Raw genomic sequence first — 57,671 nt, forward strand, 5'->3', positions numbered from 1 at the left:
GAAAGATCTAAGGCACAATTCAGCGCGGTTTGTCCGCCCATTGTTGGCAAAATGGCATCAGGACGTTCTTTCTCAATGATTTTTTCCACCGTTTGCCAAGTAATTGGCTCGATGTAGGTAACGTCCGCCATATCGGGGTCGGTCATAATGGTGGCAGGGTTAGAGTTCACTAGCACCACCTTATAACCTTCTTCACGCAACGCTTTGCACGCCTGCGCGCCCGAATAATCAAATTCACACGCCTGCCCAATCACAATCGGGCCAGCACCGATAATTAATATTGTCTTTATGTCTGTACGTTTTGGCATTTTGATTTCTCTTATAATATTTTTAACGTTGTGTATGGATTGTTAATCCAGCTCTGTGGCTAATTATTGATTTTATTTTTGCTTAGTTTGTTCTAATGCAGTCACAAATTTATCAAATAAATACGCCACATCATTTGGACCAGGGCTGGCTTCAGGGTGGCCTTGGAAAGAGAATGCCACTTGATCGGTTAGCTCAATGCCTTGCACGGAATGATCAAATAAAGAGCGGTGGGTTATTTTCACGTTTTTTGGTAGGCTGTGTTCGTCCACTTCAAAACCGTGGTTTTGGCTGGTGATGAACACTTTTTGCGTATCCAAATCTTGCACGGGGTGGTTTGCACCGTGATGCCCGAATGGCATTTTTTTCGTTTTACCGCCTATAGCAAGCCCGAGTAATTGATGCCCTAAACAAATGCCGAAAATCGGTTTTTTCGTTTTGAGCAAGGTTTGAATATTACTGATGGCATAATCACAAGGCTCAGGATCGCCGGGGCCATTGGATAAGAAAATGCCGTCAGGTTGATAGGCTAGCACTTCTTCTGCTGAGGTTTTAGCTGGCACAACGGTGATTTTACAGCCTCTTTCGGCGAGCATTCGTAGAATATTGTGCTTCACGCCAAAATCATAGGCAACAATATGATATTTCTGTTCTGGCTCGGAATGATACCCTTTGCCTAATTGCCATTCTCCTTGCGACCATTCATAAGGCGCTTGGCAGGTAACTTGCTGGGCTAAATCTTTGCCTGCCATTGAGCCAAAACTTTGTGCCAGTGCAAGGGCTTTTTGCTCATCAACTTCGCCCGCCATAATGCAGCCTGCCATTGCGCCTTTATCACGCAATAAACGGGTTAAACGGCGCGTATCAATGTCTGCAATGGCTACCACGTTATTGGCTTTTAGGTAATCTGCTAGGCTTTGATTGGCACGGAAATTGCTGTGTAATAAAGGTAAATCGCGAATGATTAATCCGCTGGCATACACCGCATTGCTTTCTTGATCTTCATTATTGGTGCCAGTGTTGCCAATATGGGGATAGGTTAGGGTAACGATTTGTTGGAAATAGGAAGGATCGGTCAAGATTTCTTGATAACCGGTCATTGACGTGTTAAACACCACTTCGCCAATGGTTGTGCCACTTGCGCCAATAGAGGTGCCGTGGAAAACGCTGCCGTCAGCCAAGACTAAAATTGCTGGACTAGACATAAAAAACTCCTTAATTGTAGGTGAACACTTACGAATGCTCATTAACCGAAATTTAGCAAAAAAACACCGCACTTTTGTTTGGCGTTTAGGCTAAATTGCATTGGTGGTTAGCTCACAGGCTAAACGGGCTAATTCTAAAAGACAATAGCCCAATATTCAAGCAAATTCGTAAGGAATGAACAATATATTTATTCATTAATTTTGCATAAATAATCAATGTAATGCAAGCAATTTATTTTTCTCTGATTTATTTTGTAGATTTTCACCAAGTTGTTTACAATGTACCTTATTTTAAGTAACAAGGCTTATTTATGAAAAAATCTGTATTACTTGCCAGCGTGGTGCTGGGTTCTGCAATGCTTACAGGCTGTGCGACCATTGATCCGCAAACTGGTGAGCGCAAAGATCCCCTTGAAGGATTTAACCGTGCAATGTGGGATTTCAACTACAAAGTTGCCGATCCTTATATTCTTAAACCTGTTGCCAAAGGCTGGAAAGACTATGTGCCGCAGCCAGTTAAAACAGGGATCATCAATGTAGCCAATAACCTTGATGAACCAGCCAGTTTCGTTAATCGCCTATTGCAAGGTGAATTTAAAAAAGCAATGGTTCATTTTAATCGCTTCTGGATTAACAGTATTTTCGGCTTAGGTGGCTTGATTGACTGGGCGAGCGCCAGCCCACCGTTACGCGTGGAAGAAAAACGCCGCTTTGGTGATACCCTAGGCGCTTACGGCGTAGAAACGGGCACTTATGTGATGTTGCCAATGTATGGGCCTGCCACTCCGCGCCAAGATTTGGGTAACTTAGTGGACACTACTTATCCAATGCTTTCTTTATTAGGTCCTTGGGGTTTATTAAAATGGGGCGTACAAGGTATTGATGCACGTGCTAAAATGTTAGACAAAGAAGCATTGCTAGACCAAGCGCAAGATCCTTATGTCACTTTCCGCGAAGCCTATTTCCAAAATTTGGAATATCACGTAAAAGACGGCAATGTGGAAAGCAAAGGCGAAGCCCTTTCACAAGATGAACTAAAAGAAATTGATTAATTATAGGAAATCACACTATGGAAATGACCTCAACACAACGCTTAATTTTAGCCAATCAATACAAATTAATGGGCTTGTTAGATCCGAACAACGCGGCAAAATATACCCGTTTAGAAACCATTGTGAAAGGTGGTTTTGGCTTAGAATTAAAAGAGTTAGATAAAGAGTTTTCTAACCTTTCAGAGCAAGAATGCCAAACTGTGCGTGATACCCTTGAAATGTACCACGCCCTGCACGTTTCTTACAGCAATTTGGGCGACACCACCACGGTAACGCCACATCGCTTACAATTTGCAGGTTATTGTGCGGTGCGCGAGAAAAAATATCTCAATTATTTACGTTTCATCACCACCACAGAGGGCAAATATCCAGAATTTATGCAATGCGAACACGGCTGCGATTCACAAACCCCAATGTGGGATAAATACATCAAAATGCTCGAAGCGTGGCGCAGCTGCCCACACGAATATCATTTAAGTATGGCGGAAATTCAAAAAATCTTGAACGCTTAATGTGAAAACCACCGTATGGTAAGTGCGGTGGTTTTTTGTGGCGTTTTTTAAAAATTAAAAAGCCATCTATTGATGGCTTTTGGGATATTAATCATTGTGGCGAACGAGCAAGTTTTAACTTTTTAATAGCCGCTTTTGCTTTTTCTTCATCAATCTGTTCAAGGTTTGCCCCACCAACAAAAACGCCCATTTTTATATACTGCCGAATAAAATAGTTCTTTCCACCTTCTGTTGTAATATATAAATCGTTATTACCAAATTCTGAATCAGTAGAAACTTTATGTTTTCCAGCCGTAACTAACTTATAAAAATAAACTTTAGGAGCAGATTGCCCGATAAATTTATCGTCAATATAAAGATTTTTTCTTAATGCCGCCCCAAATGTGGAATCACGATAAATATACAACCCAGACATTGCTTTATTAGGGGTATCAAACCGCTTGGCTTGCACATCTTCTGCCTCTGAAGCCATAGGCACTTTCGCACAGCCCGTTAAAATCAACGTGCCAACTACCATTAAAACTGAAAGAATTTTTTTCATTTTATGCACCATTTAACCTTAATTAAAATAAATAGCTAAAGTTTACACCGATGGTATTGCTCTTAAATTCAATACTATTTTTAGCTTTTAACGTTACTCTACTGTAATCAAGCCCTGCAACCAAATTATCTGTAATTTTTGTTTTTACGCCAAAACCGTAACTAAATCCAACCGCACCGTGATTTTCAAAGTAAACATTGCTATTCCTAAACTCTGGATTATCTTCATTCATCGTGAAACTGCCTGCTTCTACCCCAATTTTGACATAAGGCAAGAAACGATCAAGTTGATAGCCTTGCAAATAATGTACGCCTACGCGGAAATTCTCTTTGGCGATTTCATTGCCCAAATCATCTTCTGTTTTATTATTCGGAAAACTAATTTTCCCCTCAACAATACCAACAAAATTATTGCCATAATCAAACATATAGCCACCAACAACGCCCGCACCAACAGAGCGAGAACTAGAGCCCGTATAATTACCATCATAATAGTTATAATCAAGTTCTTCCCAAGGTATAGAAAAAGACTGTTTATTAAAATCGACTTCACCCCCCACATAGAAGCCAGAAAAACCTTCAGCTTGGGCAAATAATGCTGTACTAGAAAGTAATGTAGCCACCAAATATTTTTTCATAACATTTCCCCTATTCATATTTATAAATTAATTTTTTGAAGTTTATTACGTTGTTCTTCCGAGAGTGTACGAATATCAATCACTGTCAATGCTCTTCCTTTACCTTTATTTAAAGTCGCTACAACATTTTCAGGTAAACGATACATAGCCCCTGTTATCGGATCAATGACAAGTAATCCTAATGGTCCACCTATCGCAAAATTTCCCCAATACCAACCATCTAACGTCGCTTGAATTTCGATTGTTTCTTTTGTAAAACCTTTTTTATCAAAAGTAATGAGGTATTTTTCAGGTTTAAAATAACCAGAGCCAGATTTCAATTTAACCACTTGTGGGGTAATACCTTGGCTGACGATTTTCCCTTCTCTATTTGTAATCGTAAAATTTGCGCCCTCAGGGACTGATTGGATAGAAACAGGATAAGTGCTTTTACTCACAATCGTAGCACACCCTGTCAAGCCTAATGTTGTGGCTAATAACGCCACTTTTAATAAATTTTTCATAGATAAACCTCATTAAAGATGTAAAATGTCTGTTTTTAGAACGATGAAATTCTACAAAACTCATATAGTAAAAAACCATATATCAAAAAGACTGTTTTCTACTCATTTTGAGCTAGAATTGAACAAATGGAGCAGACAATGGCGATACACGAGAAAATCAGATTAATACGAGAAATGAATCATTGGTCGCAAGAAGAAATGGCAGAAAAAATGAACTTATCACCAAGTGGTTATGCAAAAATTGAGCGTGGAGAAACGCAATTACATTACGAAAAATTAAAGAAAATTGCACAAATTTTTGATATGGATATTTCTGAATTGGTCAAAGATGATCGTAATATTTGCTTTTTAATTAGTGAGAATAGCCAACTTAGCTCAAATTATTATGGTACAAGCGAAGCGGTTACCATTGAAAATGAAAAACTCAAATTAGCGTTAAGTTATAAAGATCAACTATTAGAACAAAAAGACAAAGAAATTGAATCCTTAAAAGAAATTATTGTGTTATTGAAAGCACAACACCGTAAAGAAAAATAAGTGCGGTGGTTTTTTTACAACTTTTTCTTAAATTTATCCCAAACCTTGTCTTCTTGCCCACGCCATAGGCGTTGGATATTGTCGTGATGGCGGTAAACAAGCAGGCAGCAGACTAGCGCCACTGGGAAGGTGAATTCGGGTTTGTACCACCATACATAAAAAGGAATGGTGATCGCGGCAATAACTGCGCTTAAAGATGAATAGCCCGTGAGCAAAAATACCGCAAGCCAAGTGCCGAGCATCCACAGATCCACGCCCCAGCCGATAGGGGCGATTGCGCCAAATGCGGTGGCAACGCCTTTTCCGCCTTTAAATTTAAAGAAGATGGGGAAGATATGCCCTAAACAGGCGGCCAGTGCGACCATGCCTAACTGAAATTGGGTTAAGCCAAGATAATAGCCCGCCCATACAGGAAGCATTCCTTTTAGAATGTCAAAAATCAATACTGCTAAGGCAGCCCAGCGCCCGCCGATGCGTAGTACATTAGTTGCCCCAGGGTTGTGTGAGCCGGTGGTGCGCGGATCAGGTAGGCCTGCTAGGCGACAAAATAAAATGGCGCTCGAAATTGAACCGAGCAAATACGCACAAAACATATAAAAAAGGGCGAAAAGGCTCATTTTTACCTACCTGATTCGTCAAGTGAAAAATTTGTTCGTCTATTGTACATAAACTTGGTAGCATACGCCTAATAGTATTTCAGGATATTGAAGGATTTTATGATAGATCGCATTTTTATTGAAGAATTGGTCGTTTTCGCTCAAATTGGCGTGTATGACTGGGAACAACAAATCAAACAAAAGCTTATTTTTGATGTAGAAATGGCGTGGGATTGCCGTCAAGCCGCCCAAACCGATGATGTCGCCTACTGCCTCAATTATGCGGAAGTGAGCGAATTTATTATCCATTATGTGCAATCTAAACCCTTTTTCTTAATTGAGCGAGTGGCTTATGAAGTGGCAGCGCAGCTTGAACAAAAATATGGACTGAGCTGGTTAAAAATCAAATTAAGCAAGCCCAAAGCCGTAGCACAAGCGCGCAATGTAGGGATTATTGTAGAACGTGGCACAAGATGAACAAACAGCATTATGGCTATCTTTGCCTGATTTTAGCCACCTTATTTTGGGGCGGTAATTATATTTTCGGCAAAATGCTAAGCCGTGAAGTGGATCCCATTGTGCTAACTTATCTTCGTTGGTTTCCCGCTGCGGTGATTTTGTTATTGCTGTTTGCTAAACGTACCCTCGCTTTCTACCCCACTATTCAAAAAGCGTGGAAAATTTTAACCGCACTTTCTTTACTCGGCATCGTCATCTTTCCGCTGTTTCTTTATCAAGGCTTGCAAAGCACCACTGCCCTGAATGCGAGCATTTATCTTGCGGTTGTGCCGATTGCGGTATTATTGCTAAATCGTCTTGTTTTCGGGGATAAAATTCGCCCTTTAATGCTTGCAGGGGCAGTGGTGAGTTTCTTCGGGGTATTATGTTTATTAAGCCAAGGCGATCCACAAGCCTTACTGAACTTTAATGTGAATAAAGGGGATTTATGGGCGATTGGCTCGGCCTTGAGCTGGGCGCTGTACTGCTGCATTATCCGCCTACGTCCAACAGATTTACCCAACGCAGTGATGCTCACCTTGCTTGTTGCTATTGCGATGTTGTGCTTTAGCCCAGTTTTTCTCTGGAAAGCCTTAACTGCCAGCGAACCGATTATCAGCCAAATCTCTACGAGCCATTGGGCAATGATTGGTTATTTGGTTATCGGGCCATCTATTTTGTCTTACGCCTTTTGGAATTACGGCATAAGCCTTGTGGGCGGCGCGAAAGGTGCGGTGTTTACCAATGTAACGCCGTTATTCGCGGCGTTGCTTGGCATCAGTGTTTTGGGCGAAGCGCTCTATTGGTATCATTTTGCCAGTGGTGCATTGATTGTGCTTGGGTTGCTGATGTGTAATCGGAAAGGATAATACAATAAATAAACGTAAAGAAACAAAAAGTGCGGTATTTTTCACCGCACTTTTTTCTTATCGTCTAGAAAGATTAATCAATAGCTGGCACATAATTGCCGGCAACGATCGCATCTTTGATGTTATCAGCGGTTTCTAGCACTTGACCAAGCAAGGCTTGCACGTTTTCAAGGGTGGCGATTGGGCTAAGGGTGGTCATTTTTAAGGCTTGTACGCCATTGACTTTCGTTACCCCAATATTGGCTTCACCACGGGCGAAGAGTTCGTCTGCGATATTTTGGTTGAGATTATCAATAAATTCCGCAGGGTAATTCGCAGGATTAACACGGAATAACACCGAAGCAAATTGCAGTTCAACTAATAATTCAAGGCCTTCTGTGGCTTTGATGTAATCCGCCACTTCGCGAGTGAGTTTCACCCCGTGGTCGATCATTGAGCCATACAGTTCTTCACCGAGTGCTTCTACGGTGAACCATAATTTTAACGCGTCAAAACGGCGGGTGGTTTGTAGGGATTTTGCCACGAGGTTAGGTACGCCGTGTTCTTCATCATATTCTGAGTTGAGATAATCCGCTTTGTAGTCGATGAAGCGATAATTTTCTGGATCACGCAGTAAAAACGCACCGCAGGAAATGCTTTGGAAGAAATGCTTGTGGAAATCAAGGGTAACGGAATCCGCCAGTTCTAAGCCGTCTAACCAATGGCGATATTCATTGGAAAGCAGTAATGCCCCGCCCCACGCGGCATCAACGTGTAGCCACGCTTGATATTGGTCAGCCAGTTGGCGGATTTCTTTCAGTGGATCAATCGCACCCGCGTCCGTTGTACCTGCGGTTGCCACAATGCACGCCACTAATTTTCCTTCCGCTTTGAGATTTGCCAAAATTTCCGCCAAGGCATTGACGTCCATTTGTGCATTTTCATTACAAGGCACGCTCACCACAGATTGGAATCCCATTCCCATCATTGCCATATTTTTTTGCACGGAAAAGTGCGCATTTTCTGAACATAACACTTTTACACGTTGCAAGGCTTCTGCTGGCAAGCCATCTTGCTGTACAGACCATTCTTTGCCTTCCGCATTTTTCCAGTGTTTTGCCACGCAAGCATCACGCGCCAATAGCACGCCCATTAAGTTAGATTGCGTACCGCCAGAGGTAAACACGCCCGCATCACCTGCGGCATAGCCCACTTTTTCACGCAACCATTCGATCAGTTGCACTTCCATTAATGAGCCTGCGGGGCTTTGATCCCAAGAGTCCATTGATTGATTGGTGGCATTGATGAACACTTCTGCCACTTGGCTTGCCACCATGGTTGGGCAATGTAAGTGTGCTAAAGAATGAGGGTGATGCACTTTTAGGCTTTTATTTAAGAATAATTCCGTTAAGCGATCTAAGGATTTTTCTAAGCCAAAACCTTGCTCAGAGGGTTGAAAAGCAATTTCTTCGCGTAGCTGTTTGATGCTGCCGCCGGTGTACATTTTGTTATTTTTGAGCCAATTTCCTACCGCACTTATTGCTGTTGCCATATTTTTTTCATAATCAGCGATAGATTGTGGATCATTGCAAAGAAGGGATTGTTTGTGTTTTGCGAAATCGACCATTGAGAATTTCCTGAAAGATGGTTGAGGTAAAAATAGCTAAAAGGGGCGTTACACACCCCAGTTAGCTAAATGAACAATTAGCCACGCACGGCTTTTAATGCGTCTGCAACAGATTGAGCAAAGCGTTTGATTAATTCTTCGCTTTCTGCTTGGGTGATGATGAGTGGGCAAAGAATACGCACCACGTTACCGCCACGACCGCCACGTTCTAACAATAACTTATTGTTAAAGCAGGCTTTTTGGATTGCAGCGGCAAGTTCACCATCTGCTGGATAAGCGCCGATGCGATCTTGTGGTTTACGCTCATCAACAATCTCAATCCCGATCATTAAGCCACGTCCACGCACGTTACCGATACAAGGATACTGTTGGGCTAATTTCTTCAATTCAGTTTGTAAGAAATCACCGCGTTCTAAAGCATTTTGTGCCAAGTTTTGCTCACGCATTACTTTTAATGACGCATAACCTGTCGCCATTGCCATTTGGTTGCCGCGGAATGTGCCTGTGTGTCCTGCTGGCTGCCACGCATCAAATTCTTTGCGAATAGCTAGCACCGCTAATGGTAAACTTCCACCTACCGCTTTTGACATTACAACGATGTCTGGCTCGATGCCTGCATATTCAAAGGCAAACATTTTTCCTGAACGGCAGAAGCCTGCTTGTACTTCATCAAGGATTAACACAATGCCGTGTTTTTTGGTCACTTCACGGATTTTTTGTAACCATTTCACCGGCGCAGTAACCACACCGCCTTCCCCTTGAATGGCTTCAAGAATCACGGCTGCAGGTTTTACCACACCGCTTTCAACATCTTCAATAAAGTTTTCAAAATAATAGGTTAAAGCATCAACACCTGCTTCACCACCTAAGCCTAATGGGCAACGATATTCGTGCGGATAAGGCATAAATTGTACGCCTGCCATTAAGTTTTGTACTGCGTTTTTCGCGTTTAAGTTGCCTGTCATCGCCAATGAACCGTGGGTCATTCCGTGGTAACCACCAGAGAATGCGATAACATTACCACGCCCTGTGTAGGTTTTAGCAAGTTTTACCGCTGCTTCTGTGCCATCAGCACCAGAAGGGCCACAGAATTGCAAGCGATACTGATCTTTCGGGAAGAAAGAAAGCAGTTCTTCGGTAAATGCGTCTTTTAATGGCGTGGTTAAATCTAATGTATGAAGCGGTAAACCACTGCTTAATACGTCTTGAATAGCTTGGATCACCGCTGGGTGATTATGTCCAAGGGCTAATGTACCTGCACCAGCTAAGCAATCAAGATATTCATTACCTTCTACATCCGTTACCCAGCAGCCTTGTGCTTTTGCGATCGCCAATGGCAATTTGCGTGGATAACTACGCACATTGGATTCCATTTCATTTTGACGAGTAAGGTAATATTCGTTGGTTGCGTTGTTGATTGGATTTACAGGAGTGTTTGTCATTTTTAATCTATACCTTCGATAAGAGGTTAAAAAAATAAGTCGGGTGCCTTGCGGGATAATGCAATTCTTTTGTTCTCATTCTGCGTTATTTCGCCTTGCCTGAGAACAAAATAAATATGCATTATAAGCCTAAGCTTTCTTATTCTTAAAAATAAGATGCCATGGGGCATTTTGACTCGCTACTTATTAAAAAAAGCGTTTCAGCTTTTTTATTTTTTTCCGATTTGGAAAACAGAGGTTTCGTAAAGCCTAAGCCTTACAAAAGACGGGATATAGTACCCTTTTTTGCTAGAAAGAAAAGCGATTTTTACTTATTTAGGCAAAATTCTCAAAAATTACACCGCACTTGTTCTTTGCCAATAAGTTTTCTGGGCAAAAACGAATTTATTTGACGTGTGTTTGATTTCATCAAGCTCAATTTGCCATAAATCCGTGTTCATTAATCGTGCAAAGGGGTAACGGTCATAATAGCGTTTAAGGGCGGATTTAAAGGCTGATTGATGGGCATTTTCATCAAGCAAAACGGCACGCCCTTTAAATTGCACGCCTTCAATCTCGCTCACTTGATCTGTTTGGGTGGCGATCGTGCCAACCACCAGATCACTTTGTTGCATAATTTGTGCGTGTTGGGTAGAAAGGGAAGAAAAGAAGATCAAGCTGATATTGCTGTCATCAAGCACATAAAAGCAGTTGGCCGCCCAAAAGCCTTGTGCGCTATGTACGGCAATGCTCATCACCGTTTGCTGTTGTAAAAATTGTGCAATGTTATGGGGAAGATTTTTCATCACATCATTTTTCATTATATCAAAGAAAATGCCCTGCAAAACAGGGCATTAGGTTTACCTTAAGCATTTTTGGCTTCTGTTGTTTCCGCTAGTGCGGTAGAATTTTCTGGCGTTTTTTCCTTTTCTTCAGGGGCTAAGTTTTGCACCGACATAGCAGATTTCAAACTTTCTTGCTGAAGTTGTTTAGCCAATTCATTTTCACCGTTTTGCTCAAACACATAGATCGCCATTGTAATATCATTTGGCTCAAGCTGTGCTTTATTTTCAATGACTTTCTTGAAAGCTTCACTTGCTTTGGCAAATTCACCATTACGCACATACAAGTAACCTAAAGCACGGTTTGTGCAACAACAGCCTTGATCTTTACTTTGTTTCGCCCGTTTTTCCATAATTTTCAGCAATTTACTGTTATCTACTGGTTGAACACGGGTAATTTGTGTGCAAAGTTGTTGTGCCAGTGGGCTGTTGTCGTCCACTTTTTTCAAGGCTTCTAAGATCAATTTATAAGCGGTTTCGTGATCATCACTGTCAATTAAACGGCGAATTAATCCCACTTTCACATAAAGATCATTTTGACGTTTACGCGGTTGATCGTCCCACCATTGTAGCAAGCCGTCCACGCCTTCTTCATTCATTTTCTCATCAAGCAAACCATCTTCAACGCGATGTTGTAAGGTGGTAAATTCTTTGTCGGAATAAAGCCCTGACTTTTCCACTTGATCAAGAATTTTGTCTAAAGCTTCAAAAGCGTGGGATTTTAAGTAAATCTCAACCGCGAGTTTCAACACTTCTTTATTGCGGTGGGTCATTACTAATAGGCTATCAATGGCACTGCGCGCAGCTGGCAATTTATTTTGCTGTAACAAAATTCGCGTGCGGGCAATCTCAACAAGCAGATTATCCGTGCCAGCCAATTCGGTCGCTTTAATTAAATAACGATTTGCGCCAAACTCATCACCACGCTGTTGTGCCGCTTCCGCCGCTTTAATAAAGTTTAGGATTGGCTCATCAGAATGTTTAGCATTTTTACCAATCAATTTTTCTGCTTTAGAATATTGCCCCTCGTCCATTAGCATTAACCCTTCAAGGGTTTGTTTTTGCGCTTTAAGACGTTTGCGGCGCGAGAACCAGCCATAGGTGCTGTTGCTCAAACGGCAGAATTTGGTGATGATCCATTCAATGCCATACACCACCGCCATTGCGATTACAAAGAAAATCACAAGAGTGGTGATGGACATTTCAATGCTGTAGCTATTAGTTTCAATCAACACATAGCCTTGTTTGCCCGATAAATAAGGGCCTGCGATTAAGCCGGCAAGTAACACCAGCATTAAAAATAGGGTTCTAAACATTGCTATTTCCTCTACTGTTGTGTTTGCTCAGGTTTGTCAGAATTTTCTACCGCACTTTTATGTTCTGCATCAGGTTGTTTTTCTGTGTCAGCTTGATTTTCGCTCGGCTTTTCACTTTGGCTTTCATCGCTTTGCGCTGTGTTGTTTTCAGCTTTGTCTGCTTCTGGTTGTTCTGCAGGGGTGGCTTTCGCCTCTTGTGCCGTTTCTTTAGCCACATCTTTATCTACGGAAATCTCAATTTTCTGCACTTCTTGTGATGGTTTATTAAGCAGTTTATCTAGCATATTTAGGCTGCTAAGTTGGGTTGGCACATCGACATAAATAGATTGTTCCGCCAGTTCGTCCACTTCATTTAAGAAGGTTTTTGCCACTTCCGTGTTGGTATCGAAATAACTTCTCACCCAAGATGCCACAGTTTCTAAAGATTGTTTATACAAATCATTTTGCTGACGTGGCACCGCCATAATCGCTAGCTGTAAGCGTAAACGAATGTTTTCACGCAAATAAATATCTTGGTTTGGCGCAAGCAAGGCTTTGCTTTCAGCATTTTTTGGTGTAACGCGAATAAAATGATTTAAGAAAGAGGTCGCACTTTTCTCCGCATTTTCTTTCCAATCTTCCCAAGAGCCACTTAATTTTTCGTTAGCGGGATTTGGATCATCAAAATTCACGTTTAGCACGGTGAGTTCGTCCACGTTATTTGCCAGCTGAGAAAGGCGTTGCATAATGGCGTTTTGATCGATATTGTTCACCGACAATAGCTGTTTTAAATCTGCATTAATGGCGCTACGCACTTGCATTGCTCGCGGATCAGACACCTTACTTAAGGTTTCATCAGCCACTTTTAATAGCGAAACCGCGGTATCCACATCATTATCTAGCACTAATTTGCGTAACGCATTGTTTAATAAGAAATCCGCTTCAGAAAGCAACCAATCATTCGGCTGTGCCGTTTTCTGTGCATTACTTAAATTCTTAACTTGATTTTGTAATGAGGTGATTTGTTGATCCTTGATTTCCACCATTTTTTCTAACGCCGTTAATTTGTCGTTGGTGGATTGGCTAGTTTGGGCAAGCTGTGCAATTTTTGCTTGATCTTGTTTTAATGCGGCTAAATCGCTATCCATCAAGCCCTGTACGTTGGCTGGCACAGCGCGTTGTTCTAGGGCGGTTAATCTGCCTTGCACTTTGGTTAAATGCTGTTCCGCAAAATAATACCCTGCGCCACCTAGGCCTAACGCCACCAATAAGGCTAAAATCGCCACACCCGTACCGCCTTTTTTAACGATGACGGTTTCAGGCTTAGGTTGTTCATTGTTTGCTGCAACTTGCTCTTGTGATGTTTGCATCGGTTCTTCCTTTGTCGTTTCAAGGGTGTCTTGCTCGTTTTTCACCACTTCAATTTCTTGTTCAGGAGTTTCAGTTTGGAGAGAATTTTCCACAGGTTCGACAGATTGTGCCGTGTTTTCCACAGCAGGATTTTTACCTGTTTTTTTTGCGTGATGTTTAGCCATAATTTATTCCTTATGATTATTAAAACTCGTTAAATTGTAATAAGGTATCGCACAATGTTGCATTATCTGCTCGTGGTGAAACGTCCACCTTTTCCCAGCCCATTGCGAAGGCAAAGCGTTGAATTCGTTCGCTAACCGTGATCAAACGGCAAGACTTCAGCCAATTATGTTCATTTTTTGGCACAAAATCTAGCAATAAACACAAAATTTCTTTGCTTGTGGCAAGAATTGTCGTAATTCCCGCACGCTTTAACATACTGGTTTGTTCAACAGGATCATAAACCAAAGGTTCACGGCGGTAGCATTCCAAGGTTTGAATTGTCGCCCCTCGTAAACTGGCTTGTTCCGCAAAAAATGCTCGCCCACCATTACCGCGTAAAATCAAAATGGTTTTATCGTGCAAATTTTTCATTGCCGATAAAGAAAGCACACCCTCACTGGTTTCTTGTTGAAAAGGATAATGAATATTCTGTTCTGTTTGACTGGAAAAGACCTGCGCGGTTCGTTGTCCGACCGTAAAATAATGTAAATCTGCTCGCCATTGAAAGCCGGCTTGCTTCAGACTTTCTGCGCTGTAAGTTACCGCATTTTGCGATACCACAAAAACGTAATCACCCGCGTTGAGTTGATTAAGCTGACGGGGTAAATCATTTAGTTCACGCCCTGCTTGAATGGAAAAGAGCGGAAAATGAATGGCTGCAATGCCTGCCTTTGCAAGCATTTCTACCAGTTGTTTGCCCTTTTCATCAGGGCGCGTAACCAATACTGCCATTTTCTTTTCCTTGCTGTTATAAGCCTAGACGATTAAATACCCAGGGCTTGCAAAATTTCATTAGCCCCTTGTTTTAACAGGCTTTCTGCCACTTGCACGCCTAATTCTTGCGAATTTTCCACCGCACTTTGATTTTCTGCACGAATGATTAAGCTGCCGTCTGTTTTGCCTACCAAGGCTTTAAGATAAAGCTGGTTGTCACGAATTACCGCATAGCCTGCGATGGGTACTTGGCACCCCCCTTGTAAGTGGTTATTCATTGCTCGTTCTGCTAGCACACAGGCGGTGGTTTCTGCGTCAGCCAATGGCGCTAATAATTGTTGCGTTTCAACATCATCAGTGCGACATTCAATGCCCACTGCACCTTGTCCTGCCGCTGGCAAAGAGGTTTCCGTATCAATGAAAGAAGCGATGCGATCGGCCATTCCTAAACGAATTAAGCCAGCGGAAGCCAAAATAATGGCATCGTAATCGCCGTTATCTAATTTGCTCAAACGTGTTCCCACATTGCCGCGCAAGGATTGAATATTCAAGTCTGGACGTAAGGCTTTCAGCTGACACTGGCGGCGTAAACTTGATGTTCCCATCACCGCCCCTTCAGGTAGCTCATCTAAAGTGCGGTAAGAATTTGACACAAATGCATCGCGCGGATCTTCACGTTTACAAATCACGCTCAAGCCTAATCCTTCAGGAAATTGCATTGGCACATCTTTCATTGAATGTACCGCAATATCCGCTTCGCCATTTAATAAGGCGTTCTCTAACTCTTTGACGAACAAGCCTTTGCCACCAATTTTGGCTAAAGGCGTGTCTAAAATCACATCGCCTTTGGTAACCATTGGCACAAGCTCCACCGTAAGTTGTGGATATAATTGAGTTAAACGATCTTTAATATAGTTAGCTTGCCATAATGCCAAAGGGCTACGGCGCGTGGCGATTTTGAGTAGTTTTTTTGTCGTCATCGTGCAAAAAGAAGATTAGAAATAATTGCCTTATCCTATCACTGTTGCTGAAAAATGTCAGTTTCCATTTAATTTTTTTGCTTTCCTATGAGGCAAGTGATAGAGTAATACTTCAATTTCTTTTCAAAAAATGCGAGGAAATTGTTCATTTATCAATCCCTCTTTCCTAGGATATAAATTGAATTACGATATTAATAGTGCGAAAAAGCAAGTGGAATATCTGGATAACTTACGTTTTGAGCGTGCAATTTCGGGTAGTTCAACACAATTTAACCAAGTATTTCAGACCATTAGCTTATTATTGCACCTCAATCATCATCAACTGCCGGGGTATATCGAAAATGCCCCCGCTGGGATTGTTGATTTTGTGTTATCGGATTATCAACGTGAATATCTTTCCGCGCGTTTTGATTTAAGCGAACAAGAAATTGAAAATTCGCCATTTTCCCACCGCACTTTCTTTCCTGTGCTTGGCGTTTATGTTATGGGTAGCATTGCCTCAATTAGCCAAACGTCCGTCTCAGATTTAGATATTTGGGTTTGCCACCACCCACAAATTAGCCCTGAAGATCGCCATTTATTAAGCCAAAAAATGGAGGCGTTACAGCAATGGGCATTAACCTTAGGGGTGGAAATTAATTTATATCTAATGGATCAAAACCGCTTCCGCTGCTTTCGTTATGCCGATCCTTTGACGGCGGAAAATTGCGGTTCAGCACAATATATGCTGCTGCTTGATGAATTTTATCGTTCCGCCATTCGCCTTGCGGGTAAGCCGCTATTGTGGCTACATTTGGCGGTAGAAAACGAAAAAGATTATGAAAATGAAGTTACACGTTTAATCGAAGAAAAGGTGATCGATCCTGATGATTGGGTGGATTTCGGCGGCTTAGGGGCATTTTCTGCCAATGAATATTTTGGTGCGAGCTTATGGCAACTCTACAAGGGGATTGATTCGCCTTATAAATCCGTCTTAAAAATTTTGTTGCTGGAAACTTATTCGGCGGATTATCCCGACACTTACCTTATCGCGCAAGAATTTAAAGCGCGCTTGCTTAATGGGGACAAAAAACATCATTTTGATCCTTATCTCACAATGCTGGAGCGAGTAACCAATTATTTAATCGGTCTTAACGATTTACGCCGTTTAGAATTTGTGCGCCGCTGTTTTTACATTAAAGCGAACGAATACAGCAACAAAGTGCCGAAAAACACTTGGCGCTTATCGCAATTACAAAATCTTGCCCGCACTTGGGGTTGGTCGAAAGATTTGGTGCAGGAACTTAATCAGCGTGCCTGTTGGAAAATAAAACGGGTGAAAGAAAGCCATAATAACTTAATTAAGTTTTTGATGTTCAGCTATCGCCATTTAGTGCAATTTGCCCGCAAATATAAGGTAAATTCCAGCATAATGCCGCAAGATATTAGCATTTTAACCCGTAAACTTTATACTGCCTTTGAAGAGTTACCGGGCAAAATCACCTTGCTCAATGCGATGATTTCTTCTGATTTATCGGAAAAAAACATCACTTTTATTGAGGTGAAAAATAACCGTAATTTCAAAGATGGCTGGTATTTGGTTAATCAAACGCCTGATATTCATGGCTTTCAACAACAGCGTTATGTGGAATATAGCGAAAATCTCAATAAACTTGTGGCTTGGGCATATTTTAACCGCCTGCTTACGCCAAAAACCGAATTACATATTTTCAGCCCCAATGTTGATCTGCATAAATTACGCCACTTTGTCGCCGATCTTCGCTTGTCCTTGCCCGCCATCGTGCCTGTGGCAAGTAACGAAGAATTAAACCACAACTGTGAAATCAAAAATTTGGTGGTGTCGATCAACCTTACCAAAGATCCCACTGCACACTTATCTGAAGCCAAAGCCAGCATTGTCGCCAGTGATTTATTTAGCTTTGGCCCTGATGAAGAAAGTTTAGTCGGTAGCATCGATCTTACCTACCGCAATTTATGGAATGAAATTCGTACCCTGCACTTTGAAGGGCCGAATGCCATTTTGCTCGCATTAAAAGTACTTTCTAACAAAATTTATCGTGGCGCAACTTCACCACAAAGCGTCAATGTGTTTTGTTACAGCAAATATTATCAAAAAACCTTGCGCAACATTGTTACCGCCTTAATTCAAAAATGTATCAGCATTCAAGTGGGTGTGAGTGATGCACCACAAAATAACTTATTGCGTGTGGCAGGGAAAAACTGGCAATTTTTCTTTGAAGAACGCGGCATTAGCCTACAAGAAATCCACAATCCGCCATTGATTGATAACAATGATTTTAATGTCGAAGTGCAAGAGGCCATCGAACATAAAGAAAAGCCCCAAGCGCGCAAAAAATATCCTTATGAAATTGACGCCTTTGCTAGCGAAGGCTTTTTACAATTTTTCTTTGAAAATAACTTGGATCACACATTCAACGTCTATATTTTAGATGAAGCCAACCGCATTGAGATTTATCGCAACTGTGAAGGCGAAAAAGAACAGAAAATTTATGAGATAAATCATATTTACCAGTCGGCAGGCTTGGAGGGAGATAATAATCCGTATAAAATTGTGCAACGAAATTTTAACTACCCACAATTTTATCAATTATTACCAAGTGATAATGGGATCAAAATTGTGCCATTTTATAGCCGTTTGGTGTCATCATAATAGGGGAAACTATGCTTGATAAAATGAAAATATTGCTCATTGACGATCATCCATTGATGCGTCGTGGCATAAAACAATTATTAGAACTTGATGAAGCATTTGAAGTCGTTGGAGATGCAGGGAGCGGCACGGAAGGCATTCATCTTGCATTACGCACTTCGCCAGATTTAATCATTCTTGATTTGAATATGAAAGGGTTATCAGGATTAGACACCCTTAAAGCATTGCGCGCAGAAAATGTGGATGCTCGCATTATTATTCTCACCGTTTCTGATGCGAAAAATGATGTGTTCACCCTAGTGGACGCAGGCGCAGATGGTTATCTATTAAAAGATACCGAGCCAGATCTACTACTTGGGCAAATCAAACGCATTGCACAAGGCGAAGTGATTTTAAGTGATTCCATTAAAGATCTGCTGTTAGAACAGCGCCCAGAACAAGATCCAATTTACACCTTAACGGATCGCGAAATGGACGTGTTACGCCTTATCGCCACAGGCTTATCCAATAAACAAATTGCAGCGCAACTTTTCATTTCAGAAGAAACGGTAAAAGTGCATATCCGCAATTTGCTGCGTAAACTAAACGTTCATTCTCGTGTTGCCGCCACAGTGCTTTATTTCCAACACAAAGGTGCTTAACCATTTCAAAACAAAAGAGCGGTGAAAAATCCGCTCTTTTTTCTTATCTTTTATCTCTACTTCTTTCTCGTTCTACAAAAACTTAACAAAAAAGCACCGCACTAACTTTCCTACGATAAATGGAAAATCGTGCAAAATAGAAGTGCGGTTGGAAATTTTGGTGTTTTTATTTCTGAAATTGATGATTCAACAAGCTCAAAATATTTTTATTCAGAAATCCACAGTGGCAGTTTGATCACAACACGCAACCCGCCAAGATGGCTTGAGGCTGCCCAAACTTTTCCTTGATGTTCACGGATAACATTGGCGACAATCGCAAGCCCTAGCCCTGTGCCGCCTGTTTCGCGGGTTCTTGCTTCGTCAATACGGTAGAAAGGCTTGAAAATATTTTCATATTCACTGGTTGAAATGCCTGCCCCATTGTCATCAATCGCAATAACCATTGAATTATCTTCAACGAAGATCGTTGCTTCAATTTTAGAATGCGTATATTTCAGCGCGTTGCGTAAAATATTTTCAATGGCACTGCAAATTAGCCCTTTGTTTCCATTGAGATAATATTGGCTTGGTTTATGGATAAGCTGTTTTACTTTAAAAGATAATTTTTTCTGTTCTGCCTCAAAGCGGCTATCTTTAATAATATCGTGCCAAATTTCGGTGATGGGGAAAATTTCTCGCAGAATGTGGCTGTTTAATTGCTGGCGCGAAAGCAAAAGTAGATCGTTGATCATTTCATCAAGGCGTACCGCTTCTTTTTCGATGCGTGCAATTTCTGCACTGCTGTTCACGCGCCGGCGTAATAATGCCAGTGCCAGTTGCAAGCGGGTGAGCGGTGTTCTTAACTCGTGTGAAATAGAGGAAAGCAAAGTTTGCTGATTAGAAAGCAGATCTTCTAAGGCAATCGTCATTCGGTTGAAACTTTGTCCTACTTGGCGTAATTCAATAGTCCCTTGGGTTTCAAGGGATTTGTCCACTTTAAAATTTCCTAACGCCACGGCATTTGCGGCTTGTTGTAAATGCCGTAATGGTCGTCCGATACTGCGTGAAAGCCACCACAGCAAGGGGGTGGAAATCAACATAATAAATAATATGAGAATATAAGGGCGGTCAAAAATGTAGGAAAGAATTTCTTTTTGTGGATTAACACGGCTGACAAAATAGAGCGTGTAAGGCACATCATTTTCTAAATTGAGATGTACGGTAAAAGGCCCTGCAATTTGAATGTCATAAAAGTTTTTTTTCAGCGGTTTTAATGTGGTGCTGGTGTGGTACATAAATTGCTGAATAGGGGCAATTTCTTCCTTTCTTGCGCCGAGAATATTGCCGTTTTGATCGGCAAGAACGGGATGAATGCCGTCAAATTTATCCACAGGGATAACTGGCACACCTGAGATAATATGTGCCAGTTGTTTATTACGAATGGTGGTGGATATTTCACCGTAATACCCCGAAACCTCTTCGTTGCCTAGCTCGGTGTAAATACGTGCGTCAAAATAAGGCAGTAAAAAAATCAATGCGAGGAGAAGAACAAAAGCAAGCCAGAATAAGGCAAAAATTCGCATTGAAAGTGTATTAAGAAAAGTTAATTTCATTTTGATTGAGTTTATTTAGACGCAACGAGCAGATAACCTTTGCCTCGTAATGTTTTGAACCAAGGGGAATCATCATTTCGTGGTGGAAGTTTTTTCCTTAAATTTGACATATGCATATCAATGGCACGATCAAAAGGCGTGAGCGGTTTACCAAGGATTTCCATACTCAAGTGCTCACGAGAAAGAATTTGCCCCGGGTTGGCAATAAGAATTTGTAATAAGGCAAATTCAGTGCCTGTGAGTTCGAGATTTTTATCTTCATAAAGCACTTGCTGACGTCCCGGATAGAGGGTTAAACCACAAAATTCAATCTGCTGATTTTCTTCCGATTTGTTTTCATTCACTGAATTTGCTAGTTCGGTACGGCGTAAAATGGCTTTAATTCTTGCTACCAATTCACGATCATTGAAAGGCTTCGGTAAATAATCGTCCGCACCCAATTCTAAGCCGATAACGCGATCAATTTCATCGCCCCGTGCCGTGAGCATCATTACCGGTGTGGTGAAATGCTGCCTAATCTGTTTTAGGGTTTCAATGCCATTTAATACAGGCATCATTATATCCAATAACACGAGGTGATAGCTATTATCCAATTTGTCTAAGGCTTCTTTACCATTGTTTGCGGTATCTACCTCAAAGCCCTCTAACTGAAGTAATTCAGCCAGAAGTTCCACAAGTTCAATATCATCGTCCACTAATAATAATTTAGCCATTATGATTGGTCCTTATAATTAAGTGCGGTGTAATTTTGCCGAATTTTTTATTTCCAGAACTGCCACCAACGTTTGTTTTGACTTTCTGAAGCTTCAATCACCACATTGTTGATTTCTTTTTCACCGGCTGTTGGCAATGGCTTATCTAAATCAAGATGAGTAACCACCCCTTGCTTATCAAAGTTTACGATAAAGGTGTGTTGTTCTGGCGTTTGGTAAGCCTTTTGGATAAGGAAAACATAATACCAAGTGTCATTACTAAATGGGTCAATTAAAACAGGTGTGCCCAATAAATATTGCACTTGTTGCTTATTCATTCCCACTTTTACTTGATCCACCGTGGCAGCTTCAAGATAGTTACCCTGCGGCACATCAATACGATACACCACTTTGCTTACGGTTGAACAAGCCGTTACACTTAGCGCTAACATTGCTGCTGTAATAAGAGTTTTTAACTGCATATTGGTTACCTTTTATTCTTTAATAATGAAGGGGATAATACCTAAACTTCGCCCTATTGCCAAATTAATTCTAGCCTTTTAGCCAGCGTTGTAATTGATCACGCAAATTTGGTGGCAAACCTTTAATCGTGAGCGTATCACCCATTTCGTCCCAAATCACACGTTGATTAATTAGCTCCGCATCAAAACTGATGGTTACCCCTTTGCCAGAGCCTGAAAACTTGGTTAAGCCTTTCAACGCTGAACGCACCGGAGGAATATGCTCTTCCAAGCCATAATCTTGCGTTTGGGTAAAATCTGCAAAAGACTGCTCGTTTAGAGTGGGCAAGCTATCGGAAAGTTCCCGCAATTCAATTTCTTCCCCCGCGCTCATTTGTCCTTTGCAATATTCAAACACTTGCTTTTTCACCGCTTGTGATTGCTCATTGTTTAATTCACCTTGTTCGCAATAATCACTCACCGCTTGCAATAAACATTGGTTTTGCACTTGCGGATTTAAGCCCTCTTCGGCTTGTAGAAAATCCATAAAAAAGTCGGCAATTTTACGCCCCACTTTTCCTTTAATAAAAGTAAGATAGCGGTTGGAATTGGCGTCCACTTGCAAATCCGTCAGGTTAATGCGTGCGGCAATGTCAAATTGGGTGAGATCCAAATATTGCGTACGATGAATTTCTAAATTTTCGTCCACCAACATACTGGCTCGGCTATCAAGCAAGGCGATAAATAAATAATCAGTGGCTAAAAAATTATATTGGCACAGCACGAACGTTCCGCTATCAGCGAAGCTATATTTACCTAACTCTTGGGCGAGTTTTTGCGCCGATTGGTGGCTAAACGGTAGGAAATCTAATTCATTTTCGAGAAAACGGTTAAGATTTTGCGCAAACTCTGACGCTTCTTCAAACACACCATAGGCTTTGGCTTTATTTTGATAACCTTGGTGTAAATGCAACATCATTTGTTCCACTTCAGGGCTAATGGGCAACAGCTCATTGCGCAGCTGCACATCAAGTTGAATAGCCTCTTCTTGCTGGTGTTTGACCAATTGGTGTAACACAATTTGCTTAACCGTAATACTCATTTTTTAATCCATATTTATAAAAACAAATTTGTGCGATATTATAACCGCACTTTAGGCGAAAATATGCTAGCATACGCAAAATTATTCTCAGCCTTCAAATTTAACAACAATATTCATTATGGCGAAACAATCAAAATTTCAAGATAAACAAGTCGATACCTTATTAAATGAACTCATTGCCGTGTTTGAAAAACATCAAACGCCGGTGGATTTATCTTTAGTGGTGCTAGGCAATATGGTTACCAATGTTCTCAAAAATAATATGGGACAACAGCAACGTATCGCCCTTGCTCAGGCCTTTTCCGATGCGTTAATGAATTCTTTGAAAGAGAAACAATAATCAAATGTTTGGAATTAAAACAAGCAAACAATATCGTGAAAACACCTCGCGAAAAATCGCTTGGGGGCATTGGTTTGCTTTTTTTAATATCCTTTGGGCGATTGTCATTGGCGCACGTTACGCCTTTTTGATCGATTGGCCAGACACGCTGTTTGGCAAGCTCTATTTTTTCATCAGCCTACTCGGGCATTTTAGTTTTATTGTTTTTGCCCTGTATTTACTGATTATTTTTCCGCTCAGTTTTATCGTAAAAAACAACCGCACTTTCCGTGGGCTGAGTGTGATTCTCACCACCATTGGCGCAACCTTATTATTAGTCGATACCGAAGTTTTCGCGCGCTTTAATTTCCACCTGTCTTCACTCGTGTGGAATTTGTTGGTGAATCCTGATAATGGTGAACTTTCGCGCAACTGGCAACTGTTCTTCGTGCCGATGCCAATTATTCTGTTGATTCAAATGCTGTTTTCTCGTTGGTCGTGGGAAAAATTACGCAGCCTTGAACGACAAAAATGGCTCAAAGGCGTGGGCGTATTCTTTGTTTGCACCTTTATTGCTACTCATTTAATTTATGCTTGGGCAGATGCCTTTATCTATCGCCCGATCACAATGCAGAAATCCAATTTTCCGCTGTCTTACCCAATGACGGCGCGCTCTTTCTTGGAAAAGCACGGTTTCTTAGATAAGGATCAATATAGCCAAACTCTAGAACAAGAAGGGCGACCTGAAGCCTTAAAGATTGATTATCCAAAATCGCCGTTGCATTTTACTCCAGTTAAGCCAAGCAATATTCTGATGATCACGGTATCTGGACTGCGTTATGATGCTGTCAGCGCAGACAAAATGCCAAAACTCAGCGCCTTTGCCGAGCAAGCCACGCAGTATCTCAATCATTACAGCACGGGCAATAACAACAACACCGCCTTAACAGGCTTGTTCTACGGATTAACGGCGAACTACACGGATAGCCTATTAAGCAACAAAACGCCATCAGTACTCATTAACGCACTCAAACAAGAGAAATCCGCTTATCAGTTGGGATTATTCGCCAGCGATGGATTTCACGCCAGTTTATTAAGCCAGAATGTGTTTAATCAACAAAAATTAGATCACAAAGTACGCAGCAATCAAGCCAGCGTGCAACAATGGCAAAATTGGTATGCCAAACGCCATAGCGAAAAACCTTATTTCAGCTATTTAAGTTTAGCCATTCCAAAAGACTTAAATGAAACAGGCTATGTCCTTCAACTAAATGAATTAGACGGCTTGCTAGATAGCCTGTTAAGCCAAGTGGATCGTCAAAATACGTTAATTTTGATCACCGCCGAAGAGGGCTATCACTTTAAGCCATTAAGTGAAAAACAACAAAGCAACTATTTTGCGCCAGAACAAATTCAGGTTCCGCTGATTATTGCGTGGCAAGGGCTAGCGCAAGGTCAAGTGGAAAAACTCACCAGCCACACAGACATTTTGCCTGCCTTAATGAAACATTTATTTGGCGTGCAAAATCCAGCTTCTGATTATGCGCAAGGCGTGGATTTATTTAACCCTGCATTACGCCGTACTTGGGTGCAAGCAGGCAATTATCGCTGGAATGTGATCATCACCGCCAACGGCACGCAATACCACCTTGATCGGCGCGGAAATTATCAAAAATATGACCGCACTTATGAAAAAGCCTCTTCACGCACGCCACCGCTTGGCTTGTTCTTAGAAGTGTTTAATCAAGATAGTGCTTTTTTTGAAAAATAAAATGAATAAAATTCAGGCAACCAATAGTTAAAACCAATTATATTTTTACTATTGAACCGCTTATACTATCGCCCCAGCAAAGGCATTTCGCCCGTTTTATTATTCAAATCAATCTGGACAAGATAGAATGTTATTAAGTAAAAATCTGCGAATTTTTCATAACATTACACAACACACCAATCAAGACGCTCACCGCTTGAGCGCAAAGCTATTTTCTCTTAATAACAAGATCCCACTTTATTGGGATTTTTTCATATCTAGCCTATTGTCCGCCTCGCTTTCATTATTACGGAGAAAATTATGCGTAATCACGTTCGTAGCTTTAAAACCTATATCAGAGATGAAATTATCAAGAAAGGCGGTTGGGTAAACTCACACGCTCACGCTGACCGTGCGTTCACCATGACGCCAGAGAAAATCGGCATTTATCATACGAGCAACTTGCAACAAAAATGGGATTTAGTGGACGAAGTCAAACGCACTTCCACCGTAGATGACTATTATGCGCGCTTTTGCCAAGCTATTGAATTGATGATCTCACAAGGGGTAACCGCCTTTGGTACTTTTGTGGATATTGATCCCATTTGTGAAGATCGCGCCATCATCGCCGCCCACAAAGCCCGCGATGTATATAAACACGACATCACCCTTAAATTCGCCAATCAAACCCTAAAAGGCGTAATTGAACCCACCGCGAAAAAATGGTTCGATATTGGCTCAGAAATGGTGGATATGATCGGCGGACTTCCTTATCGTGATGAGCTAGATTACGGACGTGGCTTGGAAGCTATGGATATTCTGCTCGATAAAGCTAAATCCCTCGGCATTATGTGCCACGTTCACGTTGATCAATTCAACACACCAAAAGAAAAAGAAACAGAACAACTGTGCGACAAAACCATTGAACACGGAATGGAAGGACGCGTGGTGGCGATTCACGGCATTTCCATCGGCGCGCATTCCCGTGAATATCGTTACAAACTGTACGAAAAAATGCGCCAAGCGCAAATGATGATGATCGCCTGCCCAATGGCGTGGATCGACAGTAATCGTAAAGAAGATTTAATGCCGTTCCACAATGCACTCACCCCAGTTGATGAAATGATTCCCGAAGGCATCACTGTTGCCATTGGCACGGATAACATCTGCGATTATATGGTGCCACTATGTGAAGGGGATATGTGGCAAGAACTCAGCCTACTCGCCGCAGGCTGCCGCTTCCCAGATTTAGACGCAATGGTAAACATCGCCAGTATCAATGGACGAAAAGTACTGGGCTTGGACGTTTAACTACCGCAAATAAAAATCCTCCACACACAGAGGATTTTTCACCTTATCAAACTCCCTGAATTTGAAAGCCATAATAAACAAAAGTGCGGTGGGATTTTTGATAATTTTTCTAGCTAACCTACATTCGCTACAAGCAGCCGTTTCCCAGATTTAAATGCAATGGTAAACATCGCCAGTATCAACGGACGAAAAGTGTTGGGATTGGACGTTTAACTGCCACAAATAAAATCCTCCACACACGGAGGATTTTTCACCTTATCAAACTCCCTGAATTTGAGGGGGCCATAATAAACAAAAGTGCGGTGGGATTTTCGATGATTTTTCTAGCTAACCTACATTCGCTACAAGCAGCCGTTTCCCAGATTTAAATGCAATGGTAAACATCGCCAGTATCAACGGACGAAAAGTGCTGGGCTTGGACGTTTAACTACCGCAAATAAAATCCTCCACACACGGAGGATTTTTCACCTTCTCAAACTCCCTGAATTTGAAAGCCATAATAAACAAAAGTGCGGTGGGATTTTTGATGATTTTTCTAGCCAGTCCATAACAAGGCTTATCTCATTTGAGCTAATCTTTGACGTAAATCCTCTGCCGTTTGGCAGGTTTTAATATGCTCAAAAAGTGCGGTGGCTTGTGGGTAAGATTTTTTCAGATATTGTAGCCATTGTTTGGTGCGGGCAATGTGGTAAAAGCCGGTATCTTGCAGGTTTTCAATATGCGCATAGCGGTGCAGCAAAGGCATTACCCCTTGCGTCCAATCTAATTTTTCCTGATTAAACTTCACCACAAGGCTTAAGTTGGGAATGGTTAATGCACCACGTCCAATCATTACATCTTGGCAGCCTGTTATGGCAAGGCAGTCTTGCGCGTCTTGCCAATGCCAAATTTCACCATTTGCGATGACAGGAATGGCTAAACGCTGACGAATTTCACCAATTTTCTGCCAGTTGATCTTTTCTGCACGATAGCCATCGGTTTTGGTGCGCCCGTGAATGGTGATTTCCGTACCGCCGCCTTGTTGCACCGCATCAGCAATTTCAAAGGCGTGATTATCACTATCCCAGCCCAAACGCACTTTCACGCTCACCACCTGCTCTTTCGGTAAGGCTTCGCGTAAGGCTTTAGTGGCTTGGTAAATCAATTCGGGCTGCTTTAATAATGCCGCGCCACCGTGGCTACCATTCACAGTTTTAGAAGGACAACCACAGTTAAAATCAATGCCGTGCGATCCCAATTCCACCGCCAACACCGCATTTTCCGCCAGCCACTGTGGGTGTTGCCCTAAAAGTTGTACGCGCACAGGCGTTCCCGCGGGCGTTCGCCCACCGTGCTGCAGTTCTGGACATAAACGGTAAAAGGTTTTGATTGGCAAACGCTGATCCACCACACGCACAAACTCCGATACGCACAGATCATAATCGTTAATTTCAGTCAAAAGCTGCCGCACAAGGGGATCAAGCACGCCCTGCATTGGCGCGAGGAAAACACGCATTTTATTTACTATTACTCTTTTGATAAAAATAAAAAAGCTGAATTTTTCACCGCACTTTGTTATTTGAGAAAAACGGTAAAAAATTCAGCAATGCAGAAAGGTTTACTTCCACCCTTTCGCTTTACAAATCAAATCATAAGCGGCTTGAATTTGTTGGGTTTTTTCTTTCGCCATTTCAAGCATTTCTTCAGGTAAGCCTTTGGCGACTAATTTATCGGGGTGGTTTTCGTTCATTAAACGGCGGTAAGCGCGTTTTACTGTGGCGCGGTCGTCATTTTCGCTCACGCCAAGCACGTTGTAAGCATCTTGCAAGGTTGGGCCGCTGTGTGTTTGATAACCACCACCCTGATAGCCGCCTTGTTGGTAATCGCCCTGTTGTGAGCCGTTATATTCATAATAAAACCCACCGCGGCTGAATTGGCGGGCGGCGATTTCTGCCATTAGAATTTGTTGGAATTGGAAACTGGATAAGCCCAATTCTTCTGCCACCACTTGTAGCACTTCTTTTTCATTTTCGTGCAAATGATCATCGGCAAAGGCAGCTTGGAGCTGAATGCGTAAGAACATTCGCAATAAGTCGCTACGCTGACCGCAGGCGGTGCAAAATTCGCGGATCACTTGACGCAATGGGAAATTCGGATCTTTCCCGCGATTAAACGCTTCTTGTGCCAGTTTGCGACCTTTGTCGTCCAAATTCATTTGGTTCATTAGGTTGTTGGCAAGGGCGATGTCGTCTTGCGTAACGCGACCTTTGGATTTCGACAAATGGCCCAGCACCGCAAAGGTGGTTTGCATAAACAAGGATTGACGGGTTTCTTTGCGTTTGAAAAAGCTCGAATTGACGCTGCCTAGCTCATACAATTTTTTGTCGGCTAAATGCCCTAAATAAGCGCCAACCAGCCCACCAAAAAAGCCGCCAAAACGGTAGCCAATAAAAAAACCTAATAACTTTCCAATAAAACTCATTCTGTTCTCCAACTTGAGTTATGCATAAAATCTTGAGTATACATAAAATAAAGTGCGGTGCGTTTTTCGCGATTTTTATACGCTGTATTTTAGATGCCATACTGCTCACGATAAGCACGCATCGCAGGCAAATATTGTTGATAATCCGCCTCTTGCTCAATAAATTGCATTAAATCGTCAAAATCAATAATCGAAAGCACGTTGCATTGATAATCGCGTTCCACTTCTTGAATGGCAGAAAGCGTGCCTTTGCCGCGTTCTTTACGATTTAACGCAATCACCACCGCACTTAATGTCGCTTGATTTTGTGCGATCAAATCCATTGCTTCGCGAATTGCCGTGCCAGCGGTGATCACATCGTCCACCAATAGCACCTTGCCTTGCAATGGGCTGCCAATTAAATTGCCGCCTTCGCCGTGATCTTTGGCTTCTTTACGGTTAAAACACACTGGTTTGTCAATGCCATATTGCTTAAACAGCGCCACCGACACCGTGGTGCCAATGGGAATGCCTTTGTAAGCAGGGCCAAAAATCACGTCATAATCTAAGCCGCTTGCTTGAATGGCTGCGGCATAAAATTCGCCTAAACGTGCTAAATCCGCGCCTGTATTAAACAAACCTGCATTAAAGAAATAAGGGCTAATGCGCCCAGATTTCAAGGTAAATTCGCCAAATTTCAGCACATTACGGCTGAGTGCGAATTTGATAAAGTCGATTTTGTAGCCTTGCATTTTCGCCCCTAATTATGCTTGTTATGCCTGTTTTAAGGCTTCACGCTGCGCGTTGAAGATCACTTCACAGCCTTGTTTTGCAAGATCTAACAGGGTTAATAATTCTTCGTGGGAGAATGGCTCACCTTCTGCTGTGCCTTGCACTTCGATCATTCGGCCATCATCGGTCATCACCACGTTCATATCGGTTTCGGCGTTGCTATCTTCCACATATTCCAAATCGCATACCGCTTCACCCTCTACAATGCCAACAGAAATAGCCGCCACTAGCCCTTTAATTGGGTTCGTTTTTAGCACGCCTTTTTCCATTAAGCCGTTGATCGCGTCCACTAACGCCACGCAAGCCCCAGTAATAGAAGCCGTACGCGTGCCGCCATCAGCTTGGATTACATCACAATCCAGTGTGATTGAACGCTCACCAAGGGCATTCAGATCCACCATTGCACGCAAAGAGCGGGCGATTAAACGCTGAATTTCCATCGTGCGTCCGCCTTGTTTCCCTTTGGCCGCTTCACGTTGCATACGGCTGTGGGTGGAGCGTGGCAACATACCATATTCTGCCGTAACCCAACCTTGGTTTTGCCCTTTTAAGAAACGTGGCACACTTTCATCAACACTGGCGGTGCAAAGCACTTTGGTTTCGCCAAATTCCACTAACACCGAACCTTCGGCATATTTTGTGAAATGGCGGGTGATTTTAATTGGGCGGGGTTGATTTAATGGGCGATCATTCGGACGCATTGGAAATTCCTTACTCATTCATAAAATGGCGCTCATTCTAACACGCAAACTGACAGATGAGAAATTTAACGGTAGAATAGGCGGCAATTTTTAGCGCAAATTAAGGATTTATTATGATTTATAGTATGACGGCCTTTGCCCGTTATGAAATCAAGCAAGATTGGGGCAATGCAGTTTGGGAGATTCGTTCCGTTAATCAACGTTATTTGGAAACGGTCTTCCGCTTGCCAGAGCCATTTCGCGGTTTGGAAAACACCTTGCGAGAAAAATTACGCCAGCGTTTAACTCGCGGTAAGGTGGAATGTAATCTGCGTTTTGAGGGCAAACAGCAAGCCACAGCCAGCCTTAATTTAAACCAAGCCTTAGCGCAACAGGTGATCCAATCCTTACAATGGATCAAGCAACAGGCTGGGGAAGGGGAAATCAATCTCACCGATGTTCTGCGCTACCCTGGCGTGGTGGAAACCCCAGAGCAGGATTTAGATCGCATTAGTCAAGAATTGTTAGCCGGCTTTGAAGCGGCGCTCGATGAATTTATCGCAATGCGTGGGCGTGAAGGGGAAAAATTAAACGACTTGATCCAACAGCGTTTAACCGCCATCGCCAGTGAAAGCGATAAAGTGCGGTCAAAAATGCCAGAGATTTTGCAATGGCAACGGGAGCGTTTACAGCAACGTTTTGACGAATTGCAATTACAAGCCGATCCACAGCGCCTAGAGCAAGAAATGGTGCTATTAGCGCAACGTATTGATGTGGCGGAAGAATTAGATCGTTTACAGCTGCACGTTAAAGAAACCCAACGCATTTTGCAAAAAGGCGGTGCGGTAGGGCGTAAACTCGATTTTATGATGCAAGAACTCAACCGCGAAAGTAACACGTTGGCGTCAAAATCCATTAGCGCGGAAATCACCAATTCTGCGGTGGAATTAAAAGTGCTTATCGAACAAATGCGTGAACAAATTCAGAATTTGGAATAATTTTTGGAATCTTTATGGCAATCATCAATCTCTCACAATATCGTGTTATTTCTGTACAAGGCGTGGATGCAGAAAAATTTCTGCAAGGTCAGCTCACTTGTGATGTGAATGGGCTGGCAGATGGGCAATCCACCCTCACCGCTCATTGTGATCCAAAAGGCAAAATGAGCAGCGTATTTCGTCTGTTGCGTGAAAATACCGAGCAGTTTTACGTGATTATCCGCCACGCCTTATTGCCCTCTGCGTTGGATAATCTGAAAAAATATGCAGTCTTTTCCAAAGTTGCCTTTGAAGCGCAAGATTGGCAAGTGATCGGGCTATTGGATAAACAAAAGTGCGGTGCAATTTCGGCAGATTTTTGCCTTGAAATAGGACAATCTGCGTGCGCGATGTTATTAAATAAAACCGCACAACAGATTGATTTTACTGGTGAAATTTCACAATGGGAGCAAGCCATAATAAAAGCGGGCTACCCGATTTTATCGCCCGAGAGCCAAAACGAATTTATCCCACAAGCCTTGAATTTACAATGTATCGAACAAGCCATTTCGTTCCAAAAAGGCTGTTATATCGGGCAAGAAACCGTGGCGCGTGCGAAATATCGTGGCATAAACAAACGCGCGATGTTCCTGTTTAACGCACAAACCAACACGCCTGTTTCGCTGGGTTCAGAAATTGAAATGCAGCTGGAAAATGGCTGGCGAAAAACAGGTTTTATCCTAAGTGCGGTGCATTTTGACGGCATTTTATGGCTGCAAGTGGTGATGAATAATCAGTTTGAGGCAGGCACGGCATTTCGTCTGTCTGGCACTGAAACAGCATTAAACCTCATTGAATTGCCTTACAACTTATCATAAAAATGAAAATTGGGCGTAATGCCCAATTTTGCTATTCAAACCAAATCAACGATGCCATTCTTCCCGTTTGTTTCTCTCGTCTAAAAGAAAAGAAGTTTTCCCGTTCTAAATAGGTGCAATGCTCGCCACCGCTAATTTGCGAAATGCCTAATTTGTTAAGGCGCAATCGGGCGATGTGGTAAAGATCCGCAAGGTATTTGCCTTGCTCGATAGGATCTGGCACAAAGGCTTGTGCAGCATTGGGATCTTGCGTGATAAATTGTTGGCGAACGTCTTCCCCCACTTGGAAAGATTTTGGCCCAATAGCCGGCCCGAGCCACGCGATAATCTCTTGTGGTTCAGCTTGGAATTGTTGTACCGTTTGTTCTAACACGCCATCACATAAGCCACGCCAACCTGCGTGTGCGGCGGCGACTTCCGTGCCTTGTTGATTGGTAAACAAGACAGGCAGGCAATCTGCGGTCATTACAAGGCAAACTTGGTTCGGTTGGTTGGTGTAAACCGCATCGGCATCTACATTGTTGCCCTCATAAGGCAAGCAGATCACCCTTGTACTATGCGTTTGATTTAAGAAAAGCGGAAACTGCGGCAAATGAAATTGTTCCACCAACAAAGTGCGGTTAGTTTTTACTGAATTTTTGTCATCGCCAACGTGATCGCCCAGATTAAAGCTATCATAAGGCGCTTGGCTAACGCCGCCTTGACGTAAGGTGGTGAAAGCGTGGATATTGGCAGGGGCTGTCCAGTTTGGTTTGAGTGCGTCCATTTTAGTAATCTAATTCATCTTTATGAGCAAGGTAATCGACTTTTAAGGCATTCACTAAGCCAACGAAATCCTCTGGTAATGGCGCGTACCATTCCATTAATTCCCCTGTGATTGGGTGTTCTAAGCGTAACATTATGGCGTGCAACGCTTGGCGTTTGAAATCACGCAAGGTGGTGAGTAATTCTTCACTGGCGTTTTTCGGTGGGCGTGGGCGTCCACCATAAGTTTGATCGCCTAATAATGGGTGGGCGATATGCGCCATATGCACGCGAATTTGGTGAGTTCGCCCTGTTTCAAGGCGTAGGCGTAGGCGCGTGTAATTACGGAAACGTTCCATAATGCGATAATGCGTTACCGCGGGCTTACCCATTGGGTGAACCGCCATATGAGTACGTTTGGTTGGGTGGCGCGCCATTGGTTCGTCCACCGTGCCACCTTGGGTCATAATGCCGTAAGCGATGGCTTCATATTCACGGGTGATTTTGCGTTTTTGCAGATCTCGCACCAATTTAGTTTGCGCTGGTATGGTTTTTGCCACCACCATTAAGCCGGTGGTGTCTTTGTCTAAGCGGTGAACAATGCCCGCTCTTGGCACTTCCGCAATCGGCGGATAATGATAAAGCAAAGCATTGAGTACCGTGCCATTCGGGTTGCCTGCCCCGGGGTGAACCACCATATCTTTTGGCTTATTGATGACTAAAATATCATCATCTTCATAGACAATATTGAGCGGAATATTTTCTGGCTCAAAACGGGTTTCATCTTCCACTTCAACATTGATGGTAATCTGTTCGCCGCCATAAACTTTACTGCGTGGCACATTCACCACTTCACCGTTTACTTTCACCAGATCGCTTTCGATCCAAGTTTTTAAACGTGAACGAGAATAGTCCGGGAACATTTCCGCTAAGCTTTGGTCTAAACGTTGTCCCATTTGGCTTGGCAGAACTTCTGCCGATAAAGTAAGATATGCCATAAATAAATCCGTGAATAATTTGCTTATTTAGCAATGTGCTATAAAATAGGGAGCATTGTAACTTATTTATCATTGCTCGTAAAAAAGGAATCATCAATGCGTAAATTAAAATCTTTTACATTCGTTGCATTAGCCGCACTTGCCGTGAGTGCTTGTTCTAATTCATCAAAAGAGGTAGAGCAAGGCTCTGAACAAGAACTTTATGCCAAAGGGCAAACCTATTTACAAGACGGTGATTATTCCCAAGCGGTGCGCTATTTAGAAGCGGTAAAAAATCGTTTTCCTGCCGCAAATTACAGCGAGCAAACGCAGTTAGATTTAATTTATGCTTATTATAAATCGCAAGATTACACCAAAACCTTAGTGGCCGCAGAGCGTTTTTTACAGCAATATCCGAATAGTCCAAATGTAGATTATGTGATCTATATGGCAGGGCTAACCAATTTTGCCTCAGGTGAAAACTTCTTCCAAGATTTCTTTGGCGTTGATCGCGCAACCCGTGAAAACACAGCAATGAAAGCGGCGTTTGCAAACTTCCATACCCTTGTAGATAATTTCCCTAATAGCACTTATGCACAAGATGCCTTAGCAAGAATGGCTTATATTAAAGCCGCCTTGGCTCGCCATGAACTTGCCATTGCCAAATTCTATATGAAACGTAATGCTTATGTTGCCGTTGCCAACCGAGTAGTAGGAATGTTACAGCAATATCCTGACACCCAAGCCACTCTTGAAGCCTTGCCATTAATGAAAGAAGCTTATGAAAAAATGAATCTTCCTGAATTGGCAAAACAAACGGAAACCTTGATTCAGGCGAATAAAGATAAAAAATTCAGCGATGTTGAAAAACCAAAAGACTTTGAATTAAATAAGCCAAAATCTTAGCAAATAATGATCAAAAAGCCTCTATGCAATAATAGAGGTTTTTTATTGCCTAATTTTTAAGTGCGGTTGTTTTTTAAGAAAAATTCATCAAAATTTGACCGCACTTTAATTTTCTTTGTGCAACTATGTAATGAATAATTTATTGGGAATTTAGGGGAAAGGGGAAAGATAAATGATGGTGCCCCCAACAGGACTTGAACCTGTGACCAATCGATTATGAGTCGACTGCTCTAACCGACTGAGCTATGGGGGCGGTAAGAGTGTGCTGATTATAGTGAAATATCCCAGCAAAGTCTATCATTCACCAATTATGCGGCTTAAATTTGAACAAAAAAGCCTGATAACAAATGATCTGCACCCCAAAAGTTGGACTAAACAACCAATTGATTAAGGTGCAGATTTTTTATGACTAAATATACTCAACGTTTCAAACAACAAGTGCTCGACTTTTATCATCAAAATGGAGAAAACCGTTCGCTTACTCGCCAGTATTTTCAGCTTCCCCAAAGAACGTTAGCACGTTGGATTGCGAAATTTAATCATAATGGAATCAATGGATTAGCTGTGTTAGGTAAAAAACGATATTATTCTGTTGAGTTTAAATTAAAGGTTATTCAAGCTATCAAAAAAGGCCAGTGCTCCGCTGAAGCCGCCTGCTTTCGCTTTGATATTCCCAGTTCAGGGATAATTAGTCAATGGTTGCAACGCTTTGAAAAACAAGGTATAGATGGGTTATTACTCAAACCTAAAGGTCGTCCAAGTATGAAACTCAACTCACCTAAAATGCCACCAACGCCCAAAACAGAAGAAGAACGCTTGCGTTACCGAATTTTGGAATTAGAAGCGGAGAATACAATGCTAAAAAAGTTGCAGGAACTCAACCAACAAAAAATGCAGAAAAAGCCGTCATCGTAAATGCCTTACGCTCGCGTTTCCCGTTGGAATTGTTACTCAGGCTAATCGGATTGGCACGCAGTTCGTTCTTTTATCATCTCAAGCCAAAGTCGGATAAAAATGTAGCGATTTCACAGAAAATAGAGGAAATTTATCGCAAAAATGACGAAAATTATGGTTATCGTCGAATTACCTTGGAATTAAGGAAATACTTGATTATCAACCACAAAAGGGTGCAAGCGATAATGCAACGTTTGGGGTTAAAAGGAAAAAGTAAGCAGAAAAAATATCGTTCTTACCAAGGCAAAGTGGGACACACTGCCGATAATCTGTTGCAACGGGATTTTACGGCAACGATGCCGAATGAGAAGTGGGTAACGGATATCACCGAGTTCAAATGTGCGGAAGGCAAAGTGTATTTATCGCCGATTAAAGACTTGTTTAATAACGAAATTATTGCTTATGATGTGGCGAGAAGTCCGAATTTTGAGCAGATAACCAGAATGTTGACCCAGGCGGTGAACCGATTAGCGGGGGAAAAACCGATACTGCATTCCGACCAAGGATGGCAGTATCAAATGATGGGTTATCAGGAGATATTGAAAAAACACGGTATTAAGCAAAGTATGTCGAGAAAAGGTAATTGCCTTGATAATGGTGCGATGGAAAGCTTTTTCGGGCGATTGAAGACGGAATGTTACTTTGGCAAGCGGTTTGAAACCTTTGAACAGCTTGAAAAAGTGATTCACGAGTACATTCATTACTACAACAATGAGCGTATTCAAGTGAAGCTCAAAGGACTAAGCCCTGTGGAATACAGAACTCAGTCCTTGAATTAAATTGAATTAAATTAGAATATAGTCTAACTTTTTGGGGGCAGATCACAAATCAAGCTTTTATTTAAGATAAATTGCTTTTACTCATCTAAGAAGCTACGCAAGGTTTCTGAACGACTTGGATGGCGTAATTTGCGTAAAGCTTTTGCTTCAATTTGACGGATACGTTCACGGGTTACATCAAATTGTTTACCCACTTCTTCAAGCGTGTGATCCGTGTTCATATCAATACCAAAACGCATTCTTAACACTTTGGCTTCTCTTGGCGTCAAGCCCTCTAGCACTTCGTGTGTTGCGGCTTTCAAGCTTTGCGCTGTAGCTGAATCCAATGGTAATTCTAGCGTGCTATCTTCAATGAAATCACCTAAGTGAGAGTCATCATCATCACCAATAGGGGTTTCCATTGAAATTGGCTCTTTGGCAATTTTTAGCACTTTGCGGATTTTATCTTCCGGCATTCCCATTCTTTCTGCTAATTCTTCTGGTGAAGCCTCACGCCCCATTTCTTGTAACATTTGACGCGAAATGCGGTTCAATTTGTTGATGGTTTCAATCATATGAACTGGGATACGAATGGTTCTCGCTTGATCCGCGATCGAACGCGTAATTGCTTGACGAATCCACCAAGTCGCATAAGTTGAGAATTTATAACCACGGCGATATTCAAATTTATCCACCGCTTTCATCAAGCCAATGTTACCTTCTTGAATAAGATCCAAGAATTGTAAACCACGGTTGGTATATTTTTTCGCAATAGAAATCACCAAACGCAAGTTCGCTTCAACCATTTCTTTTTTCGCACGGCGTGCTTTTAATTCACCTTGTGAAACCGCATCGCAAATATCACGAATTTGGCTAATGGTTAAACCGGTATCTTGTTCGATCTGCCCTAACTGAGCAATAGCCTGACGAATAGGCTCTTCATACTGAGCTAATTTTTCAGACCAATTTTTTCCTGCATTTAAGGCTTTTTCTAGCCACGCATCTTTGGTTTCGTGTCCAATAAATTCTTTTTGGAACGTGCCTTTTGGCATTTTAGCGTTATCTACTGCCATTTTTTGAATGCTACGTTCTTGCTGACGTACACGCTTCATCATATTACGCATAGACAACACGATTTCATCAAATTGTTTTGGTACTAAACGGAATTGAGTGAAAACTTCTGCCAAAACTTGAATTTGATCACGCGCCGCTTTTTTATGGCGTCCGTGTTTTGCAATCGCATCTAAGGTTTTCTTATGTTGCGCTTTTAATTCCGCAAATCGCTCGCGTGCCACTTCAGGATCAATGCTGTTATCAGAATCACTGTCATCGGAAGAACTGCTGTCATCACTTTCTTCGTCTTCGTCATCATCTTCTACGCTTGCGGTTGTTGTGCTTTCTTCATCTTCATCATCTGCAAGATGCGCTTCGTGTTCTTCTTCCGCGGCAGCTTCAACGATTTCATTTGGATCAACAAAGCCTGTGATCAGATCTGCCAAACGCATTCCGCCTTCTTCCACTAACGCATATTGACGCAAGAGATCATTCAAGGCTTCTGGATAAGCAGCCACGGCAGTTTGTACTTCATTGATCCCTTCTTCAATGCGTTTGGCGATGTCAATTTCGCCTTCGCGGGTTAAAAGCTCCACGCTCCCCATTTCACGCATATACATACGCACGGGATCGGTGGTTCGCCCTAACTCTGCTTCCACGCTAGATAACACTTGAGTGGCTTCTTCTACCGCATCTTCATCAGTGATATTTTCATTTAACATCAAATCATCGGCATCAGGTGCAGTTTCTAACACTTGAATGCCCATATCATTGATCATTTGAATGATGTCTTCAATTTGATCTGCATCGACAAGTTCTTCTGGCAAATGGTCATTCACTTCAGCATAAGTAAGATAACCTTGCTCTTTCCCTTGTGCGATTAACAGTTTTAATTGAGATTGTGGATTTTGCTCCATATCCATATTATATATCCGCCTCGATGTGTAATTGTGGGAGATAAAATGGCTTTAATTTTATCACCCTTATGTTGGATTAACTATTTATTTTGCTGTTTTTTCAATAATAATTGTGCGAGCGCCTGCCGTTCTTGCTCATTTAAGCCCTCTGTGCGCTCTTTTGCGATAAGCATTTCGATATTTTTATCCATCAACTGCAAATAAAAATAACGTAGGGTTTCACGAAATGTTTCTTCGATTTTATCCTCATCGACTAAATGATCCCACACGGCAAGAATTTCAAGGGGGCGAAAATATTCCGTATCACGGTAATGTTCTAAAATTTGTGCGGTGGTAATCCCCACACGCTCACGGCAAAGTGCGGTGATTTTTTCAAACAAATCTAGCCCAGCTTCATTGAGTACCAATAGAACGCTTAAATTTTCTGGCACAATTTGGATCAATTCAGGATTTTGCAACAGTAATGCAATCAACACCCGCATTGGCGTGCGTTTTACCGCATTTGGTTTCGGCGATGATGAATGATTTTCTTTTTGTGTTGGGATTAAATGCTCGATCTGCGTTTCATTAAAAATCCCCAATTTTTGCGCCAAAAGCTGACGCAATGATAAACGTAACAATTCTCCCGGAATTCGGTTAATCAATGGCACAGCAAGAGCAGCAAGTTTTCCCTTGCCCTCTTTACTGGAAAAATCCACCTGCGAACTTAAGGTAGCAAACAGAAAATCGCTCAATGGCTGTGCCTGACGAATATAGTCCTCAAAGCCGTCTTTACCATATTGGCGAATAAAGGTATCGGGATCTTCCCCATCGGGCAGAAAAATAAACTTAATTTGCCGCCCGTCTTCTAAAAAAGGCAGCGCATTTTCCAACGCACGCCACGCAGCATCACGCCCTGCACGGTCTGCATCGTAACAACAAATAAGCTGTTCGGTGGAACGAAATGCAAGCTGAATTTGCTCCGCTGTAGTGGCTGTCCCTAATGACGCCACGGCATAATCCACGCCAAATTGCGCCAATGCCACCACGTCCATATAGCCCTCCACCACCAGCAACATTTCAGGGCTGTCATTCACTTGTAATGCTTCAAACAAGCCATAAAGCTCACTACCTTTGTGGTAGGTCATACTTTCTGGCGAGTTCAAATATTTCGGCTTTTCATCACCCAACACTCGTCCGCCAAAGGCAATGGTTCGCCCACGGCGATCACGGATAGGAAACATAAGACGATTACGAAAACGATCGTAAACATCTTGTTTTTCATTGCGCGATAACATTCCCACATCAAATAATTTTTGCCGATCTTCTTGATTACGCCCAAACTGATTTAACACGGCATTAAATTGATTTGGCGAAAAACCAATTTGAAAGCGTTCAATCACTTCGGCGGATAAACCTCGTTTTTGCACATAGGATTGCGCAGGAATATTGTGCGGAAGTTGCTGATGATAAAACACCGCGATCTCTTGCATTAGCTGGTAAAGATCTTTCTTGGTACGATAATTGGCTTGTGGTTTATTCTTGCCATCAAAGTGCGGTGATTTTTCGTAAGGAATTTCTAAGCCTAAATGATTCGCCAGCTCTTCCACCGCCTCGATAAACTCCAGTTTTTCATATTCCATTAAAAAACTAATGGCATTACCGTGCGCGTGGCAACCAAAACAATGGTAAAACTGTTTTTTCGGACTCACGGTAAAGGAAGGCGTTTTCTCGTGATGAAAAGGACAACAAGCCTGATATTCACGCCCTGCTTTTTTCAGCTTAACCCGTGAATTAATCAATTCGACAATGTCAGTTCTGGCAAGAACATCATCAATAAATGAACGTGGAATATGGCCTGCCACAATAATTTCCTCTCGTTTTCAATCAACACAGAATTTAGTAAGATAGAGCTAAGATAATAAGAAATGGTGCAGCTAAAAACAACAAAACCGTGATTCCAAAAGGTTTCACGGCCTGCTTAACTCGAGTTTAATTAAAAAAATTTTTAATTAGTATAAACGTACGTTACGTGCATTTTCACGAGCAACGCGTTTTGCGTGGCGTTTAGCACGAGTTGCGTTTTCACGTTTACGAATTGTTGTTGGTTTTTCGTAAAATTCACGGCTACGAACTTCCGCTAAGATTCCCGCTTTTTCACAAGCGCGTTTGAAACGACGTAATGCTACGTCAAATGATTCATTTTCACGAACTTTAATTACCGGCATAAGCCATCACCTCAATATGGATTAATATTTTGCAAAATTTAGACCGTTTCGTTTCGATAAACGGCTTATTCAAATTAATAAGGGTGGCAATTTTAATTCAAATTAACCGCAAAAGCAAAGAAAAGATCAGATTTTTGTGAAAATTTCCCCGCACTTTTTATAAGAAATTCAGCGAGGAATTGGGATAAGCTAGAGAAAACGACTTAAACAAGGTAAAATAAGCTTAGTCAGAAAACAACAATTAAGAGAGAAAAAATGCGAATTTTAGGCATTGAAACCTCCTGTGATGAAACAGGTGTTGCTATTTATGATGAAGAAAAAGGCTTGATTGCCAACCAGCTTTACAGCCAAATTTCCTTACACGCTGATTATGGCGGTGTTGTGCCTGAACTCGCATCAAGAGATCATATCCGCAAAACCACGCCGTTAATTCAAACGGCATTACAAGAAGCAGGATTAACCGCTCAAGATATTGACGGCATTGCCTACACTTGCGGGCCGGGCTTAGTGGGTGCATTATTAGTGGGTTCAACCATTGCTCGTTCTCTTGCCTATGCGTGGAATGTACCAGCCATTGGCGTTCATCATATGGAAGGGCATTTGCTCGCGCCAATGTTAGAAGAAAATGCACCGCACTTTCCTTTTGTCGCCTTGCTTGTTTCCGGTGGACATACTCAGCTTGTGCGCGTAGATAGCGTAGGGCAATATGAAGTGCTAGGCGAAAGCATTGATGATGCAGCAGGCGAAGCCTTTGATAAAACCGCAAAATTGCTCGGTTTAGACTACCCTGGTGGCGCAGCTTTAGCTCGCTTAGCGGAAAAAGGTACGCCGAATCGCTTTACCTTTCCACGTCCAATGACTGATCGCCCAGGGCTAGATTTCAGTTTTTCAGGCTTAAAAACCTTTGCGGCAAACACCATCAATCAAGCGATTAAAGAAGAAGGCACGCTCACTGAACAAACCAAGGCGGATATTGCTTATGCTTTCCAACAAGCGGTGGTGGAAACCTTAGTAATCAAATGTCGCCGCGCCTTGCAAGAAACGGGCTTTAAACGCCTAGTGATCGCCGGTGGTGTGAGTGCGAATCAACAGTTGCGCCAAGCCTTGAGCGAATTAATGGCACAACTAGGCGGCGAAGTGTTTTATCCGCAACCACAATTTTGTACCGATAACGGTGCAATGATTGCCTACACTGGCTTTTTACGTCTGAAACACGGCGAACATTCCCCTTTAGAAATTGAAGTAAAACCGCGCTGGGCAATGACTGAGCTGAGCGAAATAAAATAAGCTGAGTGAAATAAAACAAGGATCATTTATGCAAAATCAACAATCTAACGCAATGCGCGCAGCGGGGATCGGCTGCGTTCTTATGCTTCTCCTTATCGCCTTTGCTTTGATCAAACTCCCTACCGCACAGGTAATGGATTACCTAACCCTTGCGGGACAATGGGTGGGACAAGGCACAACCATTGGCATCTTAATGCTCGCCACCCTGCCACCACTAACGGGGCTAATGTTTTACTTGATTTGGAAATGGCTAACAAAATAACCGCACTTTATTATGGCTAATTACTATGGCTAAACTTTATTTTTACTATTCTACGATGAACGCGGGGAAATCCACCACCCTGCTGCAATCAGATTACAACTACCGCGAACGGCAAATGAATACGCTGGTTTACACCGCGGCGATTGATGATCGCTTTGGCGTGGGCAAAGTGACTTCACGCATTGGCATTAGCCAGCAGGCGAAATTATTCCATAAGGAAACAGATCTGTTTGCCGAAATCGCCCTGCATCTTGAACAAGAAAGCCTGCATTGTATTTTGGTGGACGAAGCACAGTTTCTCACCAAACAACAGGTTTATCAGCTCAGTGATGTGGTGGATAAATTACACATTCCTGTGCTGTGCTATGGCCTGCGCACGGATTTCCAAGCAGAATTATTTGAAGGCAGCCGATACTTACTGGCTTGGGCCGATCAGCTGGAAGAATTAAAAACCATCTGCCATTGTGGGCGCAAAGCTAATTTCGTACTGCGTTTAAACGATCAGGGCGAAGTAGTCAAAGATGGCGCACAAATTCAAATCGGCGGCAATAATCACTACGTTTCCGTATGTCGCCGCCATTACAAAGAAAAAATTGAACAGGCATAAAATTCGCCATTTTTGCACCGCACTTTTCATTCAACGTTTCCAAATGTAAGGACGCACCAATGTGTGCGTCCGATTGGGCTATCAACACAGGCGGGTACATCGGTTCGTCTAGCCATAAAAGGCAATTTTATTTCATCATAAAAGCTGATATATTGAGTCAAGTATTGAAATAAGGAGTCAACATGAAAAAAGAAGAAATGGGACATAATTTTCTTGCTCGATTAGGCAAAACGCGCTTACGCCCTGGTGGTCGCAAAGCCACAGAATGGCTGATTGCAAACGGTGATTTTAACGCCAATAAAAAAGTGTTAGAAGTAGCATGCAATATGGGAACCACCGCCATTGAGCTAGCCAGCAAATTCGGCTGTCATATCGAGGGCGTGGATCTTGATGAAAATGCCTTAGAGAAAGCCAGAAAAAATATCGCTGAAAAAGGGCTACAAGATAAAATTCACGTTCAGCGCGCCAATGCAATGAAATTGCCTTTTGCCGATAACAGCTTTGATATTGTGATTAATGAAGCAATGCTCACAATGCTGCCGGTGGAAGCGAAAATCAAAGCGGTGCGCGAGTATTACCGCGTTCTCAAACCGAACGGTTTCTTGCTCACTCACGATGTAATGCTTACCACGGACAATGCGGAAGAAGTAATCCAACAACTGCGTGAAGCCATTAACGTTACCGTAACGCCATTAACAAAACAAAACTGGAAATCGCTCTTTTTAGAAGCAGGATTCCGCAACGTGGAAACCTATTCAGGCGAGATGACGCTACTTTCCCCTGCGGGAATGATTTATGATGAAGGCGTATTAGGCACAGCTAAAATTATCCGCAATGCGTTAAAAGCTGAAAACCGTCCGACATTCAAAAAAATGTTCAAGGTTTTCAATGATCCAGATAAAAAACTCGGCTTTATTGCCTTATGTAGCCAAAAATAATTTAACGAAAATCCCCGCTCTTGATATGAAAAAGTGCGGGGGTTTTTTTAGCTATCTAAGAATAAAAAAATAGCCCCATTGGGGCTATTTTCAACTAAGAGAACGATCTTTTTCTTGAGCGCGATTTAAAGCCACCTTCGTCAAAAGAGCGGTGGTTTTTTTCTTTAAATTTGCGATCCCCTTTGCCACGGGCAAAGCGATCATCAGCGCGTCCACGGCCTTTTCCGCCAAAGTTTTTTTCTTTTCCTTTGCCTTCGCCACCTTTGGCTTCACCAAGGAAAGACATTTGCATTTGTTTGTTCATTACGCGCGTTTTGGCGAAATGGTTGAGCAATTCTTTTGGCATTCCTTGTGGTAATTCAATGGTGGAATGGTTATCGTAAAGTTTGATATGTCCAATGTAACGGCTATTAATATCCCCTTCGTTAGCAATGGCGCCAACGATATGACGCACTTCCACGCCATCTAAGCGCCCCACTTCAATACGGTATAAGTCCATTGGTTGCGGGTTACCGTAGCCACGGCGTTCAGCGGAACGTGGGTTCTCTTTACGGCTGCCACGATCACGGCGTGCGCGTTTATCTACGATAGGATCTAGCGGAAGAATTAATTTTTGTTTGCCTTGTAAGAGCATTAACATTGCAGCAGCAATATCTTCTTGATCCTGATCGGCGGTAAACAGATCTTCTAACAAGCTACGATATTGTTCTAGATCGTGATGTTCCAGCTGTTTGGTGATTTGCGCCACGAATTTTTTACGGCGGCAAGCCTGTAACGCTTCGTGATTTGGAATTTCGACTTCTTCAATCGGCTTTTTAGTTAAGCGTTCAATGTTTTTTAGTAGGCGGTTTTCTCTTGGTTCAACAAAGAGTAAAGCACGTCCTGCACGGCCTGCGCGTCCAGTTCGTCCGATACGGTGAACATAGCTTTCTGCGTCAAGTGGAATATCGTAGTTCACTACAAGGCTGATACGTTCCACGTCAAGTCCGCGTGCAGCAACATCGGTAGCCACTAAAATATCTAGGCTACCATTACGCAGGCGATCCAAGGTTTGTTCACGCAGTTGTTGCGTCATATCACCATTGAGAGCGGCGGCACGGAAACCGTGTTTTTCTAGCAATTCAGTAATATCAAGGGTGGCGGTTTTGGTGCGTGCAAAAATGATTGCGGCGTCAAAATCTTCCACTTCAAGGAAGCGTAATAAGGCTTCGTTTTTACGAAATCCGTGTACATACCAGCAGCTTTGCGTAATATCAGGCGCAGTGCGTTGTGTTGATTGGATTTTGACTTCTTTTGGATCGTGCATAAAGCGCTTGGTAATGCGGCGAATCGGTTCTGGCATTGTGGCAGAGAAAAGCGCGGTTTGGTGCTGTTCTGGCAATGCTGCCATAACGGTTTCAACATCTTCAATAAAGCCCATACGCAGCATTTCATCGGCTTCGTCTAACACGATGGCTTTTAATTCAGAAAGATCAAGGGTGTTGCGTCTAAGGTGATCTAAAATACGTCCCGGTGTTCCCACGACCACTTGCGCCCCTTGTTTTAAGGCACGCAGTTGAATGTCATAACGTTGTCCGCCGTAAAGGGTAACGATGTTGATCCCTTTGGCATATTTCATAAATTGTTCGCACGCATCAGCCACTTGAATGGCAAGCTCACGAGTGGGCGCCATAACTAGCATTTGTGGCATTTTTTTATTTGGCTCAATTTGGGCTAATAAAGGGAGAGAAAAGGCAGCGGTTTTTCCACTTCCTGTTTGCGCCATTCCAAGTACATCATCACCTGCGAGAAGGTGGGGAATACAAGCTTGTTGGATTGGCGAAGGGGATTCAAATCCCATATCAGTTACAGCATTAAGGATAAATTCAGGTAAACCTAAATCATTAAAGGTGATTTTTGTTTCAGTCATTAAAATACTCGAATATAAAAAGGAAAGCTCAATTACTTTCAGTTGCACAAAGCCTAGGTGTGGCGAAAAATCGCAGCTTTGCGGATAACATTGTTGAAAAGTTTTACGTTTTACAACACCAAATCTAGGCAAATGCCTAGTTTATTGTGCTTGCGTGCGTTTTAATTTCGCCAGTTCAAGCACTGCAAAACGATACTCAACAAAGTTATACACCTGATTCGCTATGGCCAATTTAAACAGGGTTTCTGCTTTTTCCCTTTGACCCAAATTGAGTTGTTGTTTTGCTAGATAAAAGTAGGTTTCGGTCAATACTTCGGCATAAGGCATTTTTTGCTTTTCAGCAAATTCTACCCCTTGCTGTTGTAGCTCAGTGAGCGACAACTGACCTAAATAATATTGCACAATATAACTGCCCCACTGCTTTTGCGAGAGCGCAGGCGCTTGCTGTGCTAACTGCTGTTTAGCCTTTTTAGGATTGGTTTCTAATTCATTGAGATATAACCATAATGCACGGTAAGCATCGCTTTTATCTTGTTGATAAAACTGCGCTAAATCTTTCTGTGCAAGCGGGTAACGCGCTATATAATAAAAACCTAATCCACGATTAAATAGGCTATATTCATCGTTTGGATTTAATTCCAATGCCGCATTAAATGCTTCTAGTGCTTCATCATAATCTTCATTGATAAGCTGATAGACGCCCAAATAATTATAAAGTGCGGCGTTTTTTGGCTGAAAAATTAAAGACTGCAAAAAGTCATAACGTGCTAGCCCCCAAAGCCCAAGGGCGTCATACAACACACCTCGTTCAAAATGCAAGGTAGCACGTTCTTTTTTATCAATTCCGCCAATTTGCAATACTTGGCTAATACGAGCAACCATTATTTCTTGCTCAATATGGCTATTCGGTGTCTGCTCCGCAATAATCAATTTATTATTTGCCATAAAAGGTTGCGAATTGACACAGCCTACAAGTAATAAGGCAACACACCAGATTGAAAACAATCTGAAAGAGTTTATACGCCAATTACATTGCATCATTGTTTAGCCTTAGGTGTTAGCTCAAGTATGCCTGACTAGCAATGCCAGCCCATTTCCCGTTAAGGAAAATTGCTCCCTAACAAGTAGGGAGCGGTATTTTTATTCTTGCTCGCTAACTGCAACCACAACCTCTTCTGTTGGGGTTGCATCTTGTTTTGGAGCAATATCTTTCATTGTTAAGCGGATACGGCCTTGGCGATCAATTTCAACCACTTTCACGCTAACTTCTTGACCCACGCTTAAGTAATCACTGACTTTTTCTACACGTTCATCAGCGATTTGTGAAATGTGAACCAAGCCCTCTTTATTGCCAACTAAGGAAACGAACGCACCGAAATCCGCAAGGCGAGTCACTTTACCTTGATAGATTGCACCAGCTTCCACTTCCGCGGTGATATCTTCAATGCGCGCCATCACTTCTTTCACCGCATTGTTATCTACCGCTGCGATTTTCACTGTACCGTCATCATCAATATCAATGGACGTACCAGTTTCTTCCGTTAAGGCACGAATTACTGCACCACCTTTACCGATCACATCTTTGATTTTCTTCGGATCGATTTTCATTGTGTGAATACGCGGTGCGAAGTCAGAAATTTCCGCGCGCGGTGCAGGAATAGCTTGTTCCATCACACCAAGAATGTGCATTCTCGCGCCTTTTGCTTGGTTAAGGGCGATTTGCATAATTTCAGGGGTAATCCCTTCAATTTTGATGTCCATTTGTAATGCGGTAACCCCTTCGCGTGTACCCGCTACTTTGAAGTCCATATCACCTAAGTGATCTTCATCACCTAAAATGTCAGAAAGCACAACAAATTTTTCATCTTCTTTTACTAAGCCCATTGCGATACCCGCAACAGCGGCTTTAATTGGTACACCAGCGTCCATTAAAGCTAATGATGCGCCACATACCGATGCCATTGATGATGAACCATTAGATTCAGTGATTTCAGACACCACACGCACCACATAAGGGAATTCGCTCAAGCTTGGCATTACCGCAGCCACACCACGTTTTGCTAAACGACCGTGACCGATTTCGCGGCGTTTTGGTGAACCGATCATACCCGTTTCACCCACTGAATATGGCGGGAAGTTATAGTGGAATAAGAAGTGATCAGTTTTTTCACCGGTTAATTCGTCAATGATTTGCGCATCACGTTCTGTCCCTAAGGTTGCCACCGCTAAGGCCTGTGTTTCACCACGGGTGAAAATCGCAGAACCGTGTGTGCGAGGTAACACACCTGTGCAAATGTCTAATGCACGCACGGTATCTACGGTACGGCCGTCAATACGCGGCTCACCGTTTAGAATGCGTGAACGCACGATTTCACTTTCAAGTGCGGTAAGAATATCAACAATTTTTCCTTCGCTAAGGGTTTCATCTTCAGCAGTTAATTGGCTTACCACGTCTGCTTTAATCGCATCAATTTGTTCATAACGCGCTTGTTTTTCGGTGATACGGTAAGCATCGCCTAAACGGCTTTCGGCAAGGGCTTTCACTTTATCAATGAGTGCTGTATCTGGCGCTGGTGGTTGCCAATCCCAACGTGGTTTTCCTGCTTCTTGGGCAAATTCTTTAATGGCTTCAATCACCACTTGTTGTTGTTGATGACCAAATACCACCGCGGCCAACATTTGTTCTTCGGTGAGAATATCTGCTTCAGATTCCACCATTAATACGGCTTTATCTGTCCCTGCTACCACTAAGTCTAAACGGCTTTGTTTTTGTTCGTTAGTGGTTGGGTTTAAGACGAATTGACCATCAATAAAACCAACTCGTGCTGCGCCGATCGGGCCATTAAATGGCACGCCTGAAAGGGTAAGTGCGGCTGAAGCACCGATCATCGCCACTAAATCTGGACTAATTTGTGGGTTTACCGAAACCACGGTTGCCACAATTTGAATTTCGTTGAAAAAGCCTTCAGGGAATAATGGACGGATTGGACGATCGATTAAACGCGCCACTAAGGTTTCCCCCTCAGAAGGGCGGCCTTCACGTTTAAAGAACCCACCAGGGATACGTCCTGCTGCGTAAGTACGCTCTTGGTAGTTTACGGTTAATGGGAAGAAATCTTGCCCTTCTTTAACGTCTTTTTTCGCTACCACTGTTACGAACACGCTAGTGTCGTCCATACTCGCCATCACTGCCGCTGTGGCTTGACGGGCGATTGCACCGGTTTCTAAGGTTACCGTGTGCTGACCATATTTAAATTGTTTAACAATTGGATTCACAATATTTTCCTTCAAATAAAATGGAATAATTTGCGGAACATTCCGCACTCAATGCTTTAGGCGAAATAACAGGCTAACTGTTTGATTTCACCTTGTTTTCCCAATTGCGACTAGCAAAAATTCTCTCAAAAAACACCGCTCTTTGTCGGGTTGCGTAAGAGTATTTTTGATAGCCGCACGCCAACGGGAAAAGAAAAGCCCCGCTATTATACAGGGCTTTTGTGTTTATTGATACCGCTAAATGCGTTGATTTTAGGTTTATTCAGCTTACCTAATTATTCTGCTTTTTCGGTTGGTAAAAAGCCAGATTTCACGTCTTTCATATTTGGCAAGTGGTGAGCAATCCCTTTATGGCAATCGATACAGGTTTTGCCGTCTTTAATTGCCATTGTGTGCATTTTTTCTGCTACACCTTTTTGCAAGGTGAAATCCATTGCATCAAAATTATGACAGTTACGACATTCTTGTGAATTATTAGCTTTCATTCTTGCCCATTCACGCTCTGCCATTTCTAAACGTGCTGCTTCAAATTTTTCTTTGGTATCCACTTTACCTGTAATATGCGCATAAACTTCTGTTGCTGCTTTAATTTTACGCACCCACTTAGGAATAAATTCGTGTGGCAAATGGCAATCCGCACAAATGGCTTTTACCCCAGTACGATTGACATAATGCACAGATTGACGATATTCAGGCACAACGTCGTTCATATGGCAGCTAGAACAAAACTCTTCCGTATTAGTATGTTCCAGTGCGGTGTTAAATCCGCCCCAAAATACAATCCCTGCGATGAAAGAAAGAGTGATTAACACACCTACCGCAATACGACTTGGCGAACGAAACCAATGCCAAAACTTCTTGATTAATTTCAACATTTTTATTCTCCGTAACCTTTCATTGGTTTAAATTTATTTGGCACGATTGGCTCAACGTCAGATTGTGAAACGTGGCACTGTAAGCAGAAATAACGGCGTGGTGAGGTTTCACCGCCTACGATATTGCCATCGCGATCCATAAAGTGCGTTGGGCTGATGCGTGTTGCGCCAGTAATGCGAGAAGCCTCTACGCTGTGGCAGTTTAAGCATTGATTCACATTTTTCGTGACTTGATAATTTTTCACGCTATGTGGAATCGTTGGCGGCTGATTTACATAGTTAAGTGGTGGTAGCTCACTTTGTTTTGGTACATTGTGAAAAGCTGGTTTCACATCTTCTGCCGCCCCTTGCAGATAGTTGTCGATTTTATCTTCCGCAGCCATTACGCTGGTGGCAAAAAGTGCGGTTAAAATTAATAAGGTTTTTTTAATCATTTTATTCCCCCGAATGATTAAATCTAGTGGTAAAAGTAAATACATTTTCAGCACAAACATCAATGCAACGTCCGCAACTGATACAATCTTTAGAAAGCACGAGCAGGCTTTCGTCTTTTTTGCCGAGCAGTGGGCTGCGTAACACTTGCGGTTCAGGGCAAATGTTGTAGCAATCCATACAATTATCACAGCGTGCGCGATCAATCACTTTAATGCGCGCAATGCTTTTTGCGCCAATTAAGCCATAGGTCGCGCCGATAGGGCATAAATGCCCGCACCAGCCGTGCTCTGCAATCAATAAATCAAATAAAAATATAGCTAAAATTAACCAAGTGGTTGCACCGAAACCATAAATTAAGGCGCGTCCAAATGCACTCACAGGATTGATCCATTCCCACAACATAATGCCACTTAACGCACTGCCGATGAGAATCATCAATAAAATGCCGTAGCGTAAGCCGCGTGGAATTTTGGCATTTTGACGAATACCTAATTTACGTCTTAACCAAGCCGCACAGTCGGTAACCAGATTTAACGGACACACCCAACCGCAAAACACTTTGCTTCCCAATAAGGCATAAAGGGCGATCACAATGCCAGCACCCAGTAAGGTGGTGAAGTTAGGCAAATGACCCGTTGCAAGGCTTTCTGCCGTGATGAGTGGATCGCTCATTGGAATTAAATCTAAAAATAAGCTACCGCTATAATTACCACGCAGAATCCATACACCGAGCCAAGGGCCGCTCAGAAACATTGCGAGAATGCTTAACTGAGTTAAACGACGCCAAAATAAAAAGCGATTAGCGCGCCACAAGCCCAGCTTTTCTCTTGCTTCTCTACCTGCATATTTCGGTGAATTTGCCATTAAAAGCCCTCCGGTTTGCGTACGGGTAAAGAAATAATGTCGTCAGGCGCAAGGGAATGCCCTGCCTTTTCTTTTTCTTCCCAACCAAGGCGATAATGTTTACCCAACATTCCTTTCGCAAGGGAAAGAGGCAACACTTTGATCGCCGCTTCATCCAGTACGCAGGCTTCCTCGCATTTACCGCAGCCCGTGCAAGCGTCCGAATGCACCGTTGGAATAAACACCGCGTGCTTGCCCGTACGATCATTACGCTGCATTTCTAAGGTGATGGCTTTGTCGATAAGTGGACAAACGCGATAACACACATCACAACGTAAACCTTGCCAGTTTAGGCAAGTCTCGTGATCTAACAGCACCGATAAGCCCATTCGGGAATCGTTAATATTATCCTGTGTGGAATCTAACGCTCCGCTCGGACAGGATTTTGCACAAGGAATATCTTCACACATTTCGCAAGGTTTATCCCGTGCGATGAAATAAGGTGTGCCAGCTTCCATTGGCGAAAGCAAGGAAGCAAGGTGCAACATTTCATAAGGGCAGGCTTGCACACATTGTCCGCAACGAATGCAGGCGGCGGAGAATTTTTTCTCATCTTCAATGGCAAAGGGTGGACGTAATGCCACGCCTTGACGCGCAAGGCTTTGCTCTTGTTGAAGACCGAGTAAAATACCAAGGCCTGCTAATCCGCCCGCGGTGCGAGCTGCGTCCTTAAAAAATTTACGGCGTTCCGATGTTTGGGTTAATTTTTTCATTTTATTTTTCACCGCACTTTGCTTAGTTTAGAAAGAAAGTGCGGTGCTTTTTTGCTAAGTTTTTAGGCTTTTTCCACTTTAACGGCACATTTTTTGAAGTCCGTTTCTTTTGAAATTGGGTCAGTGGCATCTAAGGTTAATTTATTTACCAACTGGCCAGCATCAAAGAAGGTGGTGAAAACTAAACCTTCAGGACATTTATTACGTCCACGAGTATCTACATAGGAAATAATTTCCCCACGGCGTGATGAGACTTTGATCTTATCACCGTGGCGTAAACCACGTTTTTTCGCATCGTTAGGGTGCATCCAAACCACATTGTTCGGGAATGAACGGTGTAATTCAGGCACGCGGCGAGTCATTGTTCCTGTATGCCAGTGTTCTAACACACGGCCAGTAGATAACCATAAATCGTATTCTTCATCAGGCACTTCTGCAGGTGGCTCATAAGGCACGGCTAAAATCACCGCACGTTTATCTGGCTGACCATAGAAAGACACTTCTTCGCCTGATTTCACATAAGGATCGTAACCTTCACGGTAACGCCATAGGGTTTCTTTGCCCTCTACCACTGGCCAACGTAAACCGCGCGCTTTGTGGTAAAGATCGTATTCGGCTAAATCGTGGCCGTGGCCGCGACCAAATGACGCATATTCTTCAAACAAGCCTTTTTGAATGTAGAAGCCGAAATCGTAAGCTTCATCGTTAAGACGATCATTGAGTTCAGCGTTAGAATATTTATCTACATTACCGTTGCGGTATAACACCTCGTATAAGGTTTTGCCTTTAAATTCTGGGTTCGCATTTAAAAGCTCTGCTGGCCATACTTCATCAGTAGTGAAGTATTTAGAAAATTCCACTAATTGCCATAAGTCAGATTTCGCTTCGCCCGGTGCTTTTACTTGCTGACGCCATACTTGTGTGCGGCGCTCTGCGTTACCATAAGCCCCTTCTTTTTCCACCCACATTGCGGTTGGCAACATTAAATCCGCCGCTAAGGCTGATACTGTTGGGTATGGATCGGAAACCACGATGAAGTTTTCAGGGTTACGCCAGCCTGGGAAAGTTTCTTCGTTGATGTTTGGGCCACCTTGCATATTGTTAGTACACATTTGCCATAACACGCGCATTTTGCCGTCTTTTAACGCACGGCTTTGTGCCACGGCGTGATAGCCTAATTTATCAGTGATCGTGCCAGCTGGGATTTTCCACGTTTTTTCTGCAATCGCACGATGTTCTGGCTTGGTAACCACCATATCAGCAGGTAAACGGTGGATAAATGTCCCCACTTCACGCGCCGTACCACAAGCAGATGGCTGACCAGTTAAGGAGAACGGGCCACAACCTGGGATAGAAATTTTACCGGTTAATAAGTGAATGTTGTAAATCAAGTGGTTTGCCCACACACCACGGGTATGCTGGTTAAAGCCCATTGTCCAGAAAGACACCACTTTGCGTTTTGGATCGGCATAAAGCTGCGCCAAACTTTCTAATTGATCTTTTGGCACACCAGACATTTCGTGAGCTTTCTCAAGGGTATATTCAGACACAAGCGCTTTGAGTTCTTCAAAGTTACTGTCGTACATTTTACCGCTATTGGCATTTTTCGCTGCTTTTTGACGCGGATCGCTATCACGCAAGCCATAACCAATGTCGGTTTCACCACGTTTGAATTTGGTATGTTTATTCACGAAATCCCAGTTAATGGCATCGTTTTGAATGAGATAGTTGATGATGTAGTTGAGAATCACCAAGTCAGCTTGCGGTGTGAACACCATACCGTTATCTGCTAGCTCAAAGCTGCGGTGTTCAAAGGTAGAAAGCACGGCCACTTTTACATCAGGGTTAGATAAACGGCGATCAGAAATACGCGACCATAAAATTGGGTGCATTTCCGCCATATTTGAACCCCATAAAACAAAGGCTTCGGCGTGTTCAATGTCATCATAACAGCCCATTGGCTCATCAATACCAAAGGTACGCAAAAATGCCACCGCGGCAGAGGCCATACAATGGCGCGCATTTGGATCGATATTGTTAGAACGGAAACCTGCTTTCCAAAGTTTCGCTTTGGCATAACCTTCAAAAATGGTGCTTTGTCCAGAAGTGAACATTCCCACGCCATTCGGGCCACGTTCTTTCATCGCGTTTAAGAATTTCTCTTTCATTGTTTTGAACGCAGTATCCCAAGTAACTGGGGTAAATTCCCCATTTTTGTCGTACTTGCCGTCTTTCATACGCAACATTGGTTGGGTTAAACGGTCTTTTCCGTACATAATTTTCGGCAAGAAGTACCCTTTAATACAGTTCAAACCACGGTTTACTTCTGCATCAGGATCACCTTGTGATGCCACAACGCGTCCGTTTTGTGTTCCTACTAATACGCCACAACCTGTACCACAGAAACGGCAAACACCTTTGTCCCATTTGATACTGTTATCCTGTGCGGCTTCCACGTTTTTCACTGGAATGCTTAATCCAGCGACAGCTGCTGCAGCGGCGGCTGCATTGGCTTTCATAAAGTCTCGGCGACTTAAATTCATCTCATTTCCCCCACGAGTATGATTAATTATTCATCATTGCCATCATCTTGTTGATGATAGACCAAAGATACGGTAATCACGCCATCAATATTGCGTGCTTGCTCCATTTGTTCGAGCAAAATATGTTGATCGTGAGATTGCATCACCACCACCAACTTGCCTTTTTCTACATCTTCGGCAGGCACTTCAGCATAAGGCAGCGCTAAAAGTGCGGTCTTAATTTTTTCAATTTTTTGCGGATTACATTGAACAATCACGCCACAAACGTGCCATTCTTCCGCTTTATCCATTGGGATAATTTCTTGTTCTGACATAGTTATTCCTGTGGATAATCAAGTTTAATCGCAGAAACTGGGCAGGCACTAATGCACGCACCGCAACCATTACAATCCGCCAAACTCAGGCTTGGTTGCGCCACCTTACCAAGCTGCGGCACAAAACGAATCGCACGCATTTCACAACTGTCTTGGCAGGCACGACATTCCACCTGTTTTTGCGTTAAGCATTCATTGGTAATGTCAATTTTATGCCGCCAAGCCACTTCGCTAACTGGGCGAAAAACAGGCTGCTGGCACACCTCCACGCATTTTTGACAAAAGGTACATTCACCTTTATCAAACTGCACTTCAGGAAATCCACCTTGCCCTTGCACTAAAATCTGCGTTTCGCAGGCTTTGGCACAATCGCCACAAGCGGTGCAGTGTTGAATAAACAGCGCTTCACTCACCGCCCAAGGTGGACGCACGCCCTGAAAACCTTGTACTTTTACCGTTTCGCTTTGTAATGAATGCAGAAACTCTCCACGCAAAAAACGGCGTCTAGGTAATGCGGTTTCTGACATTTTCACGATCCAAAATGGTTTTTTACTAGGTTCGCTATTGTCTAAAGGTAAAGCAAGATTTTTAATAACCTGAATTGAGTATTTAGGCAGAAAATCACGCTTTTGTTGCGTTAGATCAAAATTATCACCACGCATTAATTTTATTCATTAGATACAAAATAAAGTGCGGGGAAATTTTTGTGAAAATTTCCTGTTCGAGAGCTAAAACAGCAATGGGATTTTTTGCTAGAATAGCCCTTAATTCTGATTGCCATTGCCAAGCGTGAACATTGTGAAAACTAAAAAACATTCGGTGGCGACAAAAATCGCCAATTATTTATTGCTCATTATCATCTTTGCCGCATTCATCAGCTTGCTCAGTTTGATTGTGATGCAAAGTAACAAATCTGATGCGGAATTAATCAACGTATCGGGTTCATTGCGAATGCAAAGTTATCGCATTTTATATGAAATTGAACACGAACCGCAGTTGGTAGCAGAAAATTTACAACAATACCGCGCGACCTTATATTCCAGCACTTTAGCGGATATTAACCAGCAATTTTTCGTGCCTTCTGATGTAAAACAGGCTTATAAAAACTTGGTTGCACGTTGGGAAACGATGGAAGTTTATGCCAAGCAATTAGACTACCAAGCCTATCAAAAAGAAGTGAAAAATTATGTTGAGCAAGTCGATCAATTTGTCTATAACTTGCAAGAATTTGCAGAGAAAAAGCACGATTTTGCGGTATTATTCATTCTTTTCACAATGTTATCGATTGTTGCAATGGTGTCTTATGTCGTGTGGTTTACCAAAAAGCAAATGGTTCGCCCACTGGAAAAATTAGCCTTAGCAAGTACACAGGTACAAATTGGACAGTTTAATCATATTCCCCTTGATGTGAATAACGATGACGAAATCGGGCGGCTTTCTTCCGTATTCACCAAAATGGCGAGCGATTTACAAAAGCTTTATGCAGGGCTTGAAGAAAAAGTGAATGAGAAAACGCAAAAGCTCAGCCAAGCCAACCGTTCTTTATCAATGCTTTATCAATGTTCTCAATTAGTTACCACCAATAATATTGACCCGACATTGCTAAAGCAGGTGCTAAACCAAATTAAAGTGAATGAACATTTACGCTATATTGAATTAAGCGTTTATGGCGCTGAGCATTGGCATATTTATTTAGGGGAAAAAGAACAAGATTTCCCAATACAGGAAACTGAACTTCTCATTGAAGGTGATAAACTCGGCACGCTGTATTGGCAAGCAGGCCTGCCTTGCCCTGATTTACGCACAATGCACAATGTGTCGCAAATGTTGAGCCGTTCACTCTATTTCCACCATACACAACGCCAGCAACAACAGCTCTTATTAATGGAAGAGCGGTCAATTATTGCGCGAGAATTACACGATTCTTTAGCGCAAGTGCTGGCTTATCTGCAAATTCAGCTCACGTTATTGAAACATAATTTAAATAAAGAAGGGGAACAAAATAAGGAAAAAAGCCTTTTTATTATTAAAGATTTTGAACAAGCCTTGAATGATGGGTATGTTCAATTGCGTGAGTTGTTGGCCACGTTTCGCTTGACCGTGCAAGAGGCAAATTTACAATTAGCACTGGAACAAGTGATCGATTCTTTACGCAATCAAACAGAAATGAAAATGCGCGTGGAATGCAGTTTGCCGTCCCACACTTTCAATGCGCAACAGCTAGTACACGCCTTGCAAATTGTGCGTGAAGCAGCGTTAAACGCGATTAAACATTCCCAAGGCACGGAAATTGAAGTGATTGCACATACCAATGATGACGGTGAATATGAGCTGTTAGTGCGCGATAATGGCGTAGGCATTCCAAGCCTTGATGAGCCTGCGGGGCATTACGGTTTGAATATAATGAATGAACGCAGCGCCCAACTCAATGCTATACTACGCATCAATAATCGTCCTGAAGGTGGCACAGAAGTGAAAATCACGCTGCCGAATAAATTATAGAGATTAAGGAACACAATGGAAAATCTTCAACCATTTCATACATTTGGAACCAATGCACAAGCAAAAATGGTGAAAAAAATCACCGCACTTGAACAAATTCTGCCCCTTTGGCAGCAAGCTCAACAACAGCAGCTCCCTGTGCTTTTTCTCGGGCAAGGCAGTAATGTATTGTTTGTGGAAGATTTTGACGGGATCGTGCTGGTAAATGCGCTCAAAGGTATCGAACATCGCCAAGATGACCACTTTCATTATCTTCACGTTCAAGGCGGCGAAAATTGGCACGAGCTAGTGCAATGGAGCTTAAAACAAGGCATTTATGGCTTAGAAAACCTAGCCTTAATCCCCGGCTGTGTGGGATCGGCGCCAATCCAAAATATCGGGGCTTATGGCGTAGAATTTAAAGATGTATGCGATTATGTGGACGTGCTGAATCTGAATACCGGGGAAATTTTTCGTTTAAGCAAAGCGGAATGTCAATTTGGCTATCGCGAAAGCCTATTTAAACATCAATATAAAGACGGTTATATGATTGTCGCCGTGGGATTAAAACTCACCAAAGATTGGCAGCCTGTGCTAAGTTATGGCACGCTTTCACG

56 protein-coding genes and 1 tRNA gene (2 of these 57 running past the window's edge) are annotated in these 57,671 nt (G+C 42.5%); 20 read left to right on the forward strand and 37 right to left on the reverse strand.

Translation table 11 applies throughout. The features are described from left to right. A protein-coding gene (gene carB / locus ELZ61_RS00850) for a carbamoyl-phosphate synthase large subunit (protein WP_126370778.1) crosses the window boundary here: on the reverse strand, positions 1 to 308 show its 5' portion. 2,887 nt of this gene lie to the left of the window's left edge; the window shows 308 of its 3,195 coding nt (coding positions 1–308); it begins with the start codon at positions 306 to 308; its stop codon lies beyond the left edge, outside the window. Between the two features lie 72 nt (positions 309 to 380). Then, on the reverse strand, positions 381 to 1,511 hold the full coding sequence (gene carA / locus ELZ61_RS00855) for a glutamine-hydrolyzing carbamoyl-phosphate synthase small subunit (RefSeq protein ID WP_126370780.1): 1,131 nt from the start codon (positions 1,509 to 1,511) through the stop codon (positions 381 to 383). 311 nt (positions 1,512 to 1,822) lie between these two features. Between carA and ELZ61_RS00860 the strand changes: the two genes are divergently transcribed. Continuing rightward, complete coding sequence (locus ELZ61_RS00860; protein WP_126370782.1) at positions 1,823 to 2,563, forward strand: MlaA family lipoprotein; 741 nt, start codon at positions 1,823 to 1,825, stop codon at positions 2,561 to 2,563. Positions 2,564 to 2,580: 17 nt separating this feature from the next. Continuing rightward, positions 2,581 to 3,075, forward strand: a complete 495-nt coding sequence (locus tag ELZ61_RS00865; protein WP_126370784.1) for a YfbU family protein — start codon at positions 2,581 to 2,583, stop codon at positions 3,073 to 3,075. Between the two features lie 91 nt (positions 3,076 to 3,166). Here the strand turns inward: ELZ61_RS00865 and ELZ61_RS00870 are convergent, their stop codons facing one another. Genes ELZ61_RS00870 through ELZ61_RS00880 form a run of 3 tightly spaced genes read right to left on the reverse strand, consistent with a single transcriptional unit; the run spans position 3,167 to position 4,756 of the window. Then, positions 3,167 to 3,616: a DUF2846 domain-containing protein gene (locus tag ELZ61_RS00870; RefSeq protein WP_126370786.1), complete on the reverse strand. Its 450-nt coding sequence runs from the start codon at positions 3,614 to 3,616 to the stop codon at positions 3,167 to 3,169. Between the two features lie 22 nt (positions 3,617 to 3,638). Further along, positions 3,639 to 4,253 carry an outer membrane protein gene (locus ELZ61_RS00875; protein ID WP_164550709.1) on the reverse strand — a complete coding sequence of 205 codons (615 nt, stop codon included), beginning with the start codon at positions 4,251 to 4,253 and terminating at the stop codon, positions 3,639 to 3,641. 20 nt (positions 4,254 to 4,273) lie between these two features. Further along, positions 4,274 to 4,756, reverse strand: coding sequence for a hypothetical protein (locus ELZ61_RS00880; protein ID WP_126370790.1), 483 nt, complete (start codon positions 4,754 to 4,756; stop codon positions 4,274 to 4,276). Between the two features lie 138 nt (positions 4,757 to 4,894). On the opposite strand from ELZ61_RS00880, the gene ELZ61_RS00885 reads away from it, so the two are divergent. Further along, on the forward strand, positions 4,895 to 5,293 hold the full coding sequence (locus ELZ61_RS00885) for a helix-turn-helix domain-containing protein (RefSeq protein ID WP_126370792.1): 399 nt from the start codon (positions 4,895 to 4,897) through the stop codon (positions 5,291 to 5,293). Between the two features lie 14 nt (positions 5,294 to 5,307). Here ELZ61_RS00885 and plsY read toward each other — a convergent pair whose 3' ends face one another. After that, positions 5,308 to 5,910, reverse strand: a complete 603-nt coding sequence (plsY, locus tag ELZ61_RS00890) for a glycerol-3-phosphate 1-O-acyltransferase PlsY (protein ID WP_126370794.1) — start codon at positions 5,908 to 5,910, stop codon at positions 5,308 to 5,310. 99 nt (positions 5,911 to 6,009) lie between these two features. Between plsY and folB the strand changes: the two genes are divergently transcribed. Together folB and ELZ61_RS00900 are read left to right on the forward strand one after the other, a co-directional pair. Next, on the forward strand, positions 6,010 to 6,366 hold the full coding sequence (folB, locus tag ELZ61_RS00895; protein ID WP_126370796.1) for a dihydroneopterin aldolase: 357 nt from the start codon (positions 6,010 to 6,012) through the stop codon (positions 6,364 to 6,366). Further along, complete coding sequence (locus tag ELZ61_RS00900) at positions 6,363 to 7,256, forward strand: DMT family transporter (protein WP_126370798.1); 894 nt, start codon at positions 6,363 to 6,365, stop codon at positions 7,254 to 7,256. Before folB ends, ELZ61_RS00900 begins: the two co-directional genes overlap by 4 nt. Before the next feature lie 73 nt (positions 7,257 to 7,329). On the opposite strand, the gene ELZ61_RS00905 is transcribed toward ELZ61_RS00900, so the two are convergent. The 7 genes from ELZ61_RS00905 to hemC all read right to left on the reverse strand — a co-directional run bounded on the left by ELZ61_RS00905 (position 7,330) and on the right by hemC (position 15,689). Further along, positions 7,330 to 8,862 carry a pyridoxal phosphate-dependent decarboxylase family protein gene (locus tag ELZ61_RS00905; protein ID WP_126370800.1) on the reverse strand — a complete coding sequence of 511 codons (1,533 nt, stop codon included), beginning with the start codon at positions 8,860 to 8,862 and terminating at the stop codon, positions 7,330 to 7,332. A gap of 77 nt (positions 8,863 to 8,939) precedes the next feature. Beyond that, entirely contained in the window at positions 8,940 to 10,304 is a 1,365-nt protein-coding gene (locus ELZ61_RS00910; RefSeq protein ID WP_115248965.1) for a diaminobutyrate--2-oxoglutarate transaminase, read from the reverse strand. A 335-nt stretch (positions 10,305 to 10,639) separates the two neighbouring features. Next, a complete protein-coding gene (locus ELZ61_RS00915) occupies positions 10,640 to 11,128 on the reverse strand; it encodes a pyridoxamine 5'-phosphate oxidase family protein (protein ID WP_126370802.1) in 489 nt (162 codons plus the stop codon). 20 nt (positions 11,129 to 11,148) lie between these two features. Continuing rightward, complete coding sequence (locus tag ELZ61_RS00920) at positions 11,149 to 12,441, reverse strand: heme biosynthesis protein HemY (protein WP_126370804.1); 1,293 nt, start codon at positions 12,439 to 12,441, stop codon at positions 11,149 to 11,151. A gap of 11 nt (positions 12,442 to 12,452) precedes the next feature. Beyond that, complete coding sequence (locus ELZ61_RS00925) at positions 12,453 to 13,955, reverse strand: uroporphyrinogen-III C-methyltransferase (RefSeq protein WP_126370806.1); 1,503 nt, start codon at positions 13,953 to 13,955, stop codon at positions 12,453 to 12,455. A gap of 19 nt (positions 13,956 to 13,974) precedes the next feature. Beyond that, a complete protein-coding gene (locus tag ELZ61_RS00930) occupies positions 13,975 to 14,727 on the reverse strand; it encodes a uroporphyrinogen-III synthase (RefSeq protein WP_126370808.1) in 753 nt (250 codons plus the stop codon). 32 nt (positions 14,728 to 14,759) lie between these two features. Further along, on the reverse strand, positions 14,760 to 15,689 hold the full coding sequence (gene hemC / locus ELZ61_RS00935) for a hydroxymethylbilane synthase (protein WP_126370810.1): 930 nt from the start codon (positions 15,687 to 15,689) through the stop codon (positions 14,760 to 14,762). Between the two features lie 178 nt (positions 15,690 to 15,867). On the opposite strand from hemC, the gene ELZ61_RS00940 reads away from it, so the two are divergent. Together ELZ61_RS00940 and ELZ61_RS00945 are read left to right on the forward strand one after the other, a co-directional pair. Further along, positions 15,868 to 18,360, forward strand: a complete 2,493-nt coding sequence (locus tag ELZ61_RS00940; RefSeq protein WP_126370812.1) for a class I adenylate cyclase — start codon at positions 15,868 to 15,870, stop codon at positions 18,358 to 18,360. Positions 18,361 to 18,371: 11 nt separating this feature from the next. Next, a complete protein-coding gene (locus tag ELZ61_RS00945) occupies positions 18,372 to 19,001 on the forward strand; it encodes a response regulator (protein WP_126370814.1) in 630 nt (209 codons plus the stop codon). Between the two features lie 206 nt (positions 19,002 to 19,207). On the opposite strand, the gene cpxA is transcribed toward ELZ61_RS00945, so the two are convergent. The 4 genes from cpxA to yejK all read right to left on the reverse strand — a co-directional run bounded on the left by cpxA (position 19,208) and on the right by yejK (position 22,848). After that, positions 19,208 to 20,599 carry an envelope stress sensor histidine kinase CpxA gene (gene cpxA / locus ELZ61_RS00950; protein WP_422386263.1) on the reverse strand — a complete coding sequence of 464 codons (1,392 nt, stop codon included), beginning with the start codon at positions 20,597 to 20,599 and terminating at the stop codon, positions 19,208 to 19,210. 5 nt (positions 20,600 to 20,604) lie between these two features. Continuing rightward, positions 20,605 to 21,306: an envelope stress response regulator transcription factor CpxR gene (cpxR, locus tag ELZ61_RS00955; protein ID WP_103854749.1), complete on the reverse strand. Its 702-nt coding sequence runs from the start codon at positions 21,304 to 21,306 to the stop codon at positions 20,605 to 20,607. A 47-nt stretch (positions 21,307 to 21,353) separates the two neighbouring features. After that, positions 21,354 to 21,767 carry an outer membrane protein assembly factor BamE gene (gene bamE, locus ELZ61_RS00960; protein WP_103853601.1) on the reverse strand — a complete coding sequence of 138 codons (414 nt, stop codon included), beginning with the start codon at positions 21,765 to 21,767 and terminating at the stop codon, positions 21,354 to 21,356. 70 nt (positions 21,768 to 21,837) lie between these two features. Beyond that, complete coding sequence (yejK, locus tag ELZ61_RS00965; protein WP_103853600.1) at positions 21,838 to 22,848, reverse strand: nucleoid-associated protein YejK; 1,011 nt, start codon at positions 22,846 to 22,848, stop codon at positions 21,838 to 21,840. Between the two features lie 118 nt (positions 22,849 to 22,966). Here yejK and ELZ61_RS00970 point away from each other — a divergent pair, with 118 nt between their 5' ends. The 3 genes from ELZ61_RS00970 to ELZ61_RS00980 all read left to right on the forward strand — a co-directional run bounded on the left by ELZ61_RS00970 (position 22,967) and on the right by ELZ61_RS00980 (position 26,228). After that, on the forward strand, positions 22,967 to 23,188 hold the full coding sequence (locus ELZ61_RS00970) for a YejL family protein (protein ID WP_103853599.1): 222 nt from the start codon (positions 22,967 to 22,969) through the stop codon (positions 23,186 to 23,188). 4 nt (positions 23,189 to 23,192) lie between these two features. Then, the gene (locus ELZ61_RS00975; protein ID WP_126370818.1) at positions 23,193 to 24,938 is read left to right on the forward strand and encodes a DUF3413 domain-containing protein; all 1,746 of its coding nucleotides are present in this window, start codon (positions 23,193 to 23,195) and stop codon (positions 24,936 to 24,938) included. Between the two features lie 300 nt (positions 24,939 to 25,238). Further along, a complete protein-coding gene (locus ELZ61_RS00980; RefSeq protein WP_103854751.1) occupies positions 25,239 to 26,228 on the forward strand; it encodes an amidohydrolase family protein in 990 nt (329 codons plus the stop codon). A 556-nt stretch (positions 26,229 to 26,784) separates the two neighbouring features. Here ELZ61_RS00980 and dusC read toward each other — a convergent pair. The 4 genes from dusC to rph all read right to left on the reverse strand — a co-directional run bounded on the left by dusC (position 26,785) and on the right by rph (position 30,161). Next, positions 26,785 to 27,723 (reverse strand): tRNA dihydrouridine(16) synthase DusC, encoded by a 939-nt coding sequence (gene dusC / locus ELZ61_RS00985; RefSeq protein ID WP_126370820.1) that lies wholly within the window; start codon positions 27,721 to 27,723, stop codon positions 26,785 to 26,787. Positions 27,724 to 27,825: 102 nt separating this feature from the next. After that, positions 27,826 to 28,689 carry a co-chaperone DjlA gene (gene djlA, locus ELZ61_RS00990; RefSeq protein WP_126370822.1) on the reverse strand — a complete coding sequence of 288 codons (864 nt, stop codon included), beginning with the start codon at positions 28,687 to 28,689 and terminating at the stop codon, positions 27,826 to 27,828. 89 nt (positions 28,690 to 28,778) lie between these two features. Continuing rightward, a complete protein-coding gene (gene pyrE, locus ELZ61_RS00995; protein WP_115248980.1) occupies positions 28,779 to 29,420 on the reverse strand; it encodes an orotate phosphoribosyltransferase in 642 nt (213 codons plus the stop codon). Between the two features lie 21 nt (positions 29,421 to 29,441). After that, a complete protein-coding gene (gene rph / locus ELZ61_RS01000) occupies positions 29,442 to 30,161 on the reverse strand; it encodes a ribonuclease PH (protein WP_126373520.1) in 720 nt (239 codons plus the stop codon). Positions 30,162 to 30,274: 113 nt separating this feature from the next. Between rph and ELZ61_RS01005 the strand changes: the two genes are divergently transcribed. Both ELZ61_RS01005 and ygfZ read left to right on the forward strand, forming a co-directional pair. Beyond that, entirely contained in the window at positions 30,275 to 31,138 is an 864-nt protein-coding gene (locus ELZ61_RS01005; protein ID WP_126370824.1) for a YicC/YloC family endoribonuclease, read from the forward strand. A gap of 14 nt (positions 31,139 to 31,152) precedes the next feature. Further along, a complete protein-coding gene (gene ygfZ / locus ELZ61_RS01010; protein ID WP_126370826.1) occupies positions 31,153 to 31,995 on the forward strand; it encodes a CAF17-like 4Fe-4S cluster assembly/insertion protein YgfZ in 843 nt (280 codons plus the stop codon). 31 nt (positions 31,996 to 32,026) lie between these two features. Here the strand turns inward: ygfZ and pgeF are convergent, their stop codons facing one another. Beyond that, positions 32,027 to 32,761, reverse strand: coding sequence for a peptidoglycan editing factor PgeF (gene pgeF / locus ELZ61_RS01015; RefSeq protein WP_126370828.1), 735 nt, complete (start codon positions 32,759 to 32,761; stop codon positions 32,027 to 32,029). Between the two features lies 1 nt (position 32,762). Beyond that, positions 32,763 to 33,737: a 23S rRNA pseudouridine(1911/1915/1917) synthase RluD gene (rluD, locus tag ELZ61_RS01020; protein ID WP_103853590.1), complete on the reverse strand. Its 975-nt coding sequence runs from the start codon at positions 33,735 to 33,737 to the stop codon at positions 32,763 to 32,765. A gap of 96 nt (positions 33,738 to 33,833) precedes the next feature. Between rluD and ELZ61_RS01025 the strand changes: the two genes are divergently transcribed. Continuing rightward, complete coding sequence (locus ELZ61_RS01025; protein ID WP_126370830.1) at positions 33,834 to 34,622, forward strand: outer membrane protein assembly factor BamD; 789 nt, start codon at positions 33,834 to 33,836, stop codon at positions 34,620 to 34,622. 176 nt (positions 34,623 to 34,798) lie between these two features. On the opposite strand, the gene ELZ61_RS01030 is transcribed toward ELZ61_RS01025, so the two are convergent. Then, a tRNA-Ile gene (locus tag ELZ61_RS01030) sits at positions 34,799 to 34,875 on the reverse strand. 152 nt (positions 34,876 to 35,027) lie between these two features. Here ELZ61_RS01030 and ELZ61_RS01035 point away from each other — a divergent pair. Further along, a protein-coding gene (locus tag ELZ61_RS01035; RefSeq protein WP_126370832.1) for an IS3 family transposase occupies positions 35,028 to 36,355 on the forward strand; the annotation gives its coding sequence in 2 pieces (ribosomal slippage) (positions 35,028 to 35,478 and positions 35,478 to 36,355; 1,329 coding nt in all). 77 nt (positions 36,356 to 36,432) lie between these two features. On the opposite strand, the gene rpoD is transcribed toward ELZ61_RS01035, so the two are convergent. The 3 genes from rpoD to rpsU all read right to left on the reverse strand — a co-directional run bounded on the left by rpoD (position 36,433) and on the right by rpsU (position 40,511). Continuing rightward, on the reverse strand, positions 36,433 to 38,304 hold the full coding sequence (rpoD, locus tag ELZ61_RS01040; RefSeq protein ID WP_126373522.1) for an RNA polymerase sigma factor RpoD: 1,872 nt from the start codon (positions 38,302 to 38,304) through the stop codon (positions 36,433 to 36,435). Between the two features lie 80 nt (positions 38,305 to 38,384). Beyond that, positions 38,385 to 40,148 (reverse strand): DNA primase, encoded by a 1,764-nt coding sequence (gene dnaG, locus ELZ61_RS01045; protein WP_126370834.1) that lies wholly within the window; start codon positions 40,146 to 40,148, stop codon positions 38,385 to 38,387. A gap of 147 nt (positions 40,149 to 40,295) precedes the next feature. Next, the gene (gene rpsU / locus ELZ61_RS01050; RefSeq protein WP_103853581.1) at positions 40,296 to 40,511 is read right to left on the reverse strand and encodes a 30S ribosomal protein S21; all 216 of its coding nucleotides are present in this window, start codon (positions 40,509 to 40,511) and stop codon (positions 40,296 to 40,298) included. 255 nt (positions 40,512 to 40,766) lie between these two features. Between rpsU and tsaD the strand changes: the two genes are divergently transcribed. From tsaD to ELZ61_RS01070, 4 genes are all read left to right on the forward strand, one after another. Next, entirely contained in the window at positions 40,767 to 41,798 is a 1,032-nt protein-coding gene (gene tsaD, locus ELZ61_RS01055; RefSeq protein WP_126370836.1) for a tRNA (adenosine(37)-N6)-threonylcarbamoyltransferase complex transferase subunit TsaD, read from the forward strand. Positions 41,799 to 41,826: 28 nt separating this feature from the next. Beyond that, positions 41,827 to 42,060 carry a hypothetical protein gene (locus ELZ61_RS01060; protein WP_126370837.1) on the forward strand — a complete coding sequence of 78 codons (234 nt, stop codon included), beginning with the start codon at positions 41,827 to 41,829 and terminating at the stop codon, positions 42,058 to 42,060. 25 nt (positions 42,061 to 42,085) lie between these two features. Beyond that, positions 42,086 to 42,667, forward strand: a complete 582-nt coding sequence (locus ELZ61_RS01065) for a thymidine kinase (protein WP_126370839.1) — start codon at positions 42,086 to 42,088, stop codon at positions 42,665 to 42,667. A gap of 182 nt (positions 42,668 to 42,849) precedes the next feature. Next, positions 42,850 to 43,605, forward strand: a complete 756-nt coding sequence (locus tag ELZ61_RS01070) for a class I SAM-dependent methyltransferase (protein WP_126370840.1) — start codon at positions 42,850 to 42,852, stop codon at positions 43,603 to 43,605. A gap of 94 nt (positions 43,606 to 43,699) precedes the next feature. On the opposite strand, the gene ELZ61_RS01075 is transcribed toward ELZ61_RS01070, so the two are convergent. The 10 genes from ELZ61_RS01075 to napF form a co-directional block, all read right to left on the reverse strand. After that, complete coding sequence (locus ELZ61_RS01075; protein WP_126370842.1) at positions 43,700 to 45,514, reverse strand: DEAD/DEAH box helicase; 1,815 nt, start codon at positions 45,512 to 45,514, stop codon at positions 43,700 to 43,702. 141 nt (positions 45,515 to 45,655) lie between these two features. Continuing rightward, the gene (gene nlpI / locus ELZ61_RS01080; protein WP_126373524.1) at positions 45,656 to 46,552 is read right to left on the reverse strand and encodes a lipoprotein NlpI; all 897 of its coding nucleotides are present in this window, start codon (positions 46,550 to 46,552) and stop codon (positions 45,656 to 45,658) included. Between the two features lie 102 nt (positions 46,553 to 46,654). Beyond that, positions 46,655 to 48,790, reverse strand: coding sequence for a polyribonucleotide nucleotidyltransferase (pnp, locus tag ELZ61_RS01085; protein WP_126370844.1), 2,136 nt, complete (start codon positions 48,788 to 48,790; stop codon positions 46,655 to 46,657). Positions 48,791 to 49,065: 275 nt separating this feature from the next. Next, on the reverse strand, positions 49,066 to 49,665 hold the full coding sequence (locus tag ELZ61_RS01090) for a cytochrome c3 family protein (protein WP_126370846.1): 600 nt from the start codon (positions 49,663 to 49,665) through the stop codon (positions 49,066 to 49,068). Between the two features lie 2 nt (positions 49,666 to 49,667). Next, positions 49,668 to 50,099 carry a nitrate reductase cytochrome c-type subunit gene (locus tag ELZ61_RS01095; RefSeq protein ID WP_126370847.1) on the reverse strand — a complete coding sequence of 144 codons (432 nt, stop codon included), beginning with the start codon at positions 50,097 to 50,099 and terminating at the stop codon, positions 49,668 to 49,670. Position 50,100: 1 nt separating this feature from the next. Beyond that, on the reverse strand, positions 50,101 to 50,964 hold the full coding sequence (gene napH / locus ELZ61_RS01100) for a quinol dehydrogenase ferredoxin subunit NapH (protein WP_126370849.1): 864 nt from the start codon (positions 50,962 to 50,964) through the stop codon (positions 50,101 to 50,103). Beyond that, on the reverse strand, positions 50,964 to 51,716 hold the full coding sequence (gene napG / locus ELZ61_RS01105) for a ferredoxin-type protein NapG (RefSeq protein WP_126370850.1): 753 nt from the start codon (positions 51,714 to 51,716) through the stop codon (positions 50,964 to 50,966). The genes napH and napG overlap by 1 nt, the downstream gene beginning before the upstream one ends. Before the next feature lie 62 nt (positions 51,717 to 51,778). Continuing rightward, on the reverse strand, positions 51,779 to 54,259 hold the full coding sequence (napA, locus tag ELZ61_RS01110) for a nitrate reductase catalytic subunit NapA (protein ID WP_103854952.1): 2,481 nt from the start codon (positions 54,257 to 54,259) through the stop codon (positions 51,779 to 51,781). A 26-nt stretch (positions 54,260 to 54,285) separates the two neighbouring features. Further along, positions 54,286 to 54,573, reverse strand: a complete 288-nt coding sequence (locus tag ELZ61_RS01115) for a chaperone NapD (protein WP_103853571.1) — start codon at positions 54,571 to 54,573, stop codon at positions 54,286 to 54,288. 2 nt (positions 54,574 to 54,575) lie between these two features. Continuing rightward, positions 54,576 to 55,100 (reverse strand): ferredoxin-type protein NapF, encoded by a 525-nt coding sequence (gene napF / locus ELZ61_RS01120; protein ID WP_126373526.1) that lies wholly within the window; start codon positions 55,098 to 55,100, stop codon positions 54,576 to 54,578. 271 nt (positions 55,101 to 55,371) lie between these two features. Here napF and narQ point away from each other — a divergent pair, with 271 nt between their 5' ends. Next, a complete protein-coding gene (narQ, locus tag ELZ61_RS01125; protein WP_241969714.1) occupies positions 55,372 to 57,075 on the forward strand; it encodes a nitrate/nitrite two-component system sensor histidine kinase NarQ in 1,704 nt (567 codons plus the stop codon). Between the two features lie 15 nt (positions 57,076 to 57,090). Further along, on the forward strand, positions 57,091 to 57,671 hold the 5' portion of the coding sequence (gene murB, locus ELZ61_RS01130; RefSeq protein WP_126370852.1) for a UDP-N-acetylmuramate dehydrogenase. Its footprint extends 454 nt past the window's final position; 581 of the gene's 1,035 nt are visible here — the first part of the coding sequence; it begins with the start codon at positions 57,091 to 57,093; its stop codon lies off the right edge, out of view.

It is taken from the genome of Avibacterium volantium (assembly GCF_900635775.1).
GTDB lineage: Bacteria > Pseudomonadota > Gammaproteobacteria > Enterobacterales > Pasteurellaceae > Avibacterium > Avibacterium volantium.

What these genes read in the sequence shown, in the direction of transcription:
- carA (WP_126370780.1), bottom strand. Translation starts at nt 1,511, where the DNA reads ATGTCTAGTCCAGCAATTTTAGTCTTGGCTGACGGCAGCGTTTTCCAC.
- ELZ61_RS00860 (WP_126370782.1), top strand. Translation starts at nt 1,823, where the DNA reads ATGAAAAAATCTGTATTACTTGCCAGCGTGGTGCTGGGTTCTGCAATG.
- ELZ61_RS00865 (WP_126370784.1), top strand. Translation starts at nt 2,581, where the DNA reads ATGGAAATGACCTCAACACAACGCTTAATTTTAGCCAATCAATACAAA.
- ELZ61_RS00870 (WP_126370786.1), bottom strand. Translation starts at nt 3,616, where the DNA reads ATGAAAAAAATTCTTTCAGTTTTAATGGTAGTTGGCACGTTGATTTTA.
- ELZ61_RS00875 (WP_164550709.1), bottom strand. Translation starts at nt 4,253, where the DNA reads ATGAAAAAATATTTGGTGGCTACATTACTTTCTAGTACAGCATTATTT.
- ELZ61_RS00880 (WP_126370790.1), bottom strand. Translation starts at nt 4,756, where the DNA reads ATGAAAAATTTATTAAAAGTGGCGTTATTAGCCACAACATTAGGCTTG.
- ELZ61_RS00885 (WP_126370792.1), top strand. Translation starts at nt 4,895, where the DNA reads ATGGCGATACACGAGAAAATCAGATTAATACGAGAAATGAATCATTGG.
- plsY (WP_126370794.1), bottom strand. Translation starts at nt 5,910, where the DNA reads ATGAGCCTTTTCGCCCTTTTTTATATGTTTTGTGCGTATTTGCTCGGT.
- folB (WP_126370796.1), top strand. Translation starts at nt 6,010, where the DNA reads ATGATAGATCGCATTTTTATTGAAGAATTGGTCGTTTTCGCTCAAATT.
- ELZ61_RS00900 (WP_126370798.1), top strand. Translation starts at nt 6,363, where the DNA reads ATGAACAAACAGCATTATGGCTATCTTTGCCTGATTTTAGCCACCTTA.
- ELZ61_RS00905 (WP_126370800.1), bottom strand. Translation starts at nt 8,862, where the DNA reads ATGGTCGATTTCGCAAAACACAAACAATCCCTTCTTTGCAATGATCCA.
- ELZ61_RS00910 (WP_115248965.1), bottom strand. Translation starts at nt 10,304, where the DNA reads ATGACAAACACTCCTGTAAATCCAATCAACAACGCAACCAACGAATAT.
- ELZ61_RS00920 (WP_126370804.1), bottom strand. Translation starts at nt 12,441, where the DNA reads ATGTTTAGAACCCTATTTTTAATGCTGGTGTTACTTGCCGGCTTAATC.
- ELZ61_RS00925 (WP_126370806.1), bottom strand. Translation starts at nt 13,955, where the DNA reads ATGGCTAAACATCACGCAAAAAAAACAGGTAAAAATCCTGCTGTGGAA.
- ELZ61_RS00930 (WP_126370808.1), bottom strand. Translation starts at nt 14,727, where the DNA reads ATGGCAGTATTGGTTACGCGCCCTGATGAAAAGGGCAAACAACTGGTA.
- hemC (WP_126370810.1), bottom strand. Translation starts at nt 15,689, where the DNA reads ATGACGACAAAAAAACTACTCAAAATCGCCACGCGCCGTAGCCCTTTG.
- ELZ61_RS00945 (WP_126370814.1), top strand. Translation starts at nt 18,372, where the DNA reads ATGCTTGATAAAATGAAAATATTGCTCATTGACGATCATCCATTGATG.
- cpxR (WP_103854749.1), bottom strand. Translation starts at nt 21,306, where the DNA reads ATGGCTAAATTATTATTAGTGGACGATGATATTGAACTTGTGGAACTT.
- bamE (WP_103853601.1), bottom strand. Translation starts at nt 21,767, where the DNA reads ATGCAGTTAAAAACTCTTATTACAGCAGCAATGTTAGCGCTAAGTGTA.
- yejK (WP_103853600.1), bottom strand. Translation starts at nt 22,848, where the DNA reads ATGAGTATTACGGTTAAGCAAATTGTGTTACACCAATTGGTCAAACAC.
- ELZ61_RS00970 (WP_103853599.1), top strand. Translation starts at nt 22,967, where the DNA reads ATGGCGAAACAATCAAAATTTCAAGATAAACAAGTCGATACCTTATTA.
- ELZ61_RS00975 (WP_126370818.1), top strand. Translation starts at nt 23,193, where the DNA reads ATGTTTGGAATTAAAACAAGCAAACAATATCGTGAAAACACCTCGCGA.
- ELZ61_RS00980 (WP_103854751.1), top strand. Translation starts at nt 25,239, where the DNA reads ATGCGTAATCACGTTCGTAGCTTTAAAACCTATATCAGAGATGAAATT.
- dusC (WP_126370820.1), bottom strand. Translation starts at nt 27,723, where the DNA reads ATGCGTGTTTTCCTCGCGCCAATGCAGGGCGTGCTTGATCCCCTTGTG.
- djlA (WP_126370822.1), bottom strand. Translation starts at nt 28,689, where the DNA reads ATGAGTTTTATTGGAAAGTTATTAGGTTTTTTTATTGGCTACCGTTTT.
- pyrE (WP_115248980.1), bottom strand. Translation starts at nt 29,420, where the DNA reads ATGCAAGGCTACAAAATCGACTTTATCAAATTCGCACTCAGCCGTAAT.
- rph (WP_126373520.1), bottom strand. Translation starts at nt 30,161, where the DNA reads ATGCGTCCGAATGATCGCCCATTAAATCAACCCCGCCCAATTAAAATC.
- ELZ61_RS01005 (WP_126370824.1), top strand. Translation starts at nt 30,275, where the DNA reads ATGATTTATAGTATGACGGCCTTTGCCCGTTATGAAATCAAGCAAGAT.
- ygfZ (WP_126370826.1), top strand. Translation starts at nt 31,153, where the DNA reads ATGGCAATCATCAATCTCTCACAATATCGTGTTATTTCTGTACAAGGC.
- pgeF (WP_126370828.1), bottom strand. Translation starts at nt 32,761, where the DNA reads ATGGACGCACTCAAACCAAACTGGACAGCCCCTGCCAATATCCACGCT.
- rluD (WP_103853590.1), bottom strand. Translation starts at nt 33,737, where the DNA reads ATGGCATATCTTACTTTATCGGCAGAAGTTCTGCCAAGCCAAATGGGA.
- ELZ61_RS01025 (WP_126370830.1), top strand. Translation starts at nt 33,834, where the DNA reads ATGCGTAAATTAAAATCTTTTACATTCGTTGCATTAGCCGCACTTGCC.
- rpoD (WP_126373522.1), bottom strand. Translation starts at nt 38,304, where the DNA reads ATGGAGCAAAATCCACAATCTCAATTAAAACTGTTAATCGCACAAGGG.
- rpsU (WP_103853581.1), bottom strand. Translation starts at nt 40,511, where the DNA reads ATGCCGGTAATTAAAGTTCGTGAAAATGAATCATTTGACGTAGCATTA.
- tsaD (WP_126370836.1), top strand. Translation starts at nt 40,767, where the DNA reads ATGCGAATTTTAGGCATTGAAACCTCCTGTGATGAAACAGGTGTTGCT.
- ELZ61_RS01060 (WP_126370837.1), top strand. Translation starts at nt 41,827, where the DNA reads ATGCAAAATCAACAATCTAACGCAATGCGCGCAGCGGGGATCGGCTGC.
- ELZ61_RS01065 (WP_126370839.1), top strand. Translation starts at nt 42,086, where the DNA reads ATGGCTAAACTTTATTTTTACTATTCTACGATGAACGCGGGGAAATCC.
- ELZ61_RS01070 (WP_126370840.1), top strand. Translation starts at nt 42,850, where the DNA reads ATGAAAAAAGAAGAAATGGGACATAATTTTCTTGCTCGATTAGGCAAA.
- ELZ61_RS01075 (WP_126370842.1), bottom strand. Translation starts at nt 45,514, where the DNA reads ATGACTGAAACAAAAATCACCTTTAATGATTTAGGTTTACCTGAATTT.
- nlpI (WP_126373524.1), bottom strand. Translation starts at nt 46,552, where the DNA reads ATGCAATGTAATTGGCGTATAAACTCTTTCAGATTGTTTTCAATCTGG.
- ELZ61_RS01090 (WP_126370846.1), bottom strand. Translation starts at nt 49,665, where the DNA reads ATGTTGAAATTAATCAAGAAGTTTTGGCATTGGTTTCGTTCGCCAAGT.
- ELZ61_RS01095 (WP_126370847.1), bottom strand. Translation starts at nt 50,099, where the DNA reads ATGATTAAAAAAACCTTATTAATTTTAACCGCACTTTTTGCCACCAGC.
- napH (WP_126370849.1), bottom strand. Translation starts at nt 50,964, where the DNA reads ATGGCAAATTCACCGAAATATGCAGGTAGAGAAGCAAGAGAAAAGCTG.
- napG (WP_126370850.1), bottom strand. Translation starts at nt 51,716, where the DNA reads ATGAAAAAATTAACCCAAACATCGGAACGCCGTAAATTTTTTAAGGAC.
- napA (WP_103854952.1), bottom strand. Translation starts at nt 54,259, where the DNA reads ATGAATTTAAGTCGCCGAGACTTTATGAAAGCCAATGCAGCCGCCGCT.
- ELZ61_RS01115 (WP_103853571.1), bottom strand. Translation starts at nt 54,573, where the DNA reads ATGTCAGAACAAGAAATTATCCCAATGGATAAAGCGGAAGAATGGCAC.
- napF (WP_126373526.1), bottom strand. Translation starts at nt 55,100, where the DNA reads ATGTCAGAAACCGCATTACCTAGACGCCGTTTTTTGCGTGGAGAGTTT.